The organism is Streptomyces sp. NPDC004284 (assembly GCF_042874035.1).
Lineage (GTDB): Bacteria > Actinomycetota > Actinomycetes > Streptomycetales > Streptomycetaceae > Streptomyces.
Genome location: NZ_JBIAMJ010000020.1, coordinates 57,672 through 114,788, shown reverse-complemented (window position 1 = coordinate 114,788; position 57,117 = coordinate 57,672). Strand labels below are relative to the sequence as shown.

Below are 57,117 nucleotides of genomic sequence, written 5' to 3'. Positions count from 1 at the left end.
CCGACAGCGAGGCGATCGGCCGCACGAGCGGACGGTCCAGCCCCAGAGCCTGCTGCAGCGGCCCCTCGTAGCCGCGGTGCTGCTCCAGCCGGTAGGCCAGACACGACCAGCACGGTCCCTCGTCGGGCCGGAAGAACGGTCCGATCCAGGGCTCGTAGCCGCACAGCCGGGTCAGCAGCCAGGGCCGGCCCGCCGCCCGGTGCTCGGCGTCGACCCGTTCCAGCTCGGGGGAGAGGTAGTCGTCGCACAGGACCAGGGTGAGGTCCGTGTCCGACTCGGTCACGCTCAGGCCGGACTCCACGCTCGCCGCGAGCACCGGCCCGGGGTCCACGCCGCCCAGCGGCAGGATCCGCAGCCGCGAGCCGGTCAGGCCCGCCGCCGCCCGGGCCCCGTCCAGGCCGGCCAGGTCCCAGTACGCCTCGGCGACCGGGTCCGCGCCGGCGGACAGGGCGGGATTGCGAAAGCGCAGCAGCCCCGCCTCGCTGAGCAGACGCAGCCCGTCCTCGGCCTCCTCGGCACTCAGGGCCGGAGCCGCGGCCCGCAGGATCTCGGCGAACGACCGGGAACCGTCGAGCAGCGGGACCAGCACATCGGCCAGGACACCGTGCAAAGTGGTCACACCCTGACGGGAGACCAGATACGTCGCCTCGCCCGGGACGGTCGCCGGACGCAGATGACGCCTGAAACCCACCAGGGTCGAACCGTCTTGCAGGGCGGCCCGTGCGGACTTCCAGGGAACGGACGACTCAGATGTCATATCCAGGCCCCCGCGACCACATCGCCCTCGACGGCCACGGAGGCCGAGACGGAGGCGAAGCTCGCGGGGGGCGGGCCGGCGCACAGGGTGAACGCCGCGGCGCTCGGCGCCGCGGGGACCGGACCGGCGCACAGGGTGAACAGCACCGTGGAGCCGAAGGTGTGGTCCGTGCGTTCGACCACGAGGAGCGGACGTGCGGGAACTGCCTCGGTGATGCGTGCCGGGAGAGTGATGGTGGCACTGGCGTGGCTCATCGGAGAGGTCCTCACTGCCGTGGTCGGTGTCGTGCTCCAATGGCCGGGATTCTTCGCGAGTAAGTCAGGTCACGGACAGTGTCGGCTTCACCGGTGGCGGGTGAAGTTCTCACTCAACCGGAGGCGCCACCTCCATCGGCCGCCTCCTTCAGCGGCTCCCACCAGTCCCGATTGTCGCGGTACCACTGGACGGTCTCGGCCAGTCCCTCCTCGAAACCCTTCCGAGGCTTGTACCCCAACTCCTCACGGATCTTCGTGCAGTCGACGGAATAACGCCGGTCGTGGCCCTTGCGGTCCTCGACGTACTCGACGCTCTCCTCCCAGGTCGCACCGCACGCCGCGAGCAGCAGCGTAGTGAGCTCCCTGTTCGAAAGCTCCGTGCCGCCCCCGATGTTGTAGATCTCACCCGCCCGGCCCTTGGTGCGGACCAGTTCGATGCCCCGCACATGGTCGTCGATGTGCAGCCAGTCGCGGACGTTGCCGCCGTCGCCGTACAGCGGGACCTTCCCGCCGTCGAGGAGGTTGGTCACGAACCGGGGTATGAGCTTCTCAGGGAAGTGGTGGTGACCGTAATTGTTCGAACAGCGGGTGACCCGCACGTCCAGACCATGAGTACGGTGGTACGACAGCGCGATCAGGTCACTGGACGCCTTCGACGACGAGTACGGCGAGTTGGGGCTCAACGGGTGGCTCTCGGGCCAGGAGCCCTCGTCGATCGAGCCGTACACCTCGTCGGTCGACACGTGCACGAACACCTCGACGCCGGCCCGGTGCGCCGCGTCCACCAGCGTGTGCGTGCCGACCACGTTCGTGCGCACGAACTCGGCGCCCCCGTCGATCGACCGGTCCACGTGCGACTCCGCGGCGAAGTGCACCACCTGCGCGTGCTCGGCCATCAGCTTGTCGACCAGCTCGGGATCGCAGATGTCACCCTGCACGAAGGAGAAGTCGGGGTGCGCCCGGACCTCGTCGAGGTTGGCGGGATTGCCCGCGTACGTCAGCTTGTCCAGGACGGTGATCGACACATCGCCCGGACCGTCGGGGCCCAGCACCGTACGGACGTAGTGCGAGCCGATGAAACCGGCCCCGCCGGTCACCAGAACACGGGTGGTCATGACGCGCTCACCGGGGTGGCAGGTCGGATCGGAAGCATGGGACGTTCTCCTTCTCAGGCTACGCGGACGGTCGGCATCGGGCGGTGGCGGGCGGCGACCTCGGCGACGTACTCGCCGTACGCCGTACCCGCCATCTCCTCGCCCAGGCGCCGGCACTGTTCGGCGGTGATGAAGCCGCGGTTGAGCGCGACCTCCTCGACGCAGGCGATCCACACGCCCTGCCGCTGCTCCACCAGCTGGACGTACTGCGCCGCCTGCAGCAGCGAGTCGTGGGTGCCCATGTCCAGCCAGGCGAAGCCGCGGCCGAGCTCGGTGAGCCGGGCCCGGCCCTGCGCCAGGTAGGCGAGGTTGACGTCGGTGATCTCCAGCTCGCCCCGCGCCGAGGGGGAGAGGTTCTTGGCGATCCCCACCACGTCGCTGTCGTAGAGGTACAGCCCGGTCACCGCGATGTCGGAGCGCGGGTGGAGCGGCTTCTCCTCCAGCGACAGCAGCCGGCCGTGCGCGTCGATCTCCCCGATCCCGTACCGGTGCGGATCACGCACCCGGTAGCCGAACAGGTGCGCGCCGTCGAGCCGGCGCAGCGCGTCGTCGAGGAGCACCGAGAACCGCGGCCCGTGGAAGATGTTGTCGCCCAGCACCAGCGCGACCTGGTCGTCCCCGATGAAGTCGGCGCCGATGACCAGGGCCTCGGCGATGCCGCGCGGCTGGTCCTGCTCGGCGTACTCGATCTTCAGACCGAGCCGGGAACCGTCCCCCAGCAGGGAACGGAAGCTGTCGGAGTGGTCCCGGGAGGAGATCACCAGGATCTCCCGGATACCGGCCAGCATCAGCACGGACAGCGGGTAGTAGATCATGGGCTTGTCGTAGACCGGCAGGATCTGTTTGGACAGCGCGCCGGTCAGCGGACGCAGCCGGGTGCCGCTGCCGCCGGCGAGGATGATGCCCTTCATCTCGGCTTCCCTTTCATCAACGAGGTATCGGTTCCGGACCGGCGGACCGGTTCCGGATGTTCACAAGGACCGGGAGACCCCGGGACGCCGGAGTGCTTCCCCGCCCCTACAGCGGGCCTTCGGCCACCACGTCTCCACGACGCCTCCGGCGACGCCGGCCGCGAAGCGGCGGGCGGACGCGGTGCGGGACGTGGACGCGGTGCGGCCAGGACGCGAGGGGTGCCTGCGGCAGTACGGGCCCAGGGATGGCCGGGACCCGTCGCCCGATGGTGTGGCGCCCCGATCGAGCGCGGACGGAGAAGAACTGGAGGCGGACACCGCCCCGGCGCCCTCACCGCGGCTCGACCGGCGCTCGAGCACGGCTTTCTAGCCTCCAGGCGACGCCCTGCGGGGCGTCAGCAACGGGGCGGCGCCTCGTCACCGACCACGCGACGGAAACCGTTGTCCCTCCATGGTGGAATTCGGAAGGAAAACCCTGAATGAGTACTGACAAGGTCGCCGCCGGCGGCGGTGAGGCCGGGGCGGGGAGGTCCCCGGGCCTGGCCACACTGATCACGGCCCTCGCCACCTTCATGGCCGGACTCGACAACCTGGTGGTCCTCGTTGCGCTGCCCACCATCAGGGACGAGCTCGGGGGCAGCCTGGAGGACCTGGAATGGACGGTGAACGCCTACACCCTGTCGTTCGCCGTCCTGATGATGTTCGGCGCCGCCCTCGGTGACCGCTTCGGCCGCCGCCGGGTGTTCATCAGCGGCCTGCTGGTGTTCACCGCCGCCTCGGCCGCGGCCGCCCTGGCCCCCGGCATCAACGAGCTGATCGCCGCCCGCGTGGTGCAGGGCGCCGGCGCCGCCGTCATCATGCCGCTCTCCCTCACCCTGCTCACCCACGCCGTGCCCGCCGCCAAGCGCGGCGCCGCCCTCGGCATCTACAGCGCGGTCGGCGGACTGGCCATCGCCGGCGGCCCGCTGGTCGGCGGACTGGTCACGGAGAACCTGTCCTGGCAGTGGATCTTCTGGATCAACGTGCCGGTGGGCCTGCTCCTGGCCCCGGCCGCCTGGCGCGGCCTGGCCGAGAGCCGCGGCCCCAACAACCGCCTGGACGCCCCCGGCACGCTCCTGGCCAGCCTCGGCATCCTCGGCTTCGTCTACGGCCTGATCCGCGCCAACGGCGACGAGGGCTGGGGCGCCCCGCTGGTCGTGGGCCCCATGGTCGCCGGCGTCGTGCTGCTCGTCCTGTTCGTCCTGTTCGAGCAGCGCAGCAGCGCCCCGATGCTGCCCATGCGCATGTTCCGCAACCGGGCCTTCAGCGCCGTCAACGCCGGCGGCCTGCTCCAGGCCTTCGGCATGTACGGCGTCGTCTTCCTGATCACGCAGTTCATGCAGAACATCCAGCACATGTCGCCGACCGAGGCGGGCGTGCGGATGCTGCCGTGGACGGCGATGCCGCTCCTGATCGCGCCGGTCGCCGGCATCCTGTCGGACAAGATCGGCGGACGTCCCGTCGCGGTCTTCGGACTCGCGCTGCTCGCCGCCGGCTTCGCCTACTGGGCGCTGGTGATGGGCCCCGACTCCTCCTACGTCGAGCAGCTGCCCGGCTACCTCCTGGGCGGCGTGGGCGTGGCCTGCTTCTTCGCCCCGCTCATCAACCTGACGATGAGCTCCGTCGACGAATCCGAGCAGGGCATCGCCTCCGGCTCGACCTCGGCCATGCGCGAGCTCGGCGCGGCGTTCGGCATCGCCGTCCTGACCAGCGTCTTCACCCACAACGGCGGCTACGCCTCGGGCCAGGACTTCGTCGACGGCTTCGTCCCCGCCCTGTGGGTCGGCGCCGCGGCCATGGCGCTCGCGGCGATCGTGATGCTCTTCGTCGTCCGGCCCGCCGGCGCGCAGAAGCAGCACGGCGCCGAAGCCGGCGGCGCGCAGCAGCCGCAGGCCGCCGAACCGGCCGCCTCGGCCACCCGCTGACACCCCGCACCACACCCCCGTACGCCGACCCGCGGCCCGACACGACGACATCGCGTCGGGCCGCGGGAATTCGGCATCACCCCACCCCTGATCACGCCACCGGCAGAAAGGCCGCGCGAGACATGAAGGTCCTCTTCGCAAGCCTCGGAAACTACGGACACGTCTTCCCCCTGATCCCGCTCGCCCAGGCGGCGCAGGAAGCCGGGCACGAGGTCTGGTTCGCCACCCACGCCCAGTTCCACCCCACCGTCGAGAAGGCGGGGCTGCGGCCGGTCGCCAGCGGGCTCACCGTCCCCGAGGCGTTCATCGAGGCGGCCGGCGGCCAGGCGTTCCTGGAGGCCAACGGCGGCGCCGCACAGGCCAGCGACATACCGCCGGAGGTGCTGGCGGCCCTGGCGGTGAAGGCCTTCGGCTCGGTGCTGCCGCGCAGCGTGTTCGCGGACCTCACCGGTCTGTTCGACTCCCTGCGGCCGGACCTGCTCGTCTACGAGAGCCTCAACCCCGGCGCCGCCTTCGCCGCCGCCGCGGCCGGCGTGCCCGCCGTCGCCCAGAGCATCGGCCGGGTCTCCTCCGACCCGCAGATCCCGCAGGAGCTGTTCGCCACGGCCGCCGACCTGGGCGTGGCCGACAAGCTCGGCCACGACGCGGCCCTGGGCAACCCGTACATCGACATCTGCCCGCCCGCCGTGCAGGACCAGGACTTCCTGGCCTCCGGCGTCCAGGTGATCCCGCAGCGCCCCACCCCCTTCAGCGAGCCGGGCGAGCTGCCCGCGAGCATCACCGAGGGGCAGGGCCCGCTGGTCTACCTCAGCTTCGGCACCGTGGTCACCTCCGCCCAGCGGCTGCGCACCGTGATCGACGGCCTGCTCCCGCTGGACGTGCGGGTCCTGGTCGCCACCAGCTCGCTGGTGGACCCGGCCGAGCTGGGCGAGCTGCCCGACCGGGTCGTCGCCCTTCCCTGGGTGCCGCAGGCCGAGGCCCTGCGGCACGCCACCGCCGTCATCCACCACGGCGGCCACGGCACCACGCTGACCACGCTGGCCGCGGGACTGCCCCAGCTGATCCTGCCGGCGGAGGGCGACGGCCACGCCAACGCGCCCGCGGTGCGCGCCACCGGAGCGGGCCGCATGCTGCTCGGCCACGAGGTGTCCGCCGAGGCGGTGGAGCGCGAGATGCGCCTGCTGCTGACCGACGGCGCGCACCAGGAGGCGGCCCGCAAGGTCGCCCAGGAGATCGCGGCCCTGCCCGGGCCGGCCGACACGGTCGCCAGGTTCGCCGAGTTCACCGGCTGACCCCCCCCGCACACGCCTCGTGCCCCGCGCTCGTCGACGAGCGCGGGGCACGAGGCGTGTGCGGGGGGCGGGTTCGGGCCCGGCCGCCGGGAGGACGGACGGCGGCCGGCCCGGCCCGTTCAGGACTGCGCGAGCGCCGCCGGGTCGGCCCCCAGCTGCCGGAAGAGGTCGTCCATGTTCAGCTGGTCCCAGTGCTCGGCGAGCAGCCCGCCCTCCACCCGCCAGATGTCGATGGACTGGAAGTTCACCGGCCGGCCGGTCGCCGGTATGCCCAGGAACGTGCCCTGGTGGGTCGCGGTGTACTCCAGGCGGGCGGCCACCCGGTCGCCCTCCGCGATGACGTCGTGCAGCACGGCCTTCAGGTCGGGGAAGGCGGAGAACACCTGGACCCAGAACGCACGGTTGGCGTCGATGCCGTCGGCCACCCCGGGGTTGTGGTCGATGTGACCGGCAGCCGTGTGCTCCTCCATCGTGCTGACGTCATGGTTGTTGATCATGTCCACGAAGCTCTCGACGAGAGCGTGGTGAGTGTTCGACATGCCGGCCTCTCTGGACGGGGTGGAAGAACGGACGATGAAGCCGAAGCATCGCCACTCGCGGTCGAATCCCCCTGGAGCACACACCCCCACGCGCGCGCCGCGCACACCGGCGCGCTCCAGCCACGCGCGAGGGCGGGGCGAGGACGGCGCCCTAGCGTCACGTACCCGGCCGCCGGTGACAAAGGCCGCCTTCGCCCGGCCCCTCGCCCCAACCCCGCGAAGCCGGCCCGCCCGTCATGGCCCGTACCGTTGAAAGGAAACAGCAGGATGCAGCCCGAGGTGAACGGCGCCGACGACTTCCTGGCGTCAGCGCTGGTGCAGAAGTCCCCGCTGACCCCCGACGCAGGCGCCTTCCTCCACGAACGGGAGGAGTCCGCCTCGTACGACGTCGAACGAATACCGCTGGCCGCGCTGCCGAACTGGCACCTCGGCGACCGGCTCAGCCGCGCGGACGGCAAGTTCTTCACCGTCGAAGGACTCTCCGTACGGACGGACTTCGGCCCCGTCCCGCAGTGGTCCCAGCCGATCATCGTCCAGCCGGAGATCGGCATCCTGGGCATCATCGCCAAGCGCTTCGACGGCGTCCTGCACTTCCTCATGCAGGCGAAGATGGAGCCGGGCAACACCGCCTTCGTCCAGTACGCGGCGACCGTCCAGGCCACCCAGAGCAACTACCAGCGCGTCCACGGCGGCCGGGCCACCCCGTACCTGGAGTACTTCCTCGAGGGCGGCCGGCGCCGCATCCTGTTCGACCAGCTCCTGTCCGAGCACGGCTTCTGGTACCTCAACAAGAGGAACCGGAACATGATCGTCGAGGTGCCCGAGGACGAGGACGTCCACGTCGAGGACGACTTCACCTGGCTCACCCTGGGCCAGCTGCGCCACCAGCTCATGCTGGGCAACCGCGTCAACATGAACGCCCGCACCGTGCTCTCCGGCATCGCCTACGGCGCCGCCGAGGACCAGCCGTCCTACGCCGAGCAGACCGACGGCTTCCACGCCGAACTGCTGACGTCGCACCGCACGCCGTCCTCGTCGGCCGCGCTCTCCGCCACGCTGACCTGGCTCTTCGACCAGAAGGCGAAGTCCAACCTGGACGTGCGGCGCATCAGCCTGCGCGACATGGACGAGTGGATCTGCGACGACGACAGCATCCGACACCGCGACGGCCGCATCTTCGACATCATCGGCATGTCCGTCCAGGCCACCAGCCGGGAGGTCGGCACCTGGTGGCAGCCCATGCTGGAGCCCCGCCCCGGAAACGCCGTGGCCCTCATCTGCCAGCGCCGGGACGGAGTCCTGCACTTCCTGCTCCAGGCCACGATCCAGCCCGGCCTGACGGACCGTCTCGAACTCGGCCCCACCATCCAGTTCTCCCCGGGCTACCACCGCGGCCCCCAGGACTTCCCGCCGCTGACGCAGTACCTCGACGCACCCGCCGCCTGGACCCGGCTGGACACCATCCAGTCGGAGGACGGCGGCCGCTTCTCCAAGGCCGACACCCGCCACCTGGTCGTCGAGATCCCCGAGGACCACGCGATCGAGACACCGGACAACTACCGGTGGATCACCCTCAACATGCTCAACCGCCTGACCCGGTTCGGCTACCACGTCAACGTCGAGGCCCGGAGCCTGGCCGCATGCCTCCTCTGACCGCCGACGACCCCACACACCCCCAGGGAGGCAAGAGCGTGAACCCCCCGCTCATCGTGGTGCTGGGCGCCGCGGGCTTCGTCGGATCCGCCATCTTCCGCGAACTGGCACAGCACCCCGTCCGGGTCCGGGCCGTCTCCCGCAGGAAGGTCCCCGTCCCCGACGGCGCCCGCGCCGACATCGAGGTGCTCTCCACGGACCTGACCGAACCCGGCCAGATGGCCGCCGCCGTCGCCGGAGCCGACGTCGTCATCCACTCCCTGGCCTACATCGCGGGAGCCTCCACCTGGCGCATCGCCGACGACGACACCGGCGCCCGACGCGTCCACGTGGGCCTGATGCAGGACCTGCTGGACACCCTCGGCGACCGGACCGCCTTCCCCGAGCCCCCCACCGTCCTGTTCACCGGATCGGTCACGGCGGCCGGCTCCTCGGACAGGGAAGTCCTGGACGGCACCGAACCCGACCGGCCCAAGGGCTACTACGAACGGCTGAAGCTGGAGGCGGAACGCCTGCTGCTCGCGGCCGACGCCGCCGGAACGGTACGCGGCGCCTGCCTGCGCCTGACCACGCTGTACGGCTACAGCGCCGGGTCCACCGCCCGCGACAAGGGCATCGTCTCCACGATGACGCGCCGCGCGGTGGCCGGCGAGCCCCTGACCATGTGGCACGACGGAACGGTCCGCCGCGACCTGCTCCACGTCGACGACGTCGCCCGCGCCTTCTGGGCCGCCACCGGCCGCATCGACGCGCTCGCCGGCAGACGCTGGCTGATCGGCACCGGCCAGGGCGCCCCGCTCGGGCAGGTGTTCACCAAGGTCTCCGCACTGGTCGCCGAGCAGACGGGCAAGGAACCGGTACCCGTGGTCTGCGTGGAGCCGCCGGAGTACGCCGAGGTCAGCGACTTCAGGAGCGTGATCATCGACTCCTCCCCGTTCCGGGCCGCCACCGGCTGGGAACCACGGGTGTCCCTCGACGAGGGCCTGCGCCTGACGACGGAGTTCTGCTCCAGCGGCCGGGAGACCGGCGTGTCCTGAACCCGTCGCCGCGCCAAGCAACCAATCGCTGAAGGAGGAGAAGGACGCGTGATCTACACACAGCTGGGCCGTACCGGTCTGCGGGTCAGCAGACTGGCCCTCGGCACCGTCAACTTCGGTGGCCGGGTGGAGGAACCGGAGGCACACCGCCTCCTGGACCACGGCCTGGAACGGGGCATCAACCTGGTCGACACCGCCAACATCTACGGCTGGCGCGTCTACAAGGGCCACACCGAGGAGGTCATCGGCCGGTGGCTGGGCAAGAACCCCGCCCGCCGCGACCAGGTCGTCCTGACCACCAAGGTGGGCGACCCGATGGGCGAGGGCCCCAACGAACACGGCCTGTCCGCCCGCAACATCGTCGCCTCCTGCGAGGCATCGCTCAAGCGGCTGGGCACCGACTGGATCGACATCTACCAGATGCACCACCTCGACCGGTCCGTGGGCTGGGACGAGGTCTGGCAGGCCATGGACCTCCTGGTCACCCAGGGCAAGGTGCGCTACGTCGGCTCGTCCAACTTCGCCGGCTGGGACATCGCCTCCGCGCAGGCGGCCGCCCAGCGCAGGAACAGCCTGGGCCTGGTCACGGAGCAGTGCGTCTACAACCTGGTCACCCGGCACACCGAGCTCGAGGTCATCCCCGCCGCCCGGGCCCACGGACTGGGCCTGTTCGTCTGGTCACCGCTGCACGGCGGCCTGCTCAGCGGCGTCCTGCGCAAACTGCAGGACAACTCCGCCGTCAAGTCCGCCCAGGGCCGGGCCCTGGAGGCCCTGGACGCGCAGCGCGACACCATCGAGGCCTACGAGAAGCTGTGCGCCGACCACGGCCTGGACCCGGCGGTGGTCGGCATGGCCTGGACCCTGTCCCGCCCCGGCGTGACGGGCGTGGTGATCGGACCCCGCACCGAGCAGCACATCGACGGCGCGCTCGAAGCCCTGGACTGCACCCTGCCCGAGCCCCTGCTGGCCGAACTCGACGTCCTCTTCCCGCCGATCGGCCGCGGCGGCCCCGCCCCCGACTGCTGGCTGAGCTGACCCCAGCACCCGGCCGGACCCCGGCCACCCCACTGCCCCGCCGAGCCGACGCCCGGCGGGGCAGCAGCGCGTACCAGGGCGTCAGGCGGTGGCCCGGATCCGGCGCATCGTGCGGGCGTACAGCGGCGGGCCGATCACCCGCCACACCAGGCCGACGGGCGCGGGCAGATTGCCGAGCATGATCGCCTGCTCGCGCCGGTCGGCATCCTCCATCACCATGCCGAAGAACTTGAACAGCTTCGTCTTGGGGGTGTGCTGCACGAAGTGGTCGCCCAGCGCACCGAACTCCTTCGCGGTCAAGAACCGCTCGGCGAGCGGCAGCAGATGCGCCTCCTCGTCGTCGAGGTGCTCCACCAGCACCGTCCGGTGCTCCTCGATCGCGGCCACGAGCCGGTCGCGGGTGTCCGCGTCCGCGGCGGGCGCCCACCTGCCGACCAGCACGCTCACCGCGTCCAGGGTCTCGGCGACCCGCTCGTGCTCGGCCTCCATGCGCAGCACGACATCGCGTTCGAGCCCGACCCGGGAGAGCATCAGCGGCCACAGCAGCTCGTCCTCCCCCCGGTGGTGGTTGAGCAGGCCGGCGTGCAGATCGGTGAAGTGCTCGGCGAGGACGGCGGCACGCCCCACGTCCCCCGGGGCGACCGCGGCGACCAGCTCGCCCAGTAGCCGCAGCTCCCGCCGGAAGGCACGGTGGACGATCCTCATCTCCTGGGCGTCGAACCCGCCGAACCCGGAGTCGCTCCCGGGCGCCGGGGACTGGCCATGCACGGGCGAGGTCATGGGCGTGTTCCTTTCCTGGGGGGCACCGGACTCGAGAGCCGGCCTCGTCCCAGCTTGACCCCGAGGCACTTGAATCCCGCTTGAGCCGCCGGCTCCGCCCGCTCCAGGACGGCTCGACCGCCGCCCGCGACGCCCCGGACGGACCCGGGCGCACCACGGCGCGGGTTTCGGCCATCGGTGCTGCTCAAGCCGGTCTTGAGCGGCGCGGACTACAGTCGCCGACATGAAACTCAGCAGCCTGGAGATCAGTGAACTCGCCCTGCCGGGCGCGTTTCTGCTTTCGTCCCGGGCGGTTGAGGACGAGGTCGTGGTCCGCTACGAGACCTTCCGCCAGGACGACGTCGAAGAGGCGATCGGCCGGCCGTTCGCGATCCGCTACAGCGACCTGTCCGCCGCCCGGCGCCTGGTCCTGCACGGCATCCACGGCACCGCCGGCGAGGGCGCCCGCCCCCGGCTGTTCGACTGCGTGCGGGGCTCCGCCCTCCACGTCGTGGTGGACCTGCGCGTCGGATCCCCGGAATACGGCCGGCACGCGGTGGTCTGGCTGGACCACCGCGACGCGTCCAAGGTGTTCGTCTCCGAGGGCCTGGGCCACGCCTGGCTCGCCCTGGACGACGACACGGTCGTCGCCTGCCACAGCTCCCTGCCCGACGCGCCCGGCACCGGCTACACGGTCAGTGCCCTCGACCCCGCTCTCGCCCTGCCCTGGGGACTCACCGCGGAACCGCTGATGTCCGACGAGGACCTCGCCGCGCCCACCGCCGCCGAAGCACTGGCGCAAGGACTCCTGCCCGCGTACGAGGACTGCCTCGCGCTGTACGACCGCCCGGTGCTCACCGGAGACTGACCACCACGGGTCCGGCCCCCTTCCCCCGTCGGACCACGGGCCCCGCACGCCGCAAGGACGTGCGGGGCCCGAGTCATGCCCGAAACCGCCCCCCGCCCGCGGCCCATGAATCAATCACATCCCTGAGCAGGACGAAGACACCCGCAGGAGCGGGAGCGACGCACTGTCCGCACGAGGCCGGCTCGTGGGAGGTTCAAGGTCCGATGACAGAGACATAAGGGGGCCGCATGCGAATCTCTGTTCTGGGGTCTTTGGAAGCCGAGCTGAAGGGCGTTCCGATCCTCCCCACAGCGGCGAAGCCGCGCCAGATCCTGGCACTGCTCGCCATCTACGCCAATCAGGTCCTGCCGGTGTCCGCGCTGATGGAGGAGATCTGGGGCGACGCCCCGCCCCGCAGCGCACTCACCACCCTGCAGACCTACATCCTCCAGCTCCGGCGCTGCATGGAGAAAGCGCTCGACGGAGAGCCCGGCGGCTCCAAGGAACTGCTGCTGACCCGGCACGGGGGATACCTCCTGCACACCGAGCCCGGCAGCATCGACGCCCACGAGCACGACCGGCTGTCCTCCCTCGGCCAGCGCGCCTTCGACCGCGGCGAGCACGCCCAGGCCGCGGAGCTGTTCCGGGAGGCCCTCGCCCTGTGGCGGGGCCCGGCCCTGGTCGACGTGCGCACCGGTCCGCTGCTGGAGATCGAGGCGATGCGGCTGGAGGAGAGCCGGCTGGGAGTGCTGGAGCGGCGCATCGACGTCGAGCTGCGGCTCGGCCGGCACGGCGAACTGCTCACCGAGCTCACCGCGCTGGTCGCCCGCCACCCGCTGCACGAGGGGCTGCACGCCCAGTCCATGGTGGCCTTCTACCGGGCCGGGCGGCCCTCCGCGGCGCTGGACGTCTTCCAGAACCTGCGCACGCGGCTGGTGGAGGAGCTGGGCATCGAGCCCTCGCAGCGGCTGCAGCAGCTGCAGCGGGCCGTGCTCGGGAGCGACCCGGCGCTGGACGCCGACGCCGGGACCGGGCGGGTGCTCGACCGCTTCGCCAGATGACCCCAGGGAGGAACTGTGCGTGTGCTCTTCTCGGCGGGCCTCGGCGTGCCGGCGGCACTGCGCCTGGTGTTGCTCGCGAGGGAACTGCAGTCGGCCGGCCATGAGGTCCGCTTCGCCGGTCCGGCCCGGATCCGCCACCGCGTGGTCCGGGCCGGGCTCGTCCCGGTCCTGGCCGCCCCGCAGCGCTTCAGCCGGGCCTGGCGGCCCGACCTGGTGGTCCACGATCCGCTGTGCCCGGAGTCGGCCGCCCTGGCGGCCGAGTCCACGGTGCCCACCCTCGGGTATCTTCCGTACGCCCATCCGCCGCTGTCGCCGCGGCCGACCGTCTGGATCGACCCCTGCCCCCCGCTGCTGCGGGAACGGCCGGAGCCCGATGCCTGGCAGGTGCGCTGCGACGCCTACGAACTGCCCGCCCAGCCGCTGCCCTGGCTCACCGAGCTGGCGCTGCTTCCGCGGGTCTGCATCACCGGCATGCCGACCGGGACCGGGCCCGAGGACCTGCGCCGGGCGGCGCTGTTCCGCCGGGTCGCCGAGGGCGTCGAAAGCCTCGGCCTGCAGGTCGTCATGCTGACGGGCGACGACCATCCCTGGAGCGTGGTGCTGCGGGGCAGCGTCCTGGTCGTCCACGGCGGCGACGAGGGCATCGTGTACGCGGCCGCCCGCTACGGGGTCTCCCAGCTGGTGCTGCCGGCGGGGGAGGAGGAATGGGCGGCGGGCAAGCGCCTGGAGCAGGCCGGCATCGGCCGGTGCCTGACGGACGACGAACTGGCGGGCGACTCCACCATGCTGCGGCTGCGTTTCCACATAGCCGAGCTGGTCAACGGCGGCCGGGTGCTGCCCGCGGCCGCGAAACTGGGCCAGAGCATCGCCCGCATGCCCCAGCCCGCCGACCTCGTCCCCGACATCGAGGCACTGGTCTGAGCCCCGGCAGGCGCCCGGACAGACGAATTGACAGGCCCGCGCCGCCGGGGGAGGTACGGCGCGGGCCCGTCGTCCGGGGGAGATCCCAGTCTGCCGTCCGCGTCTGGAGGCGGGCTGGAACCCCGCTGGGCGGACCGCCGGCGGGTCAGCGCGCCCCGTCGGGCCGGTCCGAGGTGAGCTGCGGCGGTATCGTCCAGGCCAGCCCGGCCGACTCGTAGGAGGTGGCGGGGCCGATCCAGGGGTCCTCGCCGTGGATGTCGAGGATCTGCTCGCGCAGCCACTGGTCGAAGGGGTGCTTCGACTCCGCCCAGCGTTTCCTGGTCCGTTCCGGGTCGGCCGTCTCGAAGTGCACGATCACGTGGTCCCGGTCGGGCCGCGGGTCGATGCGCAGCACCTCGCCGGTGATGCCCAGCCTGCGCCGGGAGGCCTCGTACTCGCGCAGCCGCGGACCCTGCAGCTCGTCGACGAGCTGCTGCCAGGCCAGCGGCTTGCCGGACCTGAGCGGCACGGTCCGCGTCACGGTCCGGGCCCCCTCCACGGCACGCCGGCGGCCCTTGCGCGGCGCCAGCATCCGCAGGCCGAGCGCGGCGAACATGTTCGACGACACGCCGTGCTCCCAGCGCTCGGCGATCCTGCCCTCCTCGTCGAACCGCCAGATGACGATGCCGACGGACAGCAGCGAACGGCCGGTGGGCGCGATGCCGAGCAGCTCGCCCAGATGGGTGCCGCGCCAGGTGTTGTGGATGACGACCATGTCGTCGTGCGCGCTGATGTCCTCGATGGTGACGTTGAAGTCGGGGAACGCCTCACGCAGCCCGGCGATGGTGTACTTCACGCCCTCGGCGCCCTCGGGCGCCCCGGGCAGGCCGGCGTGGTCGACGATGTCCGGCCGGTAGTGCTCGTCCACGAGCGAGGCGTCACCCTGGTTGACGAACTCGGCGAAGACGCGCCGGATCGTCGCCTTGTTGCGCTCCTCGTTGCTCTCCCACAGTGCGTGCGCCTGGTCGGTGGTGGCGGCGGTGGTCATCGCAGTGGTCCTCTCGTCGTCGGTCGGATACGAACGTGCGTCACACCGAGGCGGGGGCGCCGGACTTCCAGCGCGCGCCGTAGGCGACGTGGTCGCGTTCCGTGGACTGGAAGGTCTTGTTCCAGGTCAGGGCCATGAACCGGTCGCGCAGCCAGACCGCGGCCGGGTTCTGCAGCGAGCCGAGCACGCCGATGCGGTGCGCCAGCAGCTGCATCGGGTGGGTGCGCTCCTGGCGTTCGGCCTCGTAGGCGCGCAGGGCCTGGGGGATGCCGGCACCGGAGACGAGGTGCCCGGCCAGGACGAGGCCGTCCTCGATGGCCTGGCAGGCGCCCTGTCCGATGTTGAAGCTCATGGCGTGCGCGGCGTCGCCGAGCAGGGTGACCCGGCCCCGTCCCCAGACCGGGTCGGGCTTGCGGTCCAGGACGTCGCCGCGCAGGATGCTCTCCGGCACGGTGGCGTCCAGGATCTGGCGCACCTTCGGGTCGGCCCAGCCGGCGTGCCGGGCCCGCAGCATGTCCAGGGTCTGCTCGGGGGTGCCCTCGTCGCGGCCGCCGGCGGGGCCGTCGGCGACGCTCATCCAGTGCACGACGCCGGGGGCGATGTCGTAGTACGTGAAGCGGGTTCCGGGGCCGAACAGGGCCTGGAAGGTGCCGGGCGGGAACTCCTCGGGGCTCATCTCGGCGTGGCCGCGCCAGGCGATGTAGCCGGTGTAGTCGGGCGGCTGGGGGCCCAGCAGCTGGGCGCGGACGGCGGAGCGCACTCCGTCGGCGCCGATCAGCAGGTCGCCGTCCTCGGAGGTGCCGTCGGCGAAGTGCAGGCTCACCCCGTCGGCGTGCTCGGTGTACCCGGTGACCTCGGCGCCGGTGACGACCGGCGCGGTGACGGCGTCACGCAGGATGCCGTGGAGGTCGGAGCGGCCGATGGCGACCGTGGGCTGCCCGTAGCGCTCGACGAACTGGCCCACCGGCCACGTGCCGATGGTCCGGCCGGCCGAGGTCGCGAAGTGGCACGCGTCCTGGGCGGGGGCGATCGCGGAGACCTGGTCGGCGACCCCCAGGCGCTCCAGGGCGAGCATGCCGTTGGTCCAGATGTGCAGTCCGGCGCCGCCGTCGCGCAGCTGGGGAGCGCGTTCGAAGACGACGGAGTCGATGCCCTGCTGCTGGAGGGCGAGGGCGGTGGCGATGCCGCCGATCCCGCCGCCGGCGATGAGGACCCGGCGTAGGGGGCGAGGCGTCTGAGCGGACATGTTCATTCTCCCGGAGGTCGGGGCGGAGGCGGACGGCGGGGGCGGAAGGGGTGGGGGGTGTGGGGGAGCGGGAGGGGGCGGGGGCGAGAAGGGGGCTCAGCGGGTGAGCGCGGCCATCTCGGCGTCCGGGTAGCGGTTGCCGGCCGTGACCCCGTACGGGGCGATCGTGTCGATCGCCGCCAGGACGTCGGCGGACAGCTCCAGGTCGGCCGCGGAGACGTTCTCCTCCAGGTAGGTGCGCCGCTTGGTGCCGGGGATGGCGACGACGTCCTCGCCGCGGGAGAGCACCCAGGCCAGCGCGAGCCGGACGACGGTGGTGTCGGCCGCGGCGGCCAGATCGCTGAGCTGGTCGACGACCGGCAGGTTCCGGCGGATGTTCTCGTCCTTGAACCGCGGGGCGATGCGCCGGAAGTCGAGACCCTCGGGGATGTCGGAGGTGTCGCGGATCGTGCCGGTCAAAAAGCCGCGGCCGAGCGGGCTGTAGGCCACGAAGCCGATGCCCAGCTCGCGCACGGTGTCCAGCACGCCGTTGACCTCGACGTCCCGGGTGAACAGCGAGTACTCGGTCTGCACGGCGGTCAGCGGATGCACCGCGTGCGCCCGGCGGATGGTCGCCGGCCCCGCCTCGGAGATCCCCAGGTGCTTGACGAGCCCGGCCTGCACCAGCTCGGCGAGCGCGCCGAAGCTCTCCTCCACCGGGACCTCGGGGTCGACCCGGTGCAGGTAGTACAGGTCGAGGTGGTCGGTGCCCAGACGGCGCAGGGTCCCCTCGATCGACCGGCGGATGTAGTCGGGGCGGCCGTTGATCCGCCACGTCAGCTGCCCGTCGGCGCCGATCTCGTTGCCCACCTTGGAGGCGAGGACCACCTGGTCGCGCCGCCCGGCGATGGCCCGGCCGATCAGCTCCTCATTGGTGTGCGGGCCGTACATGTCGGCCGTGTCCAGCAGATTGACACCGAGCTCCAGCGCCCGGTCGATGGTGGCCAGCGCCTCGGTCGCGTCCGCGTTGCCGTACCCGAACGTCATGCCCATGCAACCCAGGCCCTGGGCCGGGACGTCCAGTCCGGGCGTGCCCAGCGTGCGGTGCTTGATTGCCACGTGATTCCTCCAGGAGCTGCGTCTCAGCGTTGAGGCGACTTTGAGAAGACTTCAGAAGACTTGAACGGAAAAAAGGGGGGCGGGGCGGGCTGGTCAGGCCGCCTGCGGAGCCTGCCAGGTCAGCGACAGACCGGTGTAGATGTACCGGCTGGCCTCGATGCCCAGCAGCACGATCCGGTCACCGGGCTTGATGCGGCCCGAGGTCCAGCCCGCGTCCAGCGACAGCGGCACCGCGGCCGAACCGGTGGCCCCCACCTCGGCCAGGTTCTCCACGATCCGCCCGTCGAGCGCCCGGATGTCCTCGGCGGACAGCCCCGCGGACTCGAACTCGTCGGCGAAGTAGTCGGCGTTGCCCTCCGGCAGCACGATCGCGTCGAACTCCCCGAGCGCCCGGCCGTCCTTGCGGGCCATCTCCTGGATCGCCCGGACGAACACCTGCGGACCGAACGTGGTGGTGCCGGGCACGTCGATCTTCATCTGGATCAGCTGCTTGCGGCGCAGCTGCTCGGCCTGCGGCACGTCCGTACCGCCGCCGATGATCTCCATGCCGGGCTTGCGCAGACCGCCCACACACGCGTTGACGAACGCGAACTCGTCCGCCGAGGACTCGCCGGCCGGCTCGGCCCGCATCACCACGGCCCCCGCACCGTCACCGAAGGTGTACAGCGTCAGCCGGTCACGCATCCGCACCCGCGCCGGGTCCTTGCCCAGGAAGTGCGGCGCCAGCACCGGCGAACCGGCCTCGCTGCCCACCACCAGCGCGGTGCGCGCCGTGCCGTCGGCCAGCTGCCGCCGGGCCAGGTCCAGCGCCTGCACCCAGCCCGCGCACGCCCCGCGGATCTCGATCGCGGCGACGCTCTCCAGCCCCAGGTAGTGCTGCAGGGTGGTGGCCACGTTGGGCAGCGTGTACTCCGGCGTCGCCGTGCACACCACGATCAGGTCGAGCTCCTCGGGCTCCACACCGGCCCGCTCCAGAGCCTGCCGGGAGGCACGCTCGGCCATCCGGCTGTTGTTGATCCGGTGCTCACCGGTGACCGGGTCGATCATCCAGTACCGGGTCTTGACCTGGATGCCCTCCAGGACGTCGTCGGGCAGCGGCCCGACGTACTTCTCCAGCGTGGCATTGTCCAGCGGCTCACCGGGCACATAGGCACCGGTGGAAAGGATCTTGACGTCGTACGCGGTGGTCATCGACCGGACTCCGTTGCGGGAAGAGGGACGGGGGACAGGACGAGCGAGGTGTGGGTGCCGCCGAGGGAGGAGCTGTTGACCAGGACCGGACGCGGGTCCCCGCCCCGGCGCCAGGCACCGACGGCCAGGACCGCCGACAGGTGGGCGCCGGCGCCGACCGGCTCGCCGAGCACCCGCTTGGGGGCCTCGATCCGCACCCGGCCCGGACCGAACACCCGCTCCACCGCGGCTTGTTCGGGACGGTCGACGGCGGCCAGACCCGCCGCGCTCGCCCAGAGCGTCCCGACGTCACCCGGTGCGAGCCCGGCCCGGTCGAGCGCCTGGCGCATCGCCCGCTCCACCCCGTCACCGGACGGATCCCACCGGCCGATGCCGCACGCGTCCGAAGCGGTCGCGTGCCCCAGGACCACGGCATGGATCGGCGCACCGCGCCGCTCGGCACTCGACCGGCGCTCCAGCACCAGCGCGATACCGGCCTCGGCGAGCGTGTACCGGCGCCCGGCCGCCGAACCGAACAGCGGGATGCTGCGGTACGCGGCCAGCGTGGCCGGCGAGAACGCCTCCACCGCCGGCACCAGCAGCCGCTCGGCACGCCCGGCACGCAGCAGGTCGTAGGCCACCCCCAGGGCCGCGGCACCCGCCGCGTGACCCGACGTCAGCGTCGACGTCGGCCCCTTGGTGCCCAGCGCCATGGCCACATGACCGGCCGCACCGCTGTACACGGTGTTGGTGAACACCGCCGGGTTCGCCTCCCGCGCACCCTCGGACAGCACCGGAACGGTGAACCGCTCGCTGCTCTCCATCGGCCCGATCGCGGTGCCCAGCACCACACCGGTCGCGGCCAGCGCCTCGGCGTCGCCGTCCGCCCCCGCCGCGCCCAGGGCGGCCCGGCACGAGGCGACGGCGAGCTGGGAGACCTTGTCCATGCGCCGGCGCTCCCGGGGCGTGCCGACGACCGAGCGGTCGAACTCGGCCCGCGCCAGGCGCAGCCCGTCCTCGACCACCCCGTGCCCGAGCCCCGCCGCGTACGCCTCCCACAGCGCCTCCGGCCCCTCACCGGCCGGGGTGATCACCCCGAAGCCGGTGACCACGACCTCGTCCGCGCCCACGGCCGGAGCCGGCGCGCCGGGACCGCCGGGGCGGGCGAAGGCGATGGTCGCGTTCGCGCCGGCGAACCCGAAGTTGTTGGACAGCGCGGTGTCCAGCACCATCGGCCGGCCGGTCCCGGCCACCGGGTCCAGACCGCACTGCGGATCGACCTGGGTGAACGACGCCGTCGGCGGCGCCACCTGGTCGCGCAGCGCCAGCACCGTCACGATGCCCTCCACCGCGCCGGCCGCGCCGAGCAGATGGCCGATCATCGACTTGGTGCTGGACAGCGCGACCTTCTCGGCGGCCTCGCCCAGCGCGGCACGCACCGCGTTGCTCTCCGCCGAGTCGTTCTTCTCGGTACCCGTGCCGTGCCCGTTGACGTACCGGATGTCGTCGGGGACCAGACCCGAGGAGGCCAGCGCCGCGCGGATCGCCCGGGCCGCGCCCTCGCCCTCCGGGTGCGGCGCCGTGGGGTGATGGCCGTCGGCGGACAGGCCGTAGCCGAGGACCTCGGCCACCACCGGGGCGCCGGTGCGCTCGGCCGCCTCCTTCGACAGCAGCACGAGCATCCCGCCGCCCTCGCCCAGCGTCAGACCCGACCGGTCCTTCGAATAGGGCGCCGCGGGCTGGGGGGAGAGGGACCACAGACTGCTGAACCCGGCGAACGCCGACTCGGTGAAGGCATCACTGCCGCCCACCAGCATCGCGTCGGCCGCTCCCGCCCGGATCACCTCCAGGGCGTGGGCGAGCGCGTGGGCGCTGGCGGCACACGCCGTGTTGGCGCTGAGCACCGGACCCTTGAGACCGAAAGCGGCCGACAGCGCCTCCGCGCCGGCCTGCGGCGGCACGAAGGTGTAGCGCCGCCAGTCCGGCGTGCCCCCCTCCCGCACCTCCCGCAGGGCGAGCTCGGCACTGCGCCAGCCACCGTGACAGGTGCCGTACGCCACCCCCCACCGCTCGGCCGGGATGTCCGTGCCGACCCGCAGGCCCGAGGCGGCCATGGCCTCCTCGGCGGCGGCCAGCGCGAAATCGACGGCCCGGTCACGCGCCGGCGAGCCCGCGGCGTAGTCGTAACCCGGCGCGCACGGCTCGGTGATCTCGCCACCCAGCGTGGTCTGGTAGTCGTCCATGGGCAGGCGGCGCACGGGCGAGATCGCCACCCGCCCGGCGCGCACCGCCTCCCACAGGGCCTCGGCCGAACCGCCGTGCGGGGTGATCGCCCCCACGGAGGCGATCACCACGCCCACGGTCTGGTCAGGAACGTCAGTCATTGCGTCTGCTTCCTTCTCTGCACGGGCTGCTCAGCCGCTCACGCCGGCCGGGACAAGGTCAGGGCCACGGCCTGTCCCTCGATGCCCCGGGCCAGCGCCATCGCATGCGAGGGCCTGGTCTCCCGGGCACCGCCGCGGACATGGTCCAGGGCGCACACCGGGTCGGGATCGTCGAGGTTGAGCGTCGCGGGCACGACCCCGTGGTGCAGCGCCAGCGCGGACACGGCCGCGTTCAGCGCACCACCGCCGCCGACGAGGTGACCGGTCTGCGGCTTGGGGGTGCTGACCGGCACCGACGAGACGGCCTCGCCCAGCGCGGTCCGCAGCGCGACGGCCTCGCTCGCGTCCCCCAGCCGGGTCCCCGACCCGTCCGAGGCGATGTAGCCCAGGTCGCCGGCGGACAGCCGGGCGTCCTCCAGGGAACGCCGCACCGCCCGGGCCAGACCACGGCCCTCGGGGTCCGCCGACGGCGGCGTACGGCCGTCGTGCCCGGCCCCGTACCCCGTGATCTCGGCGTAGATCCGGGCCCCGCGCGCCAGCGCCGCCTGCTTCTCCTCCAGCACCAGCAGCGCCGCGCCCTCGCCGGGCAGCCCGCCGCTGCGGTCCCGGTCGTAGGGCCGGTAGGCCTGCTGCCCCTGCTCGTTGCGGGTGGTCAGGATCCCCAGCCGGTCCAGCAGCGTCATCGACCACCAGCTGGTGGCGTCGTCGTAGCCGCCGGCGATCGCCACGTCCGCGTCCCCGCGGCGCACCGCGCGCATGGCCCGGCCGATCGCGGTGGCGCCGGCGTCCGCGTACCCCGCGAAGAACGTGCTGGAGCCCCGGATGCCGTAGGTCTGCGAGATGTTGAACACCGCGCCGGCCGGCAGCCCCTCGACGAAGAACAGCGGCGGCATGATGACATCGCCGTGCCGGGCCAGGTGCGCCAGGTCGGCCGTGCCGTCCGGGCGGCGGATCACCTTCAGTTCCTCGATCAGCTGCTCCATGCGGCCCAGCGACTTGTTGCCGCCCAGGTACAGGCCCGTGCGGTAGCCCAGCTCGTCGCCGCCGGACTGCTTGTGCGGCAGGCCCGCGTCGTCCAGCGCGATCCGGGCCGCGGCCAGCGCGAGCCGGTCACCGCGGTTGACGGTGCGCAGCTGGCGCTTGGTGGCGTACCGGGTGGCGTCGAAGTCGGGGATCTCGCCGCCGAGCCGGGTCTGCAGCGGCGAGGGGTCGTAGGCCTGGATCGGCCCGATCCCGCTCTCCCCGGCCACCAGCGCCTTCCAGTTGGCCTCCGGACCCTCGCCCAGGGCGGTCACCAGGCCGATGCCGCTGATGACGACCTGACGTCCGCTGCCGCTCATCGCGCTCCTCCGTGTCGCTGTCGGGTCGTCATCGCTTCTCCTCGTAACGCCCCACGACCAGACCGACGTTGGTGCCGCCGAAGGCGAACGCGTTGATCAGGGCGTGCCGTACCTCCTGCCGGCGTGCCGTGTTCGGCACGAAGTCCAGGCCCAGGCGCTTGTCGGGCGTCTCCTGGTTGATGGTCGGCGGCACCACCCCGTGGTTGATCGCCCCGACGGCGGTCAGCAGGCTCAGCGCCGCCGACGCCGCGGTCAGGTGACCGGTCATCGACTTCGGCGAGCTGATCACCAGCCGCTCGGCGGCGTCGCCGAACACCTTCTTGATCGCCGTGGTCTCCGACAGGTCGTTGCCCGGGGTGCTGGTGCCGTGCGCCACGACGTAGTCGATGTCGCCCGGCTCCAGCCCGGCGTCCGCGATCGACGCCTCGATGGACTCGATGGCGCCACTGCCGTCCGGCGGCGAATCCGTCATCCGCCAGGCGTTCAGACTGGTGCCGTAGCCCAGGACCTCGGCGAGGATCCGCGCCCCGCGGGCCCGCGCCGCCTCCAGCTCCTCCAGGACCAGCACGACGCCGCCCTCGCCGAGGACGAACCCGGAGCGCTTGTCGTCGAAGGGACGGCTGGCCCGCTGCGGATCGTCGTTGTAGTCCTTCGTCAGCGCGCCCAGCAGGCCGAAGCACAGCACGTCCAGCCAGGTCGTCAGCGAGTCGTAGCCGCCGGCCAGCATCAGCGAGGCATCACCCTCCTGAAGGGTGCGGAACGCCTCCCCGACCGCGTGCCCGGAAGCCGAGCACGCGGTGGACACACCCAGCATCGGGCCGGTCGCGTCCAGCATCCGGGCCATCGCCGCCGACGCGATGTTCTGGCTGTAGGCCAGGGCGTCCGACGGCGCGTACGTGGAGAACGCGTCCGCGCGGCCGGTCCGGTCGCGCAGCGCCCCGACGTCCACCAGCCACTGCAGATCCGGCCGGTCCACACAGGCGCCCATGGCCACACCCATGTCCGCGCCGTCGTACGTGTCCTTGTCGACCCCCGCGTCGCGCAGCGCCTCCCACGCCGCACCCACACCGAAGGTGCCCGGCCGCAGCAGATGCCGCAGGCCCACCGAGGAGGGCACCGCGTCCTGCAGCCGGAAGCCCTTCACCTCACCGGCGATCGTCACGTCGAAACCGGTGGTGTCGATCGTCGTCAGCCGGCCTACCCCGCTGCGCCCCTCGACCAGTCCCTGCCATGTGCTCGGCGCGTCGTTGCCCAGCGGCGTGACGGCGCCCACGCCGGTGATGACCACCCTGCGGCTCATCGCGGCGCCTCCGTCTCGTCAGGCCTCATGCCGTTTCGTCTCCTTCTGCTTCTGCCGTGTCCGTGGTGTGGGCCGGTGCGGTGTACGGCGCGGTCGGCTCGCACACCATGACGGCGTGCGCGACCGCGAGACCTCCGCTGTGACTCAGCGAGATGTCGATGGAGGCCATGCCCAGCGACTGGGCCACCGCCTCGACCTCCCCGTACAGCCGCACCCGGGGACGCCCGGCACGGTCGTTGACGACCTCGATGTCCGTCCATTCCATGCGCGGACCCATACCGGTCCCCAGGCTCTTCAGCACGGCCTCCTTCGCGGCCCAGCGGCCGGCGAGATGCTCACCGGCCCGCTTGCGCCGGTAGCAGTAGGCCAGCTCCCGAGCGGTGAACACCCGCTCGCGAAGCTCGGGCTGAGAGGACATCAGCTCCTCCACCCGGGACACCTCGGCCAGGTCCATGCCGGTGCGCACCCGCAGCGGTGGCGGGGCGGCGCCGTCCGGTGACCGCCCCGCGCCCTGCTTACGCAGCGGCCGCGGCGAGGGCGGCACGCTCGGTCACCAGGTCCGTCAGGTTCTGCACGGTGAACAGGGACAGCACCTCGTCGGCCGTGAGCTTGCCGGCCAGCTCCTCCACATCGATCTGCGGCAGCGACTTCTTCAGCTGCGCCAGCCCGACCTCGTTGATGATGTCGTTCTCGTCGGCGAACTCCTCGTCCGGTATCCCGCCCTGGAGCAGCTCGGCGATGTCCGACACCTTGATCTTCACGTCCGCGGCCTTCTCGATGCGAAACAGCACATCGAGCAGGTCGATCGACTCCGCGTCCAGATCGCCCAGCAGCGTGGCCTCGGGAACGGCCTCCTCGACGTCGATGCCGAGCGCGTCGGCGACCGCCTCCTGGACGATGGCGCCGAAGTCTTTACCGTCGTACGACATGTTTCCTTACCCTTCGTAGAATTGCTGGAGAGGAACGAACCGGGCCTGTGCGGCCGGTGGTTCGCGCGACGTCAGGACGCCACCGGCTCCTGCCACGCCTGCGGGGCCAGTTCGCCGTGCAGCGCCGTGAGCCGACGCGGGTCTCCGGTGGAGCGGGTGCGGGCCTCCCCGAGGGTGCGGCGGGCCAGCCCGCTGAGCACCCGACCGGGACCGATCTCGGTGTACGCGCCCACCGGGTGCCGGGCCGCCGTGCGCAGCACCTCGACCCAGCGGACGGGGCCGGTGAGCTGGCGCCGCAGCAGCTCCCTGGCCTCCTCGCCCGACCCGATGTAGGTACCGGTGACCGAACTGATCACCGGCAGCACCGGATCGGCGAACGGATGGACGGCGAGCGCCTCGGTGAACTCCTCCTCCACCGCCGACATCAGCGAGCAGTGGAAAGGCGCCCCCACGTCCAGCTTCACGACCTTGTCGGCGCCGGCGTCCAGCGCCGTCCGCCCGGCCGCCTCGACGGCGTGGGCGTGCCCCGAGATGACCGTCTGCAGCGGCTCGTTGTAGTTCGCGACCTGGACCAGGCCCAGCCCCTCGGCGCTGCCGCAGGCGGCCAGCACCTCCTCCGCGGGCAGACCCAGCACGGCCGCCATCGCACCGGGCACCTCACGGGCCACCTCGCCCATCAGCCGGCCGCGCAGCCGCACCAGCTCCAGGGCCGACTCCAAGGACAGCACCCCCGCGGCCACCAGCGCCGGGTACTCGCCCAGACTGTGGCCCGCCGTCGCCGCCGGCCGGTAACCGGCCGACCGCAAGAGCTCCCACACGGCCAGACTGGTGGTGGCGATCGCGGGCTGCGTGACCTCGGTGCGCCCGAGCTCCTCGGCACTGCCGGTCACACAGATCTCCGACAGCGGCAGACCCAGGATCTCGTCGGCACGGGCGAACAGCCGCCGGGCCGAGGGATAGGCGTCGAGCAGGTGCTTGGCCATACCGGGCCGCTGCGATCCCTGTCCGGGGAACATGGCCAGGCAGCCCGTACCGTCACTGCCGGGGCCGGTCCAACCGGTCATCGGGTAGTCCTTTCATGGGTCGGTGCGGGGGAGCGCTGCCAGCCGGCCGCGTCCGGTGCGGCGACGGCGGGCTGCGCGCTCTTCCAGCCGGACGGCCGGCCCCAGCGGCGCTCGGAGCCCGGCGGCACGGCCAGCTCGCCGGGAGCGCCGCGCAGCGCGGCGAGCACGACCAGCAGCCCGGCCAGCTCCTCCGGTGTCGGGTTGCCCCGCACCACCGTCAGCGGAGTGATCTCCGGCCCGCTCACAGCGGCTCGTTCCCGTGCTTGCGGACGGGCTGCCGAGCCCGCTTGGTGCGCAGCATGTCCAGAGACTTGATCAGCACCCGGCGGGTGTCCGCCGGATCGATGACATCGTCGACGTGACCGCGCTGCGCGGCCACGAACGGATTCATCAGCTGCTCGGTGTACTCGGCGATCAGCTCCTTGCGCAGCTTCTCCGGATCCACCGCCTCCCGCAGCTGACGACGGAAGATGATGTTCGCCGCGCCGTCCGCGCCCATCACGGCCGTCTGGTTCGACGGCCAGGCGAACGACAGGTCGGAACCGATCGACTTGGAGTCCATCACGATGTACGCCCCGCCGAACGCCTTGCGCAGGATCACCTGCACCCGCGGCACGGTCGCCTCGCAGTACGCGTACAGCAGCTTCGCACCGCGCCGGATGATCGCGTTGTGCTCCTGGTCGGTACCGGGCATGAACCCCGGCACGTCGACCAGCGTCACGAGCGGGATGTTGAACGCGTCGCAGGTGCGCACGAACCGGGCGGCCTTCTCCGAGGAGTCGATGTCCAGCACCCCCGCCATGGCGGCCGGCTGGTTGCCCACGATGCCCACCGTGTGACCGTCCAGCCGGGCCAGCGCGCACACGATGTTCTGCGCCCAGCTCTCCTGGACCTCCAGGTAGTCGCCGTCGTCGACGATGTGCCCGATGACCGTCCTGATGTCGTACGGCGTCCGGTCGTCGACCGGCACCAGCTTCAGCAGCTCCTCGCACCGCCGGTCGGGATCGTCCGCCGGCCGGGTGTAGGGAGCCGTCTCGGCGTTGTTCGACGGCAGATAGGACAGCAGCTCGCGCACGCTCTCGAAGCAGAACTCCTCGTCCGGCGCCACGAAACTCGCCACACCGGTGCGGTTGCCGTGGGTGTACGCCCCGCCGAGCTCCTCGTGCGTGACCTTCTCGCCCGTCACCGCCTGCACCACGTCGGGCCCGGTGATGAACATGTTGGCCATGCCCTCGACCATGAACGTGAAGTCGGTCAGCGCCGGCGAGTAGACGGCGCCGCCCGCGCAGGAGCCGAGCACCACACTGATCTGCGGCACCACGCCCGAGGCGCGGACGTTGCGGGCGAACAGCTTCCCGAACCCGGCCAGCGCGTCGATGCCCTCCTGGATCCGGGCGCCGCCGCCGTCGTTGAGACCGACCACCGGGGCGCCGACGGAGTCGGCGAAGTCGAGCAGCTGGTGGATCTTCGCGGCGAACGTCGCCCCCAGCGCGCCGCCGCGGACCCGGGCGTCATGGGCGAAGACGAAGACCGTACGGCCGTCGATCTCACCCCAGCCCGTGATCACGCCGTCGCCCTCGGGGTGCGAGTCCTCCATCCCGAAGCCCACCGCCCGGTGCTCGGCGAAGAGCCCCAGCTCGGTGAACGTGCCCGGGTCGAGCAGTTTCTCGATGCGCTGGCGAGCCAGCAGCTTGCCCTTGGAAAGATGCCGGGCGTCGGCGTCCGGGTCGTGCCCGAAGTGTGCCTGCGCCCTGCGGGTGGCGAGCTCGTCGGCCAGTTCGGCCATCGTGGGCGCGCGCGCCGGTGTCGGTGGACGGCGTTCCATGTCGGTCCTGCCGAGGTCCGGCAGCACGGCCTGGGGAGTGTCCGGAGGCGTCATTGCGGTCCCACTCCTTCCTGCCCTGTCGCGTAGGTGGCTTCGGGTACGACTCTCCGCCACCCGGATGGGCGCGGGACTGGAGCGCGTCTTGATAGAGGGTGTAACCCCAGGTGAGCCCGGTCAGACCGACAGATGGACGGCCTCTTCCAGCAGGCCCACCCGCCCGGATTCCAGCTCCTGGGCGAAGCTGCGCTGCAGCCCGTCCAGGCGGTAACGCGTGGGCAGATCGGCCCCCGCCGGCTCGGCCACACTCAGGAAGTGCGCCTCCACCAGCTGCTCACAGGCGTCCTCGACGGTGGCGAAGTCCTTGCCCAGCACCGGACACGCCAGATGCGCGTCGAACTCGGGCACCGGCAGATGGGCCAGACACCGCAGCGCCTCACGGGCGTCCTTGGGCAGCGCGTTGTACGACGCGGTGAAACTGGCCCGCACGCTCAGCGAGCTGTGCGCCAGCTCCTCCAGCCGCCGCCCCACATCGCTCAGCCGCTCCGCGTAGCGGCTGAGCGACCAGTGGGGCCGGGTGTTGAGCCGCGCGGCCGCCGCCCGCAGCGCCAGCGGCAGCCCCCCGCAGTACCGCGCGATCGCGGCCGCCGCGGCCGGCTCCCGCTCCACCCGCTCCGCCCCCAGCATCCGGGCCAGCAGCCGCACACTGTGCCCGTGCGGCAGGTCCGGCAGCTGCAGGACCCGGGCCCCGGGCGGCGTACTGAGCCGGCCCCTGCTGGTGATCAGCACCGCCACGTCCGCACTGCCCGGCAGCAGGGGCAGCACCTGCGCGTCGTCGACCGCGTCGTCGAGGGTCAGCAGCAGCCGGCGCCCCGCGAGCGCCAGCCGGTACACCTCGGCCCGCTCGTCGGGATCGGCCGGAAGCCGGTCCGGATCCGTCCCCAGCACCCGCAGCAGCCGGCCCATCACCGCGTACGGATCCGCCGCCCGCGCACCGCTGCCGCGCAGCGCCGCGTACAGCTGCCCGTCGGGGAACGCCGGCTGCAGCCGGTGCCCCAGCCGCACCGCCAGCGCCGTCTTGCCGACCCCGCCGCCGCCCACCACCACGACCGCCGGCGGCTGCGATGCCGTGGGCTGCGTCAACGTCCGCTGCACCACATCGAGTTCACGCTCACGCCCGGTGAAGTCGGGCAGGTCCAGCGGCAGCATCTGCGGCACCCGCGGACCGGGCAGGGGCCGCTCGGCCACCTGCAGCGTGCCGGTGCCGTGCGTCACCGCACCCCGCGGCTCGCCCCCGCCGGCGCGCTCGGCCGGCGGCGCGGGATCGGCCACCTCACCGCGCAGGACCGCCTCGTACAGCCGCTGCAGCCGCCGCGACGGATCCGTGCCCAGCTCCTTGGAGATCAGCCGCCGCATCGCCTGGTAGTACTCCAGCGCGTCGACGCTGCGCCCCTCCAGGTACAGCGCCAGCATCAGCCGCTCGCACAGCTGCTCCGACAGCGGATCGGTCAGCAGCGCGGCCCGCAGCTCCGGCAGCACGACCCCGGGCCGCCCCAGCCGGATCTCCGCGTCCGCCCACAGGCTGAGCGCCTCGTGATGCAGCTGCCGCAGCGTCTCCCGCAGCCGGGCCGCCCAGTCCCCCTGCATGCCGCCGAGCGCGTCGCCCCGCCACAGGTGCAGCGCCTGCTGCAGCAGCGTGCTGCGCTCCTGATCGCCCAGACCCTCCTGCTGCGCGCTCTTCAGCAGCCGCCGGAACCGCACCAGGTCCACCGTGCCCGGATCGGCCGAAACCTGATACCCGGCCGGGGTCCGCAGCAGCCCGATCGGCTCGGGCAGATCGGCCGACGCGCGGGCCAGCGCCCGCCGCAGCCGCGTGATGTAGGTGTGGACCACATTGCGGACCCCCGCCGGCGGCCGGTCCCCCCATACCCGGTCCACAAGGGACTCCAGCGGCACAGGCCTTTCCGGATCGACCAGCAGGACACCGAGAATGCTGCGTTGTCGTGCGGGGCCGAGATCGGCCAGGGCACTGCCTGTCCAGAGTTCTATCGATCCCAGTATCCGGAGCTCCATCGAAGATCACCCGTATCCCTTCAGTGTCCGGAAAAGTAACTCCGGCCGATGCAGCGCCCCTTGATTTCCGCTCTGCCCCGCCGGGCCCCGTCCGGCACGACAACGCACGTCACCCGCCCCGCGGAACACTCCACGGCGACGGGTGACAGGGGTCCTGCGCACGGCCCGCCCACGGGGCCGCGATGGCGCAAGTCAGCCGGCCGCCGGCTCCTTGCGCTGCGGCGTGTAGTCGGCGTGGTCGACGGCCCGCTCCCAGACCGCCTCGAACGCCTCCTTGCACCGGCGGATCAGCTCGGGGTCCTCCGAGAACTCGTGCGGCCCCCAGGAACCGTCGCCGTGGAAGTTGGTGAACCGCACCAGGGAGTCGTCGAACACCCAGAAGTCGTTGCCCGGCAGCAGCAGGTCCGAGGCCCGCTGCCGCGGCAGCCAGCGCACCTTCTCGCCCGCGGGCACGTTGACGATCGTGGTGGTCTCCCACTCGTACTGGATGAAGTCGGTCACCGGCTCCGACACGATCCGCGCCCGCCGCCAGTCGATCCCGCGCCCGATCGCGTCCTGCACCAGCTCGACCCAGTCGCCGTGCCGGTCGTACTCGATCGGCACCCCCTTCTGCCAGTCGACGAAGACCGGCCCCTGCGGGGTGTAGACGTCCCGCGTCTCCAGGTGCACCGCGGAGTGCTTGGTCTGCGCGATCAGTTCGGCGAAGGCCGGGAAATTGCTCGACATGCGAATCTCCAATCCGAGGGACAGATCAGGCCGCGGCTGAGTCGTCAAACGACCGTGCAGAGCCGACTCCCAGGCCTTGCCCACCAGTTGAGCGGCACCGGCTAGAACCGGACTAGAGACCCGGTCTGGCTGGAACCCACCCCCCGCCCCGCCCCCCGCGCCGCCGGACGCACGGCGCCGACGGCACGCCGGCCGCGATGCCGGACCGGGCGGCGGGCGTCCCCTTTGCCCGAACGGCTTTTCCGGTCCGCCCGTTCCTCCGCCGTGACCACCCGGACGGTTCCCCGACGGTCCGCACCGGCCCGGGGCGCGGCCCCGGGCCGCTCCTTCCGCCGGCACCCGCGCGAGAGGCCGGCCGCTCCGCACGGCCACCGGGAATGCCGACGCGCCCCTCACGCCGGGGGAGCGCGGAGCGGGGCTCGGCGACACCGTCCTCACGGACCCGGATTCCGGCTCCGCGGCCGGGCGCCGGTGCCGCCGGCGGCCGTGCCCCGGCCGCAGGAACGGCCCGGGCCCTCACCGGAGCCGAACCCGCGGGGGCCCGGGCGGGACGAACGGTCCGGCCTGGTCGAGCCGCGTGCAGACCGAGGGCCTGAGACAGCGCTCGGCGACCCACCCGACCGTCCCGGCCCGGACGCCGGAGCGCGAGCGCTCGGAGAGCGCGACCCGGTACCGGCCGCCCGACTTCCGGTCGACGTCGACCAGGTCCCCGCGGGTCAGGTGTCCCGGCGAGGCGTGACGGGCCGAGGGCCCGCTCCTGATGTTCACCGAGCCGCCGGCCACGTCGTACCCGCACGCGTTGAGGGGCGCCGTGGTCCGGGCCGGGGCGGAGGGGACGGCGGCGGGCGTGGGCGCGGCGCCCGCCAGGAGCGCGGCCGCGGCCGCGCCGGAGATCATGATGCGTCGCATGGCCGGACGACCTCCGGCCCCCGGCCGGGCGTCACGGCCGGCCGGGGGCGACCACCCCGACGGGGGACGCGCCCGGGCGTACCGCATCGCGCCCGCCGCGCCCGCCGGCGCCGCGGAGGACCTCCCGCTCCCCGCCCCGGAGCCCGCGCCCGCGGCCGTGCCGTGCGGGCGGCCGCGGGAACCTCCGGCCTCCCGAAGCCCGCGGCCGTGAGGCGTCTCAGCGCCGACCCGAAGAGGCCCGCCCCGCGACGTCGAGGACGATCTTCCCCTGGAGATGGCCCTGTTCGGCACGGACGTGCGCGGCGGCGGCCTCGCGCAGCGGGAAGACGCTGTCGATGCCGACCCGCACCTTCCCGGCGTCGATGAGCGCGGCCAGCTCGGCGAGATCCGAGCCGCTCGAACGCACCTGCCACATGCCCTCGTCGAGAGCGATCCCGAGCCCGGCCGCACGCTCGCGGTGGTAGTCGCCCGGGAAGACGGGCGCGATCCGGCCGCCGCGCCGCACGGTGGGCAGCAGGCGGTGCGCCTCCGGGCCGCCGACCGTGTCGAGCAGCAGGTCCACACCGCGGACGGCCTCCTCGGCCGGCGTACGGGTGTAGTCGACGAACCGGTCCACGCCCAGGCCCCGCAGGAACTCCTCGTGCCGCCCGGAGGCGACCGCGATCACCCGCTCGGCGCCGGCGGCTCTGGCCAGCTGCACGGCGAAGTGGCCGACCCCGCCCGCCGCGCCGTTGACCATCAGGGTGCCGCCGACGCGGCCGCGCAGGTGGGTGAAGAGGTACTGGTAGGCCGTGAGCCCGGCCATCGGCACGGCGGCGGCCTCCACATGCCCGAGGGCGGCGGGCCTGGGGGCCAGGTGGGCGGCGGGGGAGACCGCGTACTGGGCGTACGCGGACGCGCGGCCGGGGAAGGAGACCAGGCCGAAGACCTCGTCGCCGGGCCGCCACTCGGTGACGCCCGGGCCGAGGGCCGCGACCACGCCGGAGAGGTCGCTGCCCAGAACGAGCGGCGGCGTCCAGTTCGGCCGGAGCGCCGCCGGCACGTTCGGGAATCCGCGCCGCGCGTACCAGTCCGGGGGGTTGACGCCCGCCGCGTGGACCCGCACCAGCACCTCGCCCGGTCCGGGCTCGGGCCGGGCCACCTCCTCGTAGACCAGCTGCTCGGGCTCGCCGAAGGCGTGCAGCCGGACGGCCCGCATCGTCGCCGTACGCATGTCCCTCCCCGGGTTCCGTGGCGAAGCACCCCGGATACAATCCGGAGCACTGCTCCGGAAAAGGAAAGCGGAGCATCGCTCCGGTTGTCAACGACGAGGTCCCGCATGCCCGACGAGTCGCGCCCCGACCACCCCCGCGCCCCCCGCGCCGACGCCCGGCGCAACCGTGACCGGATCCTGGAAGTGGCGGCACAGGTCGTCGCCGAACAGGGAACCCCGGCCTCCCTGCGCGACATCGCCCGCCGCGCCGGCATCGGCCTCGGCACGCTCTACCGCCACTTCCCGAACCGGGACGCCCTCCTGGAGGCCCTGCTGCGCCGCCGCTTCACCCGCCTCGCCGAACGGGCGGACGCCCTCGCCGCCACCACCCCGCCCGAACGCGCACTGACCGACTGGCTCTACGAGTTCACCCTCGGCGCAGGCGCCTACCAGGGCCTCCCGGCAACCCTGATGGCCACCCTCCACGACCCGCGGTCCCCCCTGCACGCCACCTGCCTGACGATGCGCCAGGCAGCCGGCCGCCTGCTGGCCACGGCCCAGGAATCAGGAACCGTCCGGCCCGACGTGACCCCCGTCGACCTGTTCGCCCTGACCAACGCCCTCGGCTGGATCGCCGACCAGGCCCCCACGCTCGCCGAGCGCCAGGAGCACCTGTTCCGCCTGGTGATCGACGGACTGAGGCCGCCGTCGCCCTGAAGGCGGCGGCGCGCCCCTCCACCGGTACGCGGAAGGAACGCGCGGACCCCGCCGGCCCCGGGCCGCCCCGGACCGCCGGGGAACTCCTCGAAGGCCGCTCCCTCGACGGCACCACCGGCGGCTCACCGGCGGCCGCCTCGCCCACGCGCCCGCACCCGCCCCCCCGTTCCCGGGCGGGAGGGGCCGATCACTCCATGGGCCGGCTGGTGACGAAGACGGTGCGCAGGACGATGGCGGCGGAGAGCAGCAGGAGGTTGCAGCCCATCAGCCCGTACAGCCCGAGGTTCTCGCTCACGCGCGGCCCGCCCTCCATCCCCAGGAGCTGGAGGCCCGCGAACCCGAGGAAGATCCCGACGAGGGCGTGCACCACCCGTCCGACCAGCTCGCCGACGACCCGCCGGTCACGGGGATCGGCGAAGAGGCGCACGTTGACCCCGAGCCGCCCCTCCTCGAGCGCGCCGCCGAGCCGGTCGAGCCGGCGCGGCAGGCGCCGCAGGACGGGCAGCAGCGCGATCAGTTCGTCGCGGGCCGTGTCACGGGCGCCGCGCGGCCCCAGCCGGTCGGTGAGCCGGGCCGAGGCGTAGGTGCGGGAGGCCTCCAGCATGTTGAAGCCGGGGGAGAGGCGCACCAGGGTGCCCTCCAGGGTGGCCAGGGCGCGGAACACGGCGGCGACCTCCGGCAGGACCGCCAGCCGGAAGTCCGCCACGAGCCGGAACAGGTCGCCGAACATCTCCACGTCGGGCGCGGACCCGTGTCCCAGGTGGCGGGCGCTGAACTGCCCGAGCGCGCGCAGCAGCCGCTGTTCGTCGATGTCCTCGGGACGGTCGGTGATCTCCAGGAGCGCCTCGCGCAGGGCGACCGGGTCACCGCGGTCGACGGCGAGGAAGAGGCCGCCCATCGCCTCGCGGAGCCCGGGGTCGATCCTGCCGACGGACCCGAAGTCGAGCAGGGCGGCCGTGCCGTCGGGCTGGAGCAGGATGTTGCCGGGGTGCGGGTCGGCGTGGAAGACGCCGTCCAGCATGATCTGGTTGAGCAGCGCGGTGAGCAGGGTCTTCGCCAGCTCGGTGCCGTGCCGCCGGTCGTCGGGGACGGCCTTGCCGAGCGAGGAGCCCTCGACCCGGCTCATGACCAGGACGCGCTCCGTACTGAACTGCCCGTGCAGGACGGGGATGGCGACACTGGCGTCACCGCGGGCCCGGGCCGCCCGGCGCACCGCGGTCATGTTGCGGGCCTCGACCCGGAAGTCCAGCTCCTCGCGCAGCGCGACGGCGAAGCCCTGCGCCAGCTCGGTCAGCCCGAGACCGCGCCCCCAGGCGGTACGGTCGCTCAGCGCGGCGGCCAGACGCCCCACGATGTCCAGGTCACGCTCCACGAGCTCCGGTATCCCCGGCCGCTGCACCTTGACGATGACCTCGGTGCCGTCGCGCAGGACGGCCGCGTGCACCTGCGCGATGGAGGCCGCCGCCAGCGGAACCCGCTCGAACGAGGCGAACAGGTCCCCCACCGGCGCCCCCAGGCTCTCCCGCAGCTGGGCCTCGACCTCGCTCCAGGGCGCGGGCGGCACCTGGTCCTGGAGCAGGCTGAGCTCCTCGACGTACACCTCGGGCAGGAGGTCCCGCCGGGTCGACATCAGCTGCCCCAGCTTCACGAAGGTCGTCCCGCCGGCCTGCAACGCCTGCCGCAGCTCCCGCGCCAGCAGCTCGTGCCGCACCCCCGGCGCCCGCCGCCGCCCCCGCAGATACGGCCCGAGCCCGTGCCGCGTGGCGATGCGCACCACCACGGAATACCGCCGCGCCCGCCCGATCCGCCCCCGCACCGACTGCACCCAGCCGAGCGGCCGCACGGCCCCCACCGGCACCAGGACGTCCAGGACGACGAGCACCACCATCGCCCCGAGCATCGCCACCCCGACCATCAAGGACAGCAGCGGCGCGAGCTCCCCCGACTCCTCCAGCCGGGGCCCCAGCAACCCCGCGGACACCGAGAGGCCGCACACCCCCGCCGCCCCGACCCGCACCACGCCCGCCCGCACCCCGAGCAGCCGCCGCCCCACCACCGCGGGCGCCACCATCACCAGAAAGAAGACGAGCGCCCCGACCAACGCCCCCGTGATCCACATGACGCCATTCAACAGCACCCGTCCCCGGCCGGCCGCGCCCCTCGCCAAGGGGCGGAAGAACTACGGGACTTGACGGTGTGCGGCCTGAGCGGGCACGGGGGCCGGCCGCGGTGGCCGTGCCGCCGTTCCCCGCTCGCCGTGCCGGTGGGCAGGTGTAGATGAAATGTAGATCGGTGTCGGTCATAGTCGGTGCCGGTCAGACGTTCTTGTTCCTTCATCAGATCGGCGCTGTCATGCTGAAGTCCTTGCAGATCACCCGCCTCCGGGCCCCGCTGGGCGCGGCCGTCGCGGTGTCCGCCGTGGTCGCCGCTGTTCTCGCGGGGCCGGCGGCCGGCCTTTCCCGGACCGCCGCTGGCGCGGAGCGGGTCCCGGCCGCCTCCGCGGTCTCGGCGGGGCCGGCGGGGTTCACCGGGGACGACCCCGATCTGGACGAGGTCAACACGAAGGCGTGAGCCGCAGCGTGTCGATCAGTTCCTGGGCCACGGCTGTTTCGGGAAGCCCGGCCCGGCGGAACAGTTCGTGCGCCTCGCGGGCCTGCGCGAGGGCCTGTTCGGGCCGTGCGGCGTCGCGCAGTGCCGCCGAGTGGATCAGCAGGGCGTAGCCCCGGTCCCGATGGCGGTCGGGTACGGAGCGGAAGTAGGCGACCGCCTGTTCGGCGGCGGCCAGCGCTTCGTCGGTCCGGCCCGTGACCCGGAGCGTCTCCGCGCGGCGGTAGCGTGCCTGGGCCTGCTGGCCCAGGGCGTGGGCGGCGCCGGCGACGGCGAGGCATTCTTCGTAGCTGGAGAGCGCCTCGGTGTAGCGGGCCAGCTCGTGCAGGGCCTGGCCCCGGGTGCACAGGGCGTGGGCCACGCCGTTGTGGTCCGCCATCGCGCGCAGGGCCTCCAGCGCCCGGTCGCAGACCGGCAGGGCCTCGTGGGCCCGGCCGCCGCGGATGCGGGCGAGGGCCGCGTTGAGCATGATGATCAGTTCCCCCGAGCGGTGCCCGAGGTCCGCCGCGATGGCCAGTGCCCGGTCGAAGTGGTCGGCGGCCTCGCCGTAGCGCTGCTCGTACTGGGCGATGACGCCGAGGTCGTTGTACGTCTGCTGGAGGATGGCCTGGTCCCCGGCGCGCCGGGAGGCCGCCGCGGCGAGGCGGGTGTGCCGGCCGGCCCGGGTGAGGCGGGTGGCCTGGAGGGCGGCGTTGCCGCAGATGAAGTGCGCGCGGCCGGCGGCCCGGTCGTCGCCGCGCGCGGCCGCGGCCTCGGCCAGGGCTTCGGCGGCCGTCACCATCTGCGCGTACGGCACGTCCTGCCCGTATGCGCCGAGGGCGACGAGCAGGTCGGCGGCGGCGGTCGTCAGGGGTTCGTCGGCCGCGGGGTCCCGGGCCACGAGATGGACCAGGTGGACGGCGCAGTCGAACTCGCCGACGACCCAGGCGCGGGCCTCCGTCAGGTCGCGGAACGGCGGTTCCTCGGGCCGTGGGCGGTCCGCGGGCAGCATGCTGTGCACCGGATCGCCCGGGATCATCAGCCGGAACGCCTGTACGGCCCTCCTCAGGAGGTGGTCGAGCAGGTGCCGCTTCGCGTCGTGCGGGTCGCCGCCCGGCCGCCCCCGCGGTGCCCGTGGCGTCTCCGGGGCCGGCAGCTGGCGCGCGAAGTCCCGTACGAGGTCGTGATAGCGGTACCGGCCCGGTACCGGCGATTCGAGCATGGCCGCGTCCACGAGGGATTCCAGCAGCGACTCGGCCTCTTCCTCGCAGGTGCCGAGCACGGCGGCCGCGGCGGCCGTGGCGATGCTCGGCCAGGCGATCGGCGCGAGCCGGCGGAAGGCCTGGGCCTGCCGGTCGGTCAGATGGCGGCGGCCGAGTTCGAAGACGGCGGCGACGGCGAGGCCGTCCGACTGCAGCTCGGTGAGCCGCCGCCGTTCGTCGGCGAGCCGTTCGACCAGGTCGCCGACCGTCCAGCCCGGCCGGGACGCGAGGCGGGTCGCGGCGATCCGCACGGCGAGGGGGAGGAAGGCGCAGGCCGTCACGAGTGCCGAGGCCGCGGGCTCGTGCCGGTCGATGCGCTGGGCGCCGACGATCCTGCGGACCAGGCTGAGCGCCTCGTCCGTGCCGAACCCGGTGAGCTGGACGTGGGCGCTGGAGGGCACGTCGGCCAGCCGCGCGCGGCTGGTGACCACGGCGGCGCAGTGGACCGTGCCGGGCAGCAACGGCTTGACCTGCCGGGTGTCGCGGGCGTTGTCGAGCATGATCAGGACGCGTCGGCCGTCGAGCACCGTCCGGAACAGCCGTGCGCGGTCGTCGAGCGAGCGGGGGATGTCGGCCCGCGCGATCCCCAGGGCCGACAGGAAGCTGGCCAGGACCGTGCCGGGGTCCACCCGGTCCTCGCCGGCGCCGCGCAGGTCGGCGTAGAGCTGCCCGTCGGGGTAGGCGTCCTTGACGCGGTGCGCCGCCCGGAGGGCGAGGGTGCTCTTGCCGATGCCGCCCATGCCGCTGATGGAGGTCAGGGCGGTCGCGGCGCGGTGGGGTTCGCCCAGGGCCTGGCAGAGCGTGGCGAGGGCCTCGGCGCGTCCGCTGAAGTCGGGTGTGTCGGGCGGGAGTTGAGCGGGGCGGGAGAAGGCGTACCGTCCCGGCGTGACCGCCGGGGCCGGTGCGGGGGAGTCCGGGCCGCCCGGCGGACCCTGCGCGGCCGGCCCTGCCGCCGGTGCGGGGACGGGGGCGGCGAGCGGCGGGAGCGCGGGGAGCAGCGCGGGGTCGCCGGAGAGGACCCGTTCGTGCAGGTCGCGCAGTTCGGGGCCGGGGTCGATGCCGAGTTCCTGCGCCAGTACGGTGCGGGCCCGGCCGTACACGTCGAGGGCGTCGGCCTGCCGCCCGACGGCGTACAGGGCCCGCATGAGGAACCCGTACGTGCGCTCCCGCAGGGGCAGTTCCCGGGTGAAGGCGGTCAGCTCGGGGATGATCCGGCCGTGCAGGCCCCGCAGCAGGTCGAGGCTGAACCGTTCCTCCAGGAGGTTCAGGCGCAGTTCGGTCAGCCGGGTCCGTTCGCCGGCGGCGAAGGGACCCGGGATCCCCGCCAGCGGCTCCCCCCACCACAGGGAGATCGCTTCGCACAGCAGTGCCGCGCCCTCGTCGTACCGTCCGGCCTCGCGTGCCCGTGCCGCCTGTGCCGCGAGGTGTTCGGCCCGGAAGGCGTCCACGGACAGCGGGGGCAGGGTGAGGCGGTAGCCGTTGCCGACGGAGGTGAGGTGTCCGGGGCCGTCGTCGCCGGTGAGGAGTTTGCGCAGCCGCCACACGTAGGTCCGCAGGATCCGGATGGCGGACTCGGGGGCGTCCTCGCCCCACACGGAGGTGATCAGCTCGCTCAGCGACAGGACGTGACCGGGGCGCAGGGCGAGTGCCGCGAGTGTCGCCTGCTGCTGCGGCGGGCCGATGCGGCTCTGGACCTCGCCCTCCTGGATCGCCATGGCCCCGAGCACCAAGATCTTCACAGTCCCCCCGTGGGCTGATCCCGAGTCACGCGCCGGAGGTCTCTCCCTTCTTCTTCCGGGAGGCCGGCGCGGCAAATGGTCCGCCATCATACGTGCCGCCGGAGGCGGCACGTCGTGAGGCCGGTGCGGGGGTGCGCGGGGTGGCGCGGGAGTGTTCTGGCCGGTCAGGCGCGGGGGCCGAAGGACGTCTCGGGTGCCGCGGGGGCCTGGGCGGCGGCCTTTAGGGCGCGTGCCCCCGCCAGCAGGGCGGCCGGGGTCAGGGTGTCGAGCCGGCGGCGGGCCTGGGCCAGGAGGTCCTGCGCGGTGGCGAGGAGCGCCTCGTCGCCGAGCGGTTTGGCGGGCAGGGAAGCGGCGGCGTCGGGGTGGAGCGCGCCGAGGAGGTCCGCGGTGTCCACCTCGCGCAGGGTGAAGGAGAGGTGCACCGAAAGCCCTTCGGGGCCGGCCTCGGCGGAGTGCGGGCAGCCGCGCGGGACGTAGAGGACGTCCCCGGGCCCCAGGTCGGGTTCGAGGGCGACCGGCCCCGGCGCGGCGACCAGGCCCGAGGTGCCGTCGCCGTCGGCGGGCAGGCGGTGCACGCGCCAGCGTTTGCGGCCGTGGAGGTGCAGCACGAGGACGTCGGCGTCGTCCTTGTGCACCGGGCGGCCCTGGGTGCCCGGCGGGGTGAGGAAGCAGAAGACCTCCACCCGGCGTCCCGTCTCGCGGGCCAGCGCGGCGGCGGTCCGGGCCGTGGGGCGGTGCCACTGTTCGAGGTGGCGCAGGAGCAGGGTGGCGCCGGCGTCGAGGAAGCCGCGGACGGCGGCGGGGTCGGGGCAGTCGTGCAGGACGTCGTGGCGCAGGTGCCGGGGCGGGCAGTACGCGTCGGGGTGGACGGAGCCGTCCTTCGTGACGATCTCCAGGTAGGGGTGGCGCAGGACGCCGTCGTTCAGGGCGCGTTCGACGCCGGACAGGGTGATCGGCGCGACCGGCGGGGCGGCGGCGGCCGGGGCGGCCGGCGGCCGGTGCGGGAAGTGCGCGGGGCGCTTTTGCCAGGTGTCGCCGAAGAACCGGTCGTCAGGGACGAGCAGCGGCAGGACGTGATCCATCGGGGTTCCTCGTGTCGGTGGTCGGGGGCAGGTGGTCGACGCGCGCCGTGGAGCCGGCCGTGCCGAAGGCCTCGGCCGCGTCCGCGGCACGGGCCGTGTCGGTCCAGTGGCCGAAGAGCTCGGCGTAGCGCGGCGAGACGGCCAGGAGCTCGTCGTGCGAGCCGTCGAGCGGGCGCTCTCCGTCCATGACGACGATCCGGTCCGCGAGCAGCGCCGAGTCCAGACGGTGGGCGATGACGACGAGGACGCCGGGCCGGCGCGCGAAGGCCTCCTCGGCCCGCCGCGCGGCCGCGGCCCCGAGGTGGCAGGTCGCCTCGTCGAGCACCGTCACCGCGGCCCTCGTCAGATGGGCGCGGGCCAGGACGAGCAGTTGCCGCTCTCCGGCGGACAGCGCCGCGGGCTCGACCCGCCCGTCGAGGCCGCCGACGCGGTGCAGGACGGCCGCGGCGCCGACCTCGTCCACCGCCCGCGCGATCTCGTCGTCCGTGGCCCGCTCGTCGAGGTACCGCAGGTTCTCGCGGGCCGTCCCGGTGAACACGTACCCCTCCTGGGGGACGAGCACGACGGCCCGGCGGGCGTCGGCCGCGGAGCGCCGCCGCAGCGGCACGCCCCCGAGGCGGACCTCGCCGGTGTCGGGGACCAGGGTCCCGGCCAGGAGCTGGGCGAGGGTCGACTTGCCCAGGCCGCTCGGGCCGACCACGGCGACGTGCTCGCCGTGACGGAAGGTCATGGACAGGCCGGTGAGGACCGGCCGGGCGTACGGCCCGTACGCGTAACCGACGTTCTCCAGGACCAGATCGCCCCGCTCGCCCGGCCGTTCACCGCCCGCCGGGCGCAGCGGGGGCGCCGGCGGGACAGCGGCGGCGGTCTCCGCCAGCCGCCGCACGTTGACGGCCAGCGGGATCAGCACCGCGTTGACCGACTGCACGAGCGTGCGCAGCATCGGCACCAGGGAGCCGGAGAGATAGGCCGCCGCGCCCAGGACGGCACCGGCCGACAGCCGGCCCTCGCGCAGCAGCCACGGGCTCAGGACGAGCAGCAGCACCAGCGGCAGGTATCCGCCGACCGCCACCACCGCCGCCCGCACCGCGCCCGCCCGGCCGGCGGCACGCACGGCGGCGGCCTGGCGGTCGACGGCCTCGGCCACCACCTGCCCGGCCCGGTCGGCGGCGGAGCACGCCAGGATGTCCCGGAGCCCGCGCAGCACGGTCCCGGCCGCGGCCGACACCTCCTCCCCGGCGAGCACGGAGGACCGGTGCACGCCGGCCAGGGTCCGCGACCGCGCCACCAGCAGGGCCACGGCCGCGCCCGTCGCCACCAGGGCCAGGGCCGCGAACAGCGGCGTGAGCGAGAGGAGCCCGGCCAGCGCACCGGTCACGGCGAACACCTGCGCCCGCAGGTCGAGCAGGGCGGCGCCGGTCAGCCGGCGGACGGTCTCGACCTGGGTGACGACCCGGCCGGTGGCATGGTCCGGCGGGGTGCGGCCCTCGGCGACGGCCCGGGCCAGGGCGGCGCGGACGGCACGCTCGACGAGGTCGTCCCTGAGGGGTTCCACCACGTCGGCGACGCGGCGGGCGAGCCGGGGCACGGCGAAGGCCCGCACCAGATACGCGGCGGCCAGCACCGACAGCCAGGCGAAACCCACCAGGGGCCGGCCGGCCGCGAAACCGCGGTCGACCGCGCGGGCCACGCACAGGCCCGAGACGACGACGGGGGCGCTGTCCAGCAGGGAGTACCCGGCGAGGCGGACGAGCGCGCGGCGCCGGCCGCGGACGACGGAACGGATGTGGTCCTTCATGAGGCCGCCTCCTGCGGCTGCTCCGCGAGCGGGGACGGACCCGAGGGGAGCGCGGACGAGGGGGCCGGCGAGAGCACCGGCGAAGACGACACCGGCGCCGGCGGTGCCGGGGGCGCGAAGACCGCCCGGTAGGCGGGATCGGACCACAGCTCGCGGTGGGGCGCGACGGCCCGCACCCGCCCGTCCTCCAGCCAGGCGACCAGGTCGGCGCGGGCGGCGGTGCCCGGGCGGTGGGCGACGACGACCCGGGTGGCCCGGGCGGCCGCCGCGCGGATCGCGGCGGTCACCTCGGCCTCGGTCGCGGTGTCGAGGCTCGACGTGGCGTCGTCGAGGACCATCACCGAGGGGTTCTGCAGCAGCACGCGGGCGATCCCGAGGCGCTGCGCCTCTCCGCCCGAGCAGACGAGTTCGGCGAGCGGGGTCTCGTACCCCCGGGGCAGCCGTTCGACGAACGCGGCGATGCGGGCCGCGTCGCAGGCCGCGCGGAGCTCCTCCCCGGTGGCCTCCGGCCTCCCCTGGCAGAGGGCCTCGCGCAGGGTCCCGCCGACGAGGACGGGCCGTTCGAAGGCGTAGCCGACCCGCGCGGCGGTGGCCCGCCCGGAAACCAGCGGGGCCCCGTCGAGCGTCACGCTGCCCTCGTCGGGGGCGATCAGACCGCCCACCAGGAACGCCAGGGTGCTCTTGCCGGCACCGGAGCCGCCGACGACGGCGAGCTCACGGCCCGCCGGCACGTGCAGGTCGCAGCCGCGCAGCAGACGGACGCCGTCGCGGACGACACCGACACCCGACAGACGTATGCCGCCGCCGTCCCCGCCGCGTCCCGCCGGGGCGGGCGACGGCTCGGGCAGGGGCAGGGCGCAGACCTCGTCGACACGCTCGACGGACTTCACCATCTGCGCGAAATGCGTCAGACCGGTGAGCTGCTCCACGTTCTGCGCCCCGAGAACGACGTACCCCATCGCCGCGAGCAGCATCCCGGGGGCGAGGTGCCCGTACGCCACCGACCAGCCGCACAGTCCCAGCACGCCGAGTTCGGCGGCGCCGGTGAGCAGGGCCAGCCGGGCGCCGGTGCGGCCGTTGTTCGTCCAGTCCTCCCGGCCCGCGGCGGCGAGGTCGGGCAGCGCGCCGGTGATGCGCCGCACCTCCCGGTCGAGGCTGCCGGCCGCCCGGACCGTCCCGGCTCCGCCGAGGGCCTCGCCCAGATCGCCGGTGATCCTCGCCTGGGCCGTCTGGTAGCGGCCGTACGCGGCGAGCGCGCGCCGGACACCGGACCTCAGGACCAGGGCGGTCGCCCCGACACCCGCGGCGAAGACGGCGGCGGCGGCCGGGCTGATGACGGCCAGCGCGATCAGGGCGCCGAGGGCGCCCACGACGGCGGCGGCGCAGTTGACGGCGGCGAAGCCGATGTCGGCGGCGACGGAGACGCCGCCGGTGAGACGGGCGAGCAGGTCGCCGGGGTGGAAGGCCCGCGTGGCCGGCAGGCCGACGGCGAGGACGTGACGGACCAGACCGTGGCGCAGCCGCGCGCCGGCGGCGGCCACGGCACCGCTCTTGGCGCGGCTGGCGACCGTGGTGCCCAGGAGATTGAGCGCCACCGCCGCGGCGAACCAGAGGGCTTCGGAGCCGACGCGCCCGCCCCGCACGGCGGCGTCGACACCGCGGGCGAGGAGCACCGGCAGGGCCAGCGCGGTCGCCGTGGTGACACAGGCGGCGAGCCCGTACACGGCGTGGGGACGCCAGGTCCGCCGCACCACCGCGAGGGCCGCCAGGAGCGTGCTGAACATGCTGATGCCTCACAGACGGCGGGGTGGGCCCCAAGGGGCCCACCCTTCGAGACGACCCGTATCAGATGGTGAAGTGGGTGATGACGGCGCCCTGGCCGCCCCAGCACCAGGAGCGGACGGCGCGCTCGTCGCGGCGGACACGCTGGAGGGCGGCGAGGATCTGCGAGTTGTTCATGGTGACGTCCTTTCGGTCTGCATGAGTGAGGAGCCCCGAATCCCCCGGAGAATCAGAGGACTTCGGGAGGTCCGGGGAGCCCGGAGGCTCCCCGGACGGCTTCCGGTCCCGCGGCGCGGGATCAGATCGTGTACCAGCTGGTCGGCTGGGCCGGGTGGCAGGCGCGCTGGGCGGCGCGGGCGTCCTTGCGGACACGCTGCAGGGCCGCGAGGATCTGCGAGTTGCTCATGGTCAGACACCTCCTCTCGGGGTCTCGTGGACGGTCGGGGCCGGCACCCAGGGGCCGGGTCCGCCGTGCCGCAGGCGGATGAGGAAGCCGAGCGCTCCCGCCATTCCGCCGGCATGGTCGAACCCGACCTCGAGGCCGGAGTCTGAAGGCAGCAGCCGCCGCCCGGCACGCCGGGCGTGACGCACCTCGATGAGCTCGGCACACGCCTCGGCCTGCTCCCGGTAGCCGGGATCGGCGAAGGCGTCGGCCATGTCGAGAAGGAAGTGCCCGAACCCGGACAGCCCGTGGCAGTGGCCGACGGGGGCGTACGGCGCGGACCGGGCGACCGCGAGGGCCGCGCGCTCGGCGTGGACGCGGTACTCCGGCGCACCGGTGGCCTGCCACAGGCGGAGCAGGAACGTGCCCACGCCCGCCGAGCCGTGGCACCAGTGCGGGCGCCGGTGGGGCGGCTCGTCGGGGCTCTCGCCCCAGAAGGCGGCGGGCGACGGCCCGTCGGCCAGGGCGGCCGCGACGAGAGCCCGCCCGCCGGCCTCGGCGAGGGTCCGCGCCGGCCCGTCCGCGCCGGACTGGGCCGCGGCGAGCAGGAAGGAACAGATGCCCGCCGTGCCGTGGGCGAAGCCGTGGAACGTGCCCCGGTCGCGGGCCTCGGGGAAGACCTCCCGCACCCGCCAGCCCACCTGCCCGCGCCCGCTCTCGTCCTCGAACCGTTCGGCCGCGAGCGCCAGCCCGTCGGCGCAGTCCTTCCAGCGCCGCTCCAGGACCGGGTCACCGGTGCGCCGCCACAGGTGCAGCAGCGCGGTCCCTCCGCCGGCCAGGCCGTGCGTGACGTCCGGGTTGGGCCAGCGGACCGGGAGCCGCCGGGCCAGGTCGAGCGCCCTGCCGGCGGTGGCCGTGTCGCCCACGGCAGCGGCCAGCTCGTAGGCGGTCCACGCGATCCCGGCGTGCCCGAAGTGGAGGCCGGGCACGACCCGGGCGTCGGCGTCGAGCGCGCGGTCGTACCACCGGCACGCCGCGGACAGGGCCTCGTACCAGCGCTCCTCGTCCAGGCCCAGCGACCCGCGCCGCTCCCAGGCCTGGAGCAGGACGCCCGCGCCGCCCGCGGCGCCGTGCTGCAGGCTGCCGGGCAAGGTGCCCTCCGCGTGTGTTGGCACGGGCCACAGCCACCGGGCCCCCGCGTCGAGGGAACCGGCCAGGTGGTCGAGGCTGTCCGACAGCACGCCGGCCTCCCACGCGCCTGCCGCACCGTCCGGCGCGGAGGTCCTGCGGGCCGCCGGGGACACGTCCTCGGGGGCCGTGGCGCGGCAGTCCTCGACGAACCGCGCGGCCCGCTCCAGGGTCCACCGCCGTGCCGGGTCCGACGCCATGAGTCCGACCACGAGCGGGCGCAGCCGCGCGGCGGCCGGGACCTGGCGTCCGGCGAGGTCGAGCCAGGCCGCGATGCGCTCCTGGCCGTCGCGGCCGGACGGGCCGGCGGGGTCCGCCGGCTCGTCCGGCAGCAGGACGGGGGCCTGCCGCAGAACGAGCAGGAAGAGCAGCGCGCCCAGGCAGTACAGATCGGAGGCGGGATCGGCGACCGGCCCCGCGGACGGCTGCCCCGCGGGCGTGTGCCGCCCGGACGGACGCTCCGTGCGGGCGCGTTCGGGCGCGGTGAAGAAGGGGGTGGCCAGGGCGGGCACGGGCGCGCCGCGTCCGGCCGCCGTCTCCAGGTCGATGAGGCGTACGCGTCCCTCCTCGTCGACCAGGACGTTGCCGGGGGCGAAGTCGCCGAGGACCACGCCCTCGGCGTGCACCGCCGCCACCATCGCGACCAGCCGTGCGGCCGTGTCCAGGACGGCGGGCAGGTCGGGAAGGGTGTCGCTGCCCGCCTCCTCCATCGCCTCGTGCAGGGTCCTGCCGGGCAGTTCCTCCTGGACGACGAACAGGTCCTCGTCCACCTCGAACTCCCCGAGGAACCGGGGGACGTAGCCGGTGGGCGCGAGCCGGCCCAGCATGCGGGCCTCGTTGCGCAGCAGGTCCCGGGCGTCGGCACCGTCGGCCTGGGCGTCGATGTGGGGACGGGCCTGCTTCAGGACGACCGGCCGCCCGGTCCGCACGTCGAGGGCGCGGTAGACGCCGCCCCGGCTGGTGTGCCGGATCGCGTCGGTCACCTCGTACCGGCCGTCGAGCAGCAGCACGTCGGTGCCGGCGGGCTCCTCGGCGCGAGGCCCGTCGCAGGGGGCCTCCGCGCCGGACGCCTCCTCGGACGCCTCCTCGGCGAGGGGGTCGACGGCCCACGGCGGCGGGCAGAACCACGCCGAGCGGTCGTCGGGCACCAGCGTGCCGTCCGGCGCGACGAGGACGGAGGCGTACAGGCCGTTGTCGCCCAGGACCCGGCGGCCGGCGAAGGCCCCGTACCGGTACTGGACGAGGCTGCCCGGCCGGTACGGACGGTCCGTCAGGATCACCGGCCCGGTGAGCCCGCGCGTCGCGCGGTCGAGCGCTTCGGCCAGCTCGCGGAACTGCCCGTCGTCGTTCGGGTAGACCGTGATCAGCTTGCCGGCCGACGCACGGTCGGTGCGGCGGCTGACCGACCGCCGGTACCGCTCCTGGCCGGCGACGAACTTGAAGGCGCAGCGGGCCGCCAGGAGCGTGTCGACGACGCGCTCCAGCACCTCGGTGCAGTTCCCGGCGGTCGCCGAGAGGTGGATCTTCCAGCCCTGGGCGCGCAGTTCGGTGCCGACGGGCTTGAGCTGGTGCCAGTAGGCGCCCCGGCGGGCGGTCCACCCCTGCGCCCCGCCCCGCTTCTCCAGCGCGGCGGCGAGCAGGGCGTCCCAGTCCCGTTCGGTGGCGGCGGTCGCCGGCCTGTTCACTGTGCCGTTCCCTTCACTGTGCGGTCCTTGTCGTGTCGTTCGTGCGCGCCCGCGGTGTCGATCACCCAGGCCAGCGTCTCCGCCTCCTGCCGCCAGGCCTCCTGCCGTCCCGAGGGGCCGGTGTGCCCCCCGCCGAGCGCCGTGCGCAGCAGGAAGGGGCCGCCGCGCGCGGTGGCGCGCAGCCGGGCGATCCACTTGGCCGGCCCGTGGAAGGCGACCCGCGGGTCGTGCAGGCCGGCGGTCGCGAGGACCGGCGGATAGACCGTGTCCCTGACGTTGTCGTACGGGGCGTACGCCCGGATGCACGCGTACGCCTGGGGGTCGGCGATCGGATCGCCCCACTCCTCCCGCTCGACGGCGGTCAGGGGGTGGTCCGGGTCGAGCATCGAATGGAGCGGGTCGACGAACGGCACCTCCGCGACGATCCCCGCGAAGAGATCGGGCGCGAGGTTGAGCGCGGCGCCGACCAGCAGCCCTCCGGCGGAGCCGCCGCGGGCGACGATCCGCCCCCGTCGCGTCCATCCCTCGGCGGCCAGGTGCTCCGCGCAGGCGACGAAGTCGCCGAAACTGTTGGCCTTGCGGTCGCGTCGTCCCTGCTCGTACCAGCGGCGGCCCAACTCCCCGCCGCCGCGCACATGGGCGATGGCGAAGACGAAACCGCGGTCGAGGAGCGACAGCCGGGAGACCGAGAACCAGGGGTCGACGCAGGTCTCGTAGCTTCCGTATCCGACGAGGAGCAGGGGCGCGGTCCCGTCGCGGGGGACGTCGGCGCGGGCGACGAGCGAGACCGGCACCCCGGTCCCGTCGGCCGCCGTGGCCCACACGCGGTGCTGCACGTACGCCTCCGGCCGGAAACCGCCGTGCACGAGGCGCCGTTTGAGCGGGGCCAGCGCCCCCGTCTCGAGGTCGCAGGCGTACACGGTGTCGGGGGTGGCGAGCGAGGTGTGGCGCAGCCGGAACGTACGGGACCGGTACTCGGGGTTCGCCTCGGGCAGCAGGGCGTACAGCGGCTCGGGGAAGACGACCTCCCACGCCGGGCCGGTGTCGGGCAGGACCATCAGCCCGCCCAGGCCGTCGCGGCGGAAACGGACCACGACGTGCTCGGCGAAGGCGTCGACGGAGAGCAGCCGGGTGTCGTCACGGTGCTCGACCAGGCGGCGGCGGGTGGTGCCCGCCGTGTCCGCCACGGCGACGGAGTCGAGGACGAAGTTCTCCGCACCGTCGTTGTGCAGCACGAGGAAACGGTCGCCCTGGTGCTCGACACTCACCTCGACGCCGTCGGCGCGGCCGGAGCCGACCGGGCGGGGCACACCGTCCGGCCGGTCGGCCGGAAGGCAGCGGATCTCGCTCGTCGTCTTGCTGTGGGACTCGATCAGCACGTACGCGCCGGACCGGGTGAGCCCGAGCGACAGCCAGAACCGGGGGTCGCTCTCCTCGTGCACGAGCTCGTCGACGACGTCCGGCGCACCGGGGGCGACCTGACGCCGCCGCACCTGATGCGGCCGCCCCGTCTCGTCGAGCGCCACGTAGAAGAGCCGGCCCGCATCGCCCGACCAGGCGATGTCACCGGAGGTCCCGGCGATCTCCCAGTCCGCTGCCGCGCCGCTCGCCACGTCCTTGACCCGCAGGACGTACCGCTCGTCGCCCACGTGGTCGGCGGCGTAGGCCAGCCGGGCCCCGTCGGGGCTGATCTCGAATCCGCCGAGGACGACGTGGCCGGACTCGCCGGCGAGGAGGTTCTCGTCGAGCACGACCTCTTCGCCCGCACGGGCACCGAGGACGTCGGGGGCGGGCTCCGTGCCGTCACCGGACACCGGGATCCGGCAGTGGATCCGGTGGGACGCGGCGGCAGTCGTACGGCTGTAGTACCAGTGGCCGCCCTTGCGGACCGGCACGGACAGGTCCGAGGCGCCGCTCGCGGCCGCGATCTCGGCGACCACGGTGTCACGCAGCGCGCCGAGCCGGCCGGTGGCCCGCTCGTAGCGGCGGTTCTCGGCCGTGAGATGGGCGAGCACCTCAGGCGCGTTCCGGTCGGCGAGCCAGGCGAACTCGTCCGCGACGTGCTCCGTCCGCATGCCTGCCCCTCCTCGATTCCCTCGTCCCTGTGCCCTGTTCGGCAGGAAGAACGCTAGGAGGCGGTGATCTACGGAGGGTCCGCGAACGATCTACGGCCGGGCACGGACCCGAGGATCCCGGCCGGCCCGGCGGCACCTGCCCACGGGGAGGCGCCCGCCCGCGGCGCACCCCTCGACCCCACCGCGGACACTGCCGTCACTCGCCCGTGGAATATGCGCGGCGTTCGCCTGCGGCCATCCCCGCCCGTCCGCCGCCGTGGAGACGACGGGCCGCCGCCGGCCGACGGGCGGTGGCCGTACCGGCATCACGAGACAGGGGAGGCCCGGTCAGGTGGGAACCGGACGGCGCGGAGGGGCATGTGGGCGAGGCCGGGGTGCTGCTGGAGGACGGCACGGTGCCGGGCCCGGTCCACATCGACATGGGCGGCGGCTCGTACGCCCCCGGCTTCACCGACTGGTGGTGCTGCGACGGTGCGCGCCGCCGCCCGCTCGCGGACCGGACGCGCGCCGTCTGCGCCTGCGGCCGGCACGGGAGACGGCCTCCCCGATCGACCGGAAGCGGGTACGCCGCCGTGAGCCGTACCTCTACGACACCTCCGGACCGGAGAGGGACCGGGAGACCCGCCCCCGGCAGGTCGACGCCGCCGCGGTCCGGCTGCCCGAGGACGTCGCCCGCCTCATCTCCCGGATCCGCGAACGCCTCGACGAGGTCGAGGACACCGATCCCCTGACCGCGTCGCGGATCGTGGGCGCGCTGGACGCGGTCGTCGAGACCGACGGCCCCTACGCCACCCACCTGGCCACGAGGAGGCACACCGACGAGGAGATCGCCGTGGCGCTCGGCAGCACCGGGAAGGCACGGGCCGCCCGGCCGCGCCGGTACGACGGCACCCGCTGCCGACCCGGGGCGCGGAGGGCACCGGCCCCCGCTCGGAGGGAGACGGGGGACCGGTGCCGGCCGAGGCGGCCGGCCAGGCGGTGGTGACGGGTGCAGGCGGGAGTTCCCGGCCGTCAGGGACGTCCGTGGACGGCCGTGACGCTCCCGTCTCCCCGGAGGCCCGGGGAAGCGGCCCGCTCACCGATGGCCTGCGCGACGTCGTGCGGGTGCGTGAGCTGGGGGTGGTGTCCCGCGCCGTCGATCACCGTCACCGTGACGTGGGGGAGGGCGTCCAGCAGGGACCGTCCGTCGGCGGTGAGGGGATCGTCGGAGCCGATGACGAGGTGGACGCGCCCCGGGTACTGCCGCAGTGCGGCCCGCAGGTCCGCGCGCCACGGCGAGTGCGCGGTGGCGGCCAGGAGGCGGGCGGTGGTGGCCGCGACGGTGCCGCGGCGAAGGTCCGCGACGGCCGGTCGGAGCGCGGAGGCGTGGTCCGCGGTGCCGGTCAGCCGCTCGGACAGCGAGGCGGGAGTGGCCCGGCGCAGGAGCCGGCGGGTCAGGGGCGTCCACGTCGCGGTGCGGGGCGGGGGAGCCTGGAGGAAGAACGGCGATACGAGCGTGAGCCGTTCCACCGCGTGGGGGTGGGCGGCCGCGGCCTCGAGCGCGGCGGCGGCGCCGAGGGAGTGCCCGACCAGGTGGCGGGCGCCGCTCTCGGTCACCAGCGCGGTCGACCAGGACGCCCAGTCGTCACGGCACCCGGTGCTCATGCCGAGGCCGGGGAGGTCGACGGCGCGGGCGTTCTCGACGGCCGCGACGACCGGTGCCCAGGTGTCGGCGTCGACCGGCAGACCGGGCAGCACCACCGTCGGCGCGGCGGCCTCACCCAGCTCGAACGTCCGTATCCCGCCGATCGTGGTGAACCGCCTGTCACGTGCCGGGGCGTCGCCGAAGCGATGGGCCGCCATGTGGTCGGCCCAGCGGCGGATCGTCGTGAGGGTGTCCGGCGCGGCCAGCCCGTGCCGGGCGGCGAGGTCATGGGCCGAAGCGGTCGGGTAGCGGTCGGCCGACAGGAACGTCAGGGTCTCCGGATCGGCCCGGGTGAGCCGGCGGGGAAGCCGCTTGAGCAAGGGCACCGGAATCCGCGCCCGGGGCGCCCTGACGCCGTAGTGCTCGGCCACGAGGGTGAGCAGGTCGGGCAGCGCGGGCGTGTCGTCGTCCAGCAGCCAGTACGCGGTGTGTTCGGTGGCCGGGTCCGTCGGCAGCAGGGTCATGAACCGGGCGAGGTGGTCGGCCGCGACCACGGGGACGAACGTCTTTCCGTTGCCCGGGAGCGCGGGCAGCGCGCCCCGCCAGAGGTCTTTCACGGTGGAGGCGAGCCCGAGGTACTGGTCGGATTCCCCGGTGGCGCTGTCCCCGATGACGCCGGCCGGGTTCACGATGGACCACGCGACGCCCCGCCGCGCCGCCAGGTTCTGGAAGACGGCGTCCGCCTCGACCCTGGACGCCTCGTAGGCGCCCAGCGCCCGGTAGGTCGCACGTCGGTGTTCCTCGCTCCAGGGGGCGGGGTCCTGCCCGCCCACGCGGTACCCGGAGACCTGGACCAGGCGGCGCAGGTTCGGCAGCCGCGCCGCGAACTCGACGACCGCGCGCACGCTGTCGACGTTGGCGTGACGCGCCTCGTCCACCGACATCCCGAACCGGAAGGCGCCGGCGCAGTTGTAGATCTCGGTGACGTCGCCGCACTCGCCGTCGACCAGCGACGCCGTGGCGAAGTCGACCCGCAGGTCGGCCGGGGCCCGGTCGTGCCCGCGCCCGGCCAGCCACCGGGCCAGCCGCTGGTAGGACTCGCGGCTCCGAGAGGCCGTACTGACCCGGACGCCGGCCCGGCCGAGCGCGAGCACCACATGGCGCCCGATGAACCCGCTCGCGCCCAGCACCAGCGCGTGCCGTTCCTCCGGTCTCATGCCGAGGCCTCCGCACCCTCTGCCAGCAGTACGGCGATCGCCTGGGCGGCGCAGTGCAGCGGCTCGGTGGACCGCCGGGCGCGCGACATGATGACCGCCCCCTCCACCATGCCGACCACGGCGGTCGCCAGAGCACGGGCGACGGCGCGGGGCCGGCCCTGTGCGACGAGCAGTTCGCTCACCGGCGCGACCCACGACTCGAACGCATCGGCACAGGCGTTCCGCAGCCGTTCGCTCTCCCCGCCCATCTCCAGCGTCACCACCGAGACCGGGCATCCCAGCTGGAAGTCGCTGCCGTCGAGCATCCCGGCCAGCTCGCCGACCACCCGCCCCAGCACCTCGCCCGCCGTGACCGGACCCGACGCCGAGCCGGCCACGAGAGAGCCGAACCGCGCGGCCGCGAGCTCGACGGCCTTCTGCCCCAGCTCCTCCTTCCCCTGCGGGTAGTGGAAGTAGAGCGACCCCTTCGGGGCGCCCGCATGCTCCACCACCGCGTTGAGCCCCGTACCGCTGTACCCGTGCCGCTGGATCAGCTCCAGCATCGACTCCGCCAGCCGTGAGCTGGTCTCGGCTCCCTTGGTTCCCGTCATGATTGAAGAATAGACCGGTCTACATATTTTTCAAGGTGCCGGACCGCGACCGCCGCAGGGCCGGCGCCGGAACCGCAGGGGCCGGCCGCCGGGAGGGCGGGACGAACACCCGCTCCCCGGGGCTCACTTCCCGAGGGCGCGGTAGGCCGCCACGGTCCGCTCCAGCGCCTCCTCGGCCGGGGTGGCGACGGCACCCCGGCCGGTCCCGGACGAGACCGGAGTCCACGACGAACGGTTCGGCGAACGCGTACCGCATCCCGACGAGTTCGCACACGGTGCGGTTCACCGCGCCCGGCGCGTACCGGGCGAACGTCGGCATCCGGCGCAGCCGGGCGGTGCCGGGCGGTGCCGGGCGGTGCCGGGGCGGCCGGTGGCACAGTGGGCCGGGTCGACGAGCTCGCGGGTGGTGCGGGTGCGCGGGTGCGCGGGTTGTTGGGGGAGGTGCCAGGTGCGGCCCGGGGCGTCGGGACGGCGGCCCGGAAGGGCGAGCGCCTCCCCGATGCCGGGGAGGAAGGTGCCCGTGTGCGGCTGGTCCGGGCCGCCGAGGACGGTCGCGGTGCGCCCGGCGGGGAGGGCCGGGAGGACGAGGTCGCCCAGGTCGGACCGGGCGCCGCCGCGCGGCCCGAAGGAGTCCCGAAGCAGTCGGGGGCGCGACCGCATCCACCCCCCGCGCCGCCGGCCTGCGCCACCGTCTGCTCGCCCGCCCGGGCGCCGTCCACCCGCTGCTCTCGGCCCGATGGACGGCCCCCACGCCCTCGCGCTCGGCGAAGCCCCCTCCTGGTCCTCGCGGACGCCGGCCCCGCCCCGACCCGACCCGACCCGATCCGACCCGGGCGGCGCGCGCCGCGTACCTGCTCATCGTCCAGGTCCTCGGCGCGATCGCCCTGGAAGCCGCCGAACTCCCCTCACCCGCCCCGCCCCCGCCGATCGCCGAGCGGATCGCGACCCGCCGGGAGCGACTCCGCGCCGTCCCCGCCGACCGCTCCCCCCCGTACGGCCCGGGCGGCGGACACGATCGCCCGGTTCGTCTCTGACGCGCAGTACGCAGGGAGCCTCGACCGGGTCCTGGACGGCATCGCGGGGCGGGCGGAGAGCTGAAACACCCTCCCGGCGTCCTGGCGCACCGGCCCGCCGAGCCCTGCCCCCTGCCGCACACCGCCCCTTGCCGGACTCCCGCCGGCGAAGCTCCGGCGGCAGCCGGCCGCAGCGAGCGGGGCCGGTCCGGCGGCCGGTCCGCCGCCCGCCGTCCCGCCACCGCGCGCGGCCGAGGCGACGGGTGACGCGTCGGCCGACACCGCCTTCGTTCCCGTGCGGTGACGGGCCGCCAGATGGCGCGCGCGAGCAAGGAGACAGGCGCGTGAAGCGGCGGACGGCGGTGGCCGGTGAACGAGCCGCACCGGCCATCGCACCGGCCGCCGCGCCGGTGCCGCCCCCCTCAGCTCGGGTAGGTGATCGAACCCAGCGGCGGGCAGGGCATGAGCGTGGTGCCGGCGCCGGGCCGCTCGACGAAAGCCCGGGCCTCGGCGGCCCGCAGGCGCCGCTCGTCCAGGCCGTCGGCGTGCCAGGCATCACGCCTGGCCTGGGCGTAGTCCCACGAGTCGTCGATGAGACCGAGGCTGGTGTTGCCGGAGCTGCGCAGGAATTCCGCCTTCAAGACGGCCTGCTGGAGCGCGGTCTGGGTCGCGGCGAGATCGATGCGGGTGACCAGGACACCGGGGGTGTTCGGCTCGCGGGTCGGCATGGGGGCCTGGGGGAGCGGCGACACCCCGGTGTCCAGGCGGCCGATGTTGTCCACGCTCGCGTCCTGGGCCTCCTGCGTCATGGTCTGCATCTCCTGGTGCAGCCAGAAGACCTCGTCGAGGTCGGCCTGGGTGATGCGCATCCGCTGGTACAGGGCCCGGAACCGGGGATCGCCGTGCAGCGGACGTACGGGGGCGACATGGAGCGCCACACAGTCGTTGTAGCCGGCCGTCACCGCGGAGTCGAAGTGGAAGACGGCCCGGTCCCGCTGCCCTTGCGCGCAGGCCAGGCCGCCGAGGCCCGCGTGACCCGCGGCGGCGAGCCACGCGCCGTCGGGGCCGAGGGCCGCGGCGCGCGCGACGACGTCGTGGAGGCCCGCGACGCCCGCCGCGTCGGGACCGTTGCTCAGGAGCGCCACCAGCACTTCGTGAAAACGGGTGGCCAGTGAGTGGATGGTGTCGACCATGGATCTCCTCGGACCTCGGTGGTGAAGAGCGACAGGGCGTCGAGTCTTGCGCAACCCCCGTGGACAGGACGGGCGGACGGGGCGAACGGGTTCCGGCCCGGCCCTGGCCGTGACCGCGAGCGGCATCGGCTTCTGGTCCTGCCCGACCGCCGGGCGGATGCCGGCCGGCTCCACCCCTGCCTCCAGACCCGGACCCCGTTCGACGAGGGGGAGAGCCGCGCAGGGGGCTCCCGACGTGACGGCCCGACGCCATGAGGCGTCTTCCCGCGCGACGGCCGGGGGAGGAGGCCCGTCTCGAGCCCGGGGCCGCCGGCGGGAACGGCGGTGGGTGCCGCTTCGGGCCGCAGCCGGTGGGCTCACGGCGCGGGAGCTCTTCGAAGGCGGCCTGCTTGTGTCCGGGAAGGCGGGGCCGGAGCCGGAGCAGGGCGGGGGCGCTGCGGGGGCCGGGCACGACGGCCGCCGTGACTGCACCGTCCGGACCCGACGAGGGGCTCGGCCCGGTTCGCGATCCGCGTGAGCTCGCCGGTTTCCTCTCGGCGCGTAGGGGCGGGGCCGAACGGCACGCCGACCAGGTCGCGGCACGGGAGGCGACCGGCAGCCGGTTTGAGTCGTCCCCGTCTTCCGCTCGCCCGCGGGCCGTCGCGGCGGCGAACGCGCAGCCGGCTGAAGCGGCGCCCGGGCCCGCGGCAGTCGCCGCCCGGGCTGTGCGGACCCCCGCGACGGCACCCCGTGCACGACGGGCCCTGCCCGATCCCACCGGCACCCGCCCGCATCCGGGAAGCGCCCCCTGACTTCTCCGCCCGGGTCCTGGACGAAGAGGTCACCCGAGACCGGCGCGGCGACTTCGCGTCGGACCGTGCGGACCGTCTCCCGGCGGGAGCCCCCTCCCGCGTGAGCCCTTGCTCGTCACTCGCCCGGTTCGCGGCGGGCGAGTCTCCCGGATCCGGGAGACTCGCCCCCTCCTGGAGGACCCGGTGGGGATCGGGGCCCCGGGGGGCGGTGCCCGGGCCGGTCAGTCGAGGAGCGTCATCGTCACGGTGGCGGTGAAGGCCGTCTGGCCGGCCTGCCGGCCCGTGACCCGTACGGTCCGGTGGCCGAGCGGGGTGTCGAGGGCCGGCTCGGCCTCGATCCAGCACGTCTCGTCCAGTTCGACGAACCGGAAGAACTGGACGTCCAGGCCGGTCATGACCGGCCGGGCGGGGCGCAGCACGTGGTGGGCGGCCTGCCGGGCGGCTTCCAGCAGCAGCATGCCGGGGGCGTGGTCGACGGGGTGGTCGAACAGGACGGGGTGGTGGACGTCGACGCGCAGCTGCCAGTGCCGGTCGGAGGTGCCGGGGGCGAGCACGACGTTCCGCGGGCTGCGCTGCCCGACGTGGCCGGGGGCGAGCGGGGCGGGCGGCGCCACGGCCCGGGCCATGACGGCGGCGGCGTCGCTGCGGGCACCGCGTAAACGCCGGTAGATGGCCGGGGCCTGGTTGGTGAAGCGGGTCTCGGCCAGGCCCAGGCGCCGCCCGTCGCGGACGGCCGTGGCCCGCATGGTCATCCCGGTCAGGCGGCCCGCCCGCCTGACGACGTCGGCGCACGTCAGGTGGATTTCGGGCGTGGTGGGCAGCGCGTCCTGGCGCAGCGCCTCGGGGAAGAGGGTGCATCGGAAGCGGTCCCACGTCTGGCGGTTGTCCAGGGGGGCGTCGTACCCGACGTGGCAGAGGAGAGGTATGGACTGACGGAACGTCTCGACGACGAGCATGGGGTCGTACAGGCCGTGGTCCGACACGTAGAAGTCGTGGTCCCGGGGCCACTGGGCGCCCGTGACGAAGGAGTCCTCGCCGGTCTCGCGCCATCCGGAGAGCAGCACCTCGTCCCTGGCGGCCTTGTGCACGAGCCGGCGCGGAATCGCCGGGGGAGTGTGCGCCGAGGGGGCGGCATCGGATATACGGGGCGAGCCGGGACGAAGGGTCTTGGCGTTCATCGCACAGGCCTCTCTGAGGGTCGCATTGGCGCCGCACAGGTGTGTGCAACGCGCCCAGCGCCACATAACCTAGAGAGTGCTCTGTTTCTTTGTCGAGAGGATTCGTCATGTCGCGCCCCCAACAGTCGCGAGCGGTGAGGACCCGGGCGGCCATCGTCCGGTCGGCCGCGGAGGAGTTCGACCTGCACGGGTACGCCGGTACGAGCACGACGAAGATCGTCAAGAGGGCCGGCTCCACCATGGGAGCTCTTTACTTCCACTTTGATTCCAAGGAGGACCTGGCCAGGGCGGTCATGGCCGAACAGGGCGCCGACCTGCCCGATATGCCCGGAAGCCCCGGCCTGCAGCGCCTGATCGACCTGACCTTCGAGATCGCCCGGGCGCTGCAGGACAACGTCCTGCTCCGGGCGGGCGTGCGCCTCGCCATCGAGCAGGGCACCTTCGGGCTGCGGGACGAGTCCGCCTACCAGTTGTGGATCGCCACCTTCGAGCAGGAGCTCGTCGCGGCGCAGGCGCTGGGCGAGCTCCGCGACGGGGTGGACCCCGCCGCGGTCGCCCGGTTCCTCGTGGGGTCCTACAGCGGCATCCAGCTGCTGTCCGACATCAGTTCGGGGCGCGCGGACCTGCCGGAGCGGATCACCGAGCTGTGGCGGTACGTCCTGCCGGCCCTGGCCGTCCCCGAACTCCTGGAGAAGCTGCGGCAGACGGGCCGGGAGGCGGCGGCGGGCACGGGGGCCGGCTGACGCGAGGC

General features: G+C 73.9%; 46 protein-coding genes (1 of these 46 cut by a window edge). 12 read left to right on the top strand and 34 right to left on the bottom strand.

What is annotated here, in order from left to right; translation table 11 throughout:
* The 4 genes from ACFYUS_RS34500 to rfbA form a co-directional block, all read right to left on the bottom strand.
* Positions 1–757, bottom strand: partial view of a TOMM precursor leader peptide-binding protein gene (locus ACFYUS_RS34500; protein WP_388861392.1) — the 5' portion only. The gene continues 1,535 nt to the left of window position 1, outside the view; 757 of the gene's 2,292 nt are visible here — the first part of the coding sequence; it begins with the start codon at positions 755–757; the stop codon falls past the left edge of the window.
* Positions 754–1,011, bottom strand: a complete 258-nt coding sequence (locus tag ACFYUS_RS34495; protein ID WP_388861390.1) for a hypothetical protein — start codon at positions 1,009–1,011, stop codon at positions 754–756. The genes ACFYUS_RS34500 and ACFYUS_RS34495 overlap by 4 nt, the downstream gene beginning before the upstream one ends.
* Before the next feature lie 113 nt (positions 1,012–1,124).
* Positions 1,125–2,126, bottom strand: a complete 1,002-nt coding sequence (gene rfbB, locus ACFYUS_RS34490; RefSeq protein ID WP_388861388.1) for a dTDP-glucose 4,6-dehydratase — start codon at positions 2,124–2,126, stop codon at positions 1,125–1,127.
* 53 nt (positions 2,127–2,179) lie between these two features.
* Entirely contained in the window at positions 2,180–3,076 is an 897-nt protein-coding gene (gene rfbA / locus ACFYUS_RS34485; RefSeq protein WP_388861386.1) for a glucose-1-phosphate thymidylyltransferase RfbA, read from the bottom strand.
* Positions 3,077–3,555: 479 nt separating this feature from the next.
* Between rfbA and ACFYUS_RS34480 the strand changes: the two genes are divergently transcribed.
* Both ACFYUS_RS34480 and ACFYUS_RS34475 read left to right on the top strand, forming a co-directional pair.
* The gene (locus tag ACFYUS_RS34480; protein ID WP_388861384.1) at positions 3,556–5,040 is read left to right on the top strand and encodes an MFS transporter; all 1,485 of its coding nucleotides are present in this window, start codon (positions 3,556–3,558) and stop codon (positions 5,038–5,040) included.
* A gap of 122 nt (positions 5,041–5,162) precedes the next feature.
* Positions 5,163–6,332, top strand: coding sequence for a glycosyltransferase (locus ACFYUS_RS34475; RefSeq protein WP_388861382.1), 1,170 nt, complete (start codon positions 5,163–5,165; stop codon positions 6,330–6,332).
* 119 nt (positions 6,333–6,451) lie between these two features.
* On the opposite strand, the gene ACFYUS_RS34470 is transcribed toward ACFYUS_RS34475, so the two are convergent.
* The gene (locus ACFYUS_RS34470; protein WP_388861380.1) at positions 6,452–6,871 is read right to left on the bottom strand and encodes an ester cyclase; all 420 of its coding nucleotides are present in this window, start codon (positions 6,869–6,871) and stop codon (positions 6,452–6,454) included.
* A 267-nt stretch (positions 6,872–7,138) separates the two neighbouring features.
* Between ACFYUS_RS34470 and ACFYUS_RS34465 the strand changes: the two genes are divergently transcribed.
* Genes ACFYUS_RS34465 through ACFYUS_RS34455 form a run of 3 tightly spaced genes read left to right on the top strand, consistent with a single transcriptional unit; the run spans position 7,139 to position 10,596 of the window.
* Positions 7,139–8,524, top strand: a complete 1,386-nt coding sequence (locus ACFYUS_RS34465; protein WP_388861378.1) for an NDP-hexose 2,3-dehydratase family protein — start codon at positions 7,139–7,141, stop codon at positions 8,522–8,524.
* Positions 8,525–8,562: 38 nt separating this feature from the next.
* Positions 8,563–9,561, top strand: a complete 999-nt coding sequence (locus ACFYUS_RS34460) for an NAD-dependent epimerase/dehydratase family protein (RefSeq protein WP_388861375.1) — start codon at positions 8,563–8,565, stop codon at positions 9,559–9,561.
* A gap of 48 nt (positions 9,562–9,609) precedes the next feature.
* Complete coding sequence (locus ACFYUS_RS34455; RefSeq protein ID WP_388861372.1) at positions 9,610–10,596, top strand: aldo/keto reductase; 987 nt, start codon at positions 9,610–9,612, stop codon at positions 10,594–10,596.
* 81 nt (positions 10,597–10,677) lie between these two features.
* Here ACFYUS_RS34455 and ACFYUS_RS34450 read toward each other — a convergent pair whose 3' ends face one another.
* Positions 10,678–11,376, bottom strand: coding sequence for a hemerythrin domain-containing protein (locus tag ACFYUS_RS34450; protein ID WP_388861369.1), 699 nt, complete (start codon positions 11,374–11,376; stop codon positions 10,678–10,680).
* Positions 11,377–11,599: 223 nt separating this feature from the next.
* Between ACFYUS_RS34450 and ACFYUS_RS34445 the strand changes: the two genes are divergently transcribed.
* The 3 genes from ACFYUS_RS34445 to ACFYUS_RS34435 all read left to right on the top strand — a co-directional run bounded on the left by ACFYUS_RS34445 (position 11,600) and on the right by ACFYUS_RS34435 (position 14,184).
* Positions 11,600–12,223, top strand: a complete 624-nt coding sequence (locus tag ACFYUS_RS34445; protein ID WP_388861366.1) for a dTDP-4-dehydrorhamnose 3,5-epimerase family protein — start codon at positions 11,600–11,602, stop codon at positions 12,221–12,223.
* A gap of 227 nt (positions 12,224–12,450) precedes the next feature.
* Positions 12,451–13,263 carry a BTAD domain-containing putative transcriptional regulator gene (locus ACFYUS_RS34440; RefSeq protein WP_388861363.1) on the top strand — a complete coding sequence of 271 codons (813 nt, stop codon included), beginning with the start codon at positions 12,451–12,453 and terminating at the stop codon, positions 13,261–13,263.
* A gap of 15 nt (positions 13,264–13,278) precedes the next feature.
* The gene (locus ACFYUS_RS34435; protein WP_388861360.1) at positions 13,279–14,184 is read left to right on the top strand and encodes a glycosyltransferase; all 906 of its coding nucleotides are present in this window, start codon (positions 13,279–13,281) and stop codon (positions 14,182–14,184) included.
* Between the two features lie 145 nt (positions 14,185–14,329).
* Here the strand turns inward: ACFYUS_RS34435 and ACFYUS_RS34430 are convergent, their stop codons facing one another.
* The 16 genes from ACFYUS_RS34430 to ACFYUS_RS34355 form a co-directional block, all read right to left on the bottom strand.
* On the bottom strand, positions 14,330–15,211 hold the full coding sequence (locus ACFYUS_RS34430) for an ester cyclase (protein ID WP_388861357.1): 882 nt from the start codon (positions 15,209–15,211) through the stop codon (positions 14,330–14,332).
* A 40-nt stretch (positions 15,212–15,251) separates the two neighbouring features.
* A complete protein-coding gene (locus tag ACFYUS_RS34425; RefSeq protein WP_388861354.1) occupies positions 15,252–16,457 on the bottom strand; it encodes an FAD-dependent oxidoreductase in 1,206 nt (401 codons plus the stop codon).
* Positions 16,458–16,553: 96 nt separating this feature from the next.
* The gene (locus ACFYUS_RS34420) at positions 16,554–17,549 is read right to left on the bottom strand and encodes an aldo/keto reductase (protein WP_388861443.1); all 996 of its coding nucleotides are present in this window, start codon (positions 17,547–17,549) and stop codon (positions 16,554–16,556) included.
* A 99-nt stretch (positions 17,550–17,648) separates the two neighbouring features.
* Positions 17,649–18,746, bottom strand: coding sequence for a 3-oxoacyl-ACP synthase III family protein (locus tag ACFYUS_RS34415; RefSeq protein ID WP_388861351.1), 1,098 nt, complete (start codon positions 18,744–18,746; stop codon positions 17,649–17,651).
* A complete protein-coding gene (locus ACFYUS_RS34410; protein WP_388861349.1) occupies positions 18,743–21,109 on the bottom strand; it encodes a beta-ketoacyl synthase N-terminal-like domain-containing protein in 2,367 nt (788 codons plus the stop codon). The genes ACFYUS_RS34415 and ACFYUS_RS34410 overlap by 4 nt, the downstream gene beginning before the upstream one ends.
* Before the next feature lie 38 nt (positions 21,110–21,147).
* Positions 21,148–22,449 carry a beta-ketoacyl-[acyl-carrier-protein] synthase family protein gene (locus ACFYUS_RS34405; RefSeq protein ID WP_388861347.1) on the bottom strand — a complete coding sequence of 434 codons (1,302 nt, stop codon included), beginning with the start codon at positions 22,447–22,449 and terminating at the stop codon, positions 21,148–21,150.
* 28 nt (positions 22,450–22,477) lie between these two features.
* Positions 22,478–23,749 carry a beta-ketoacyl-[acyl-carrier-protein] synthase family protein gene (locus ACFYUS_RS34400; protein WP_388861345.1) on the bottom strand — a complete coding sequence of 424 codons (1,272 nt, stop codon included), beginning with the start codon at positions 23,747–23,749 and terminating at the stop codon, positions 22,478–22,480.
* Positions 23,750–23,774: 25 nt separating this feature from the next.
* Positions 23,775–24,293: a holo-ACP synthase gene (acpS, locus tag ACFYUS_RS34395; RefSeq protein ID WP_388861343.1), complete on the bottom strand. Its 519-nt coding sequence runs from the start codon at positions 24,291–24,293 to the stop codon at positions 23,775–23,777.
* On the bottom strand, positions 24,265–24,678 hold the full coding sequence (locus ACFYUS_RS34390; protein ID WP_388861340.1) for an acyl carrier protein: 414 nt from the start codon (positions 24,676–24,678) through the stop codon (positions 24,265–24,267). The genes acpS and ACFYUS_RS34390 overlap by 29 nt, the downstream gene beginning before the upstream one ends.
* Positions 24,679–24,749: 71 nt before the next feature.
* Positions 24,750–25,742: an ACP S-malonyltransferase gene (gene fabD / locus ACFYUS_RS34385; protein WP_388861337.1), complete on the bottom strand. Its 993-nt coding sequence runs from the start codon at positions 25,740–25,742 to the stop codon at positions 24,750–24,752.
* A complete protein-coding gene (locus tag ACFYUS_RS34380; RefSeq protein ID WP_388861334.1) occupies positions 25,739–25,987 on the bottom strand; it encodes an acyl-CoA carboxylase subunit epsilon in 249 nt (82 codons plus the stop codon). The genes fabD and ACFYUS_RS34380 overlap by 4 nt, the downstream gene beginning before the upstream one ends.
* Entirely contained in the window at positions 25,984–27,567 is a 1,584-nt protein-coding gene (locus ACFYUS_RS34375; protein ID WP_388861442.1) for an acyl-CoA carboxylase subunit beta, read from the bottom strand. Before ACFYUS_RS34375 ends, ACFYUS_RS34380 begins: the two co-directional genes overlap by 4 nt.
* Before the next feature lie 174 nt (positions 27,568–27,741).
* Positions 27,742–29,637 (bottom strand): BTAD domain-containing putative transcriptional regulator, encoded by a 1,896-nt coding sequence (locus tag ACFYUS_RS34370; RefSeq protein ID WP_388861331.1) that lies wholly within the window; start codon positions 29,635–29,637, stop codon positions 27,742–27,744.
* A 192-nt stretch (positions 29,638–29,829) separates the two neighbouring features.
* Positions 29,830–30,363 carry a DUF6879 family protein gene (locus ACFYUS_RS34365; RefSeq protein ID WP_388861328.1) on the bottom strand — a complete coding sequence of 178 codons (534 nt, stop codon included), beginning with the start codon at positions 30,361–30,363 and terminating at the stop codon, positions 29,830–29,832.
* A 516-nt stretch (positions 30,364–30,879) separates the two neighbouring features.
* Entirely contained in the window at positions 30,880–31,272 is a 393-nt protein-coding gene (locus ACFYUS_RS34360; protein WP_388861325.1) for a hypothetical protein, read from the bottom strand.
* Positions 31,273–31,489: 217 nt separating this feature from the next.
* Positions 31,490–32,485 carry an NADP-dependent oxidoreductase gene (locus ACFYUS_RS34355; protein ID WP_388861322.1) on the bottom strand — a complete coding sequence of 332 codons (996 nt, stop codon included), beginning with the start codon at positions 32,483–32,485 and terminating at the stop codon, positions 31,490–31,492.
* 105 nt (positions 32,486–32,590) lie between these two features.
* Here ACFYUS_RS34355 and ACFYUS_RS34350 point away from each other — a divergent pair, with 105 nt between their 5' ends.
* Positions 32,591–33,181, top strand: coding sequence for a TetR/AcrR family transcriptional regulator (locus ACFYUS_RS34350; protein WP_388861319.1), 591 nt, complete (start codon positions 32,591–32,593; stop codon positions 33,179–33,181).
* A gap of 187 nt (positions 33,182–33,368) precedes the next feature.
* Here the strand turns inward: ACFYUS_RS34350 and ACFYUS_RS34345 are convergent, their stop codons facing one another.
* Positions 33,369–35,300: an ABC1 kinase family protein gene (locus ACFYUS_RS34345; protein ID WP_388861316.1), complete on the bottom strand. Its 1,932-nt coding sequence runs from the start codon at positions 35,298–35,300 to the stop codon at positions 33,369–33,371.
* A 245-nt stretch (positions 35,301–35,545) separates the two neighbouring features.
* On the opposite strand from ACFYUS_RS34345, the gene ACFYUS_RS34340 reads away from it, so the two are divergent.
* Positions 35,546–35,752, top strand: a complete 207-nt coding sequence (locus ACFYUS_RS34340; protein WP_388861313.1) for a hypothetical protein — start codon at positions 35,546–35,548, stop codon at positions 35,750–35,752.
* Here ACFYUS_RS34340 and ACFYUS_RS34335 read toward each other — a convergent pair.
* From ACFYUS_RS34335 to ACFYUS_RS34310, 6 genes are all read right to left on the bottom strand, one after another.
* Positions 35,736–38,768, bottom strand: coding sequence for a BTAD domain-containing putative transcriptional regulator (locus ACFYUS_RS34335; RefSeq protein ID WP_388861310.1), 3,033 nt, complete (start codon positions 38,766–38,768; stop codon positions 35,736–35,738). The genes ACFYUS_RS34340 and ACFYUS_RS34335 overlap by 17 nt on opposite strands.
* A 164-nt stretch (positions 38,769–38,932) precedes the next feature.
* Complete coding sequence (locus tag ACFYUS_RS34330) at positions 38,933–39,850, bottom strand: JmjC domain-containing protein (protein ID WP_388861307.1); 918 nt, start codon at positions 39,848–39,850, stop codon at positions 38,933–38,935.
* A complete protein-coding gene (locus tag ACFYUS_RS34325; RefSeq protein WP_388861304.1) occupies positions 39,819–41,648 on the bottom strand; it encodes an ATP-binding cassette domain-containing protein in 1,830 nt (609 codons plus the stop codon). The genes ACFYUS_RS34330 and ACFYUS_RS34325 overlap by 32 nt, the downstream gene beginning before the upstream one ends.
* Positions 41,645–43,432 (bottom strand): ATP-binding cassette domain-containing protein, encoded by a 1,788-nt coding sequence (locus ACFYUS_RS34320; protein WP_388861301.1) that lies wholly within the window; start codon positions 43,430–43,432, stop codon positions 41,645–41,647. Before ACFYUS_RS34320 ends, ACFYUS_RS34325 begins: the two co-directional genes overlap by 4 nt.
* Positions 43,433–43,838: 406 nt before the next feature.
* The gene (gene lanL / locus ACFYUS_RS34315; protein WP_388861298.1) at positions 43,839–46,685 is read right to left on the bottom strand and encodes a class IV lanthionine synthetase LanL; all 2,847 of its coding nucleotides are present in this window, start codon (positions 46,683–46,685) and stop codon (positions 43,839–43,841) included.
* Positions 46,682–48,760, bottom strand: coding sequence for a S9 family peptidase (locus ACFYUS_RS34310; RefSeq protein WP_388861295.1), 2,079 nt, complete (start codon positions 48,758–48,760; stop codon positions 46,682–46,684). Before ACFYUS_RS34310 ends, lanL begins: the two co-directional genes overlap by 4 nt.
* A gap of 457 nt (positions 48,761–49,217) precedes the next feature.
* Here ACFYUS_RS34310 and ACFYUS_RS34305 point away from each other — a divergent pair, with 457 nt between their 5' ends.
* Positions 49,218–49,745: a hypothetical protein gene (locus ACFYUS_RS34305; RefSeq protein ID WP_388861292.1), complete on the top strand. Its 528-nt coding sequence runs from the start codon at positions 49,218–49,220 to the stop codon at positions 49,743–49,745.
* A 26-nt stretch (positions 49,746–49,771) separates the two neighbouring features.
* Here the strand turns inward: ACFYUS_RS34305 and ACFYUS_RS34300 are convergent, their stop codons facing one another.
* The 5 genes from ACFYUS_RS34300 to ACFYUS_RS34280 all read right to left on the bottom strand — a co-directional run bounded on the left by ACFYUS_RS34300 (position 49,772) and on the right by ACFYUS_RS34280 (position 56,366).
* Positions 49,772–51,601 (bottom strand): alpha/beta fold hydrolase, encoded by a 1,830-nt coding sequence (locus ACFYUS_RS34300; RefSeq protein WP_388861289.1) that lies wholly within the window; start codon positions 51,599–51,601, stop codon positions 49,772–49,774.
* A complete protein-coding gene (locus tag ACFYUS_RS34295; protein WP_388861286.1) occupies positions 51,598–52,191 on the bottom strand; it encodes a TetR/AcrR family transcriptional regulator in 594 nt (197 codons plus the stop codon). Before ACFYUS_RS34295 ends, ACFYUS_RS34300 begins: the two co-directional genes overlap by 4 nt.
* A 282-nt stretch (positions 52,192–52,473) precedes the next feature.
* Positions 52,474–52,851, bottom strand: a complete 378-nt coding sequence (locus ACFYUS_RS34290; protein ID WP_388861284.1) for a hypothetical protein — start codon at positions 52,849–52,851, stop codon at positions 52,474–52,476.
* A 775-nt stretch (positions 52,852–53,626) separates the two neighbouring features.
* Positions 53,627–54,397 (bottom strand): hypothetical protein, encoded by a 771-nt coding sequence (locus ACFYUS_RS34285; RefSeq protein ID WP_388861281.1) that lies wholly within the window; start codon positions 54,395–54,397, stop codon positions 53,627–53,629.
* A gap of 1,012 nt (positions 54,398–55,409) precedes the next feature.
* Positions 55,410–56,366, bottom strand: coding sequence for a ScbA/BarX family gamma-butyrolactone biosynthesis protein (locus ACFYUS_RS34280; protein WP_388861278.1), 957 nt, complete (start codon positions 56,364–56,366; stop codon positions 55,410–55,412).
* 107 nt (positions 56,367–56,473) lie between these two features.
* Here ACFYUS_RS34280 and ACFYUS_RS34275 point away from each other — a divergent pair, with 107 nt between their 5' ends.
* Complete coding sequence (locus tag ACFYUS_RS34275; protein WP_388861275.1) at positions 56,474–57,109, top strand: ScbR family autoregulator-binding transcription factor; 636 nt, start codon at positions 56,474–56,476, stop codon at positions 57,107–57,109.
* Positions 57,110–57,117: the final 8 nt, after the last annotated feature.

What these genes read in the sequence shown, in the direction of transcription:
- ACFYUS_RS34495 (WP_388861390.1), bottom strand. Translation starts at nt 1,011, where the DNA reads ATGAGCCACGCCAGTGCCACCATCACTCTCCCGGCACGCATCACCGAG.
- rfbB (WP_388861388.1), bottom strand. Translation starts at nt 2,126, where the DNA reads ATGACCACCCGTGTTCTGGTGACCGGCGGGGCCGGTTTCATCGGCTCG.
- rfbA (WP_388861386.1), bottom strand. Translation starts at nt 3,076, where the DNA reads ATGAAGGGCATCATCCTCGCCGGCGGCAGCGGCACCCGGCTGCGTCCG.
- ACFYUS_RS34480 (WP_388861384.1), top strand. Translation starts at nt 3,556, where the DNA reads ATGAGTACTGACAAGGTCGCCGCCGGCGGCGGTGAGGCCGGGGCGGGG.
- ACFYUS_RS34475 (WP_388861382.1), top strand. Translation starts at nt 5,163, where the DNA reads ATGAAGGTCCTCTTCGCAAGCCTCGGAAACTACGGACACGTCTTCCCC.
- ACFYUS_RS34470 (WP_388861380.1), bottom strand. Translation starts at nt 6,871, where the DNA reads ATGTCGAACACTCACCACGCTCTCGTCGAGAGCTTCGTGGACATGATC.
- ACFYUS_RS34465 (WP_388861378.1), top strand. Translation starts at nt 7,139, where the DNA reads ATGCAGCCCGAGGTGAACGGCGCCGACGACTTCCTGGCGTCAGCGCTG.
- ACFYUS_RS34450 (WP_388861369.1), bottom strand. Translation starts at nt 11,376, where the DNA reads ATGACCTCGCCCGTGCATGGCCAGTCCCCGGCGCCCGGGAGCGACTCC.
- ACFYUS_RS34445 (WP_388861366.1), top strand. Translation starts at nt 11,600, where the DNA reads ATGAAACTCAGCAGCCTGGAGATCAGTGAACTCGCCCTGCCGGGCGCG.
- ACFYUS_RS34440 (WP_388861363.1), top strand. Translation starts at nt 12,451, where the DNA reads ATGCGAATCTCTGTTCTGGGGTCTTTGGAAGCCGAGCTGAAGGGCGTT.
- ACFYUS_RS34430 (WP_388861357.1), bottom strand. Translation starts at nt 15,211, where the DNA reads ATGACCACCGCCGCCACCACCGACCAGGCGCACGCACTGTGGGAGAGC.
- ACFYUS_RS34425 (WP_388861354.1), bottom strand. Translation starts at nt 16,457, where the DNA reads ATGTCCGCTCAGACGCCTCGCCCCCTACGCCGGGTCCTCATCGCCGGC.
- ACFYUS_RS34415 (WP_388861351.1), bottom strand. Translation starts at nt 18,746, where the DNA reads ATGACCACCGCGTACGACGTCAAGATCCTTTCCACCGGTGCCTATGTG.
- ACFYUS_RS34410 (WP_388861349.1), bottom strand. Translation starts at nt 21,109, where the DNA reads ATGACTGACGTTCCTGACCAGACCGTGGGCGTGGTGATCGCCTCCGTG.
- ACFYUS_RS34405 (WP_388861347.1), bottom strand. Translation starts at nt 22,449, where the DNA reads ATGAGCGGCAGCGGACGTCAGGTCGTCATCAGCGGCATCGGCCTGGTG.
- ACFYUS_RS34400 (WP_388861345.1), bottom strand. Translation starts at nt 23,749, where the DNA reads ATGAGCCGCAGGGTGGTCATCACCGGCGTGGGCGCCGTCACGCCGCTG.
- ACFYUS_RS34390 (WP_388861340.1), bottom strand. Translation starts at nt 24,678, where the DNA reads ATGTCGTACGACGGTAAAGACTTCGGCGCCATCGTCCAGGAGGCGGTC.
- fabD (WP_388861337.1), bottom strand. Translation starts at nt 25,742, where the DNA reads ATGACCGGTTGGACCGGCCCCGGCAGTGACGGTACGGGCTGCCTGGCC.
- ACFYUS_RS34375 (WP_388861442.1), bottom strand. Translation starts at nt 27,567, where the DNA reads ATGGAACGCCGTCCACCGACACCGGCGCGCGCGCCCACGATGGCCGAA.
- ACFYUS_RS34370 (WP_388861331.1), bottom strand. Translation starts at nt 29,637, where the DNA reads ATGGAGCTCCGGATACTGGGATCGATAGAACTCTGGACAGGCAGTGCC.
- ACFYUS_RS34365 (WP_388861328.1), bottom strand. Translation starts at nt 30,363, where the DNA reads ATGTCGAGCAATTTCCCGGCCTTCGCCGAACTGATCGCGCAGACCAAG.
- ACFYUS_RS34360 (WP_388861325.1), bottom strand. Translation starts at nt 31,272, where the DNA reads ATGCGACGCATCATGATCTCCGGCGCGGCCGCGGCCGCGCTCCTGGCG.
- ACFYUS_RS34355 (WP_388861322.1), bottom strand. Translation starts at nt 32,485, where the DNA reads ATGCGTACGGCGACGATGCGGGCCGTCCGGCTGCACGCCTTCGGCGAG.
- ACFYUS_RS34350 (WP_388861319.1), top strand. Translation starts at nt 32,591, where the DNA reads ATGCCCGACGAGTCGCGCCCCGACCACCCCCGCGCCCCCCGCGCCGAC.
- ACFYUS_RS34345 (WP_388861316.1), bottom strand. Translation starts at nt 35,300, where the DNA reads ATGTGGATCACGGGGGCGTTGGTCGGGGCGCTCGTCTTCTTTCTGGTG.
- ACFYUS_RS34330 (WP_388861307.1), bottom strand. Translation starts at nt 39,850, where the DNA reads ATGGATCACGTCCTGCCGCTGCTCGTCCCTGACGACCGGTTCTTCGGC.
- ACFYUS_RS34325 (WP_388861304.1), bottom strand. Translation starts at nt 41,648, where the DNA reads ATGAAGGACCACATCCGTTCCGTCGTCCGCGGCCGGCGCCGCGCGCTC.
- ACFYUS_RS34320 (WP_388861301.1), bottom strand. Translation starts at nt 43,432, where the DNA reads ATGTTCAGCACGCTCCTGGCGGCCCTCGCGGTGGTGCGGCGGACCTGG.
- ACFYUS_RS34310 (WP_388861295.1), bottom strand. Translation starts at nt 48,760, where the DNA reads ATGCGGACGGAGCACGTCGCGGACGAGTTCGCCTGGCTCGCCGACCGG.
- ACFYUS_RS34300 (WP_388861289.1), bottom strand. Translation starts at nt 51,601, where the DNA reads ATGAGACCGGAGGAACGGCACGCGCTGGTGCTGGGCGCGAGCGGGTTC.
- ACFYUS_RS34295 (WP_388861286.1), bottom strand. Translation starts at nt 52,191, where the DNA reads ATGACGGGAACCAAGGGAGCCGAGACCAGCTCACGGCTGGCGGAGTCG.
- ACFYUS_RS34290 (WP_388861284.1), bottom strand. Translation starts at nt 52,851, where the DNA reads ATGCGGTCGCGCCCCCGACTGCTTCGGGACTCCTTCGGGCCGCGCGGC.
- ACFYUS_RS34285 (WP_388861281.1), bottom strand. Translation starts at nt 54,397, where the DNA reads ATGGTCGACACCATCCACTCACTGGCCACCCGTTTTCACGAAGTGCTG.
- ACFYUS_RS34280 (WP_388861278.1), bottom strand. Translation starts at nt 56,366, where the DNA reads ATGAACGCCAAGACCCTTCGTCCCGGCTCGCCCCGTATATCCGATGCC.
- ACFYUS_RS34275 (WP_388861275.1), top strand. Translation starts at nt 56,474, where the DNA reads ATGTCGCGCCCCCAACAGTCGCGAGCGGTGAGGACCCGGGCGGCCATC.